The following is a 57671-nucleotide window of genomic DNA, read 5'->3' on the forward strand; positions in this document are numbered from 1 at the left end:
AAAAGAAGAGAAAATTTCTTGACGTAGAAAAGTAAAAGATATCTTGTCCATTAAAATATAATTTAGGTCCAATCATAAATAGTGAAGAAAGAATCAAAAGTAAGGAGATCACAACTAAATATTTCTCAGTAATCTCGTATTTTTTAGATAAAACTATAATTATATGTAGAATGAAGAATATTAATAATCCAATTATGGGATTAATACCAATTAAATACGATCCTATGACAATTCCCACGTATTCACTTAAATACGTAAAGAAGTCAACAAAGAATATTGGAACTATTGATAAAAGGGAAATTCTTTTTGAATAATAGTCCCTAATGAGCTCACCAACTCCCTTGTTAGTTACGGCTCCTAGCCTTCCTGCAGCCTCTTGTATTACAAATATTGGAAGAGAAAGCATCATAACAAACCACACTAACTTATATCCATATTCCTCGCCAGTAGACAATCCTCCTAATATACTTGCAGCGTCAGCATCAGCCAATAGTGCTATCCAAGCAGGTCCGAAAAGTCTCACAGAATCCCTTATACTCAACTGCACTCACCCCTAATATTAAACATAAGTTCTTTTATTATGTAATAAATCATTATAATATTGTTAGACACTCTATTTATAATTATCACATTTTATCAACCATATTAACAGTATAGTGTGAGGTTATAAATGTTTCTATTTGATAGTGAATCCTAATTAAAATTAATTCTAATTAGATAAGCAGTGTCGCAGTTACTATTCTAAATAATCAACTTCTATCCGGAAGATGAATTAACTAAGGTCTGTAAAAACAAGGATTATAATTATCTAAAATAGAAAAAATAAGTTAGAAATAGACGTTTCAAGATTGACGGACTTAGTGATATCCTCTAAGGCCAATAATAAATTAGAACAACTATTAACAACTACTTATAATAACTATTAAATAGAAAGCTTTATAAACTAGAAATGAGTATAAGTTATCAGGTGGTTTAGATGGAAAACAAAACACAAGAACCAAAGGTAGTTGGAGTAGAAATTTTAGAAAAATCCGGACTCGATGTAAAGAAATTAATAGATAAGTTAGTCAAAGCAACTGCGGCAGAATTTACCACATACTACTACTATACGATCTTAAGGATGCACTTAACTGGTATGGAAGGAGAAGGGCTTAAAGAAATAGCTGAAGATGCCAGACTAGAAGATAGGCTCCATTTCGAACTTATGACTCAGAGAATATACGAGTTAGGTGGGAATCTTCCTAGAGATATAAGACAACTCGCTGATCTCTCCGCTTGTTCAGATGCATATTTACCGGATAACTGGAAGGATCCTAAGGAAATATTAAAAGTCTTATTGGAAGCTGAACAATGTGCAATAAGAACGTGGAAAGAAGTTTGTGATATGACATATGGAAAAGATCCCAGAACGTATGATTTAGCTCAAAGAATATTGCAAGAAGAAATAGAGCATGAAGCCTGGTTCCTAGAGCTACTATATGGAAGACCATCTGGGCATTTCAGAAGAAGCTATCCTGGAGAAGGTCCGTTTTCCAGAAAGTCAAGATACGAATAAATAAGATATTTTCTACCCCCCTTATTTTTTTAGCAAACAGGTGAATTTTTAATGCTAATCCGAGTTTGTAAATTATCAGATCTCGAAGATAAGAAGCCGAAGAAATTTTCGTTGAAAGGAGATTATGAGGTAGTCCTTATAAAAATAGGTAATAATGTGTTTGCTATTGAAGCATATTGTCCACATAAGGGAGGAAATATGGAATACGGAGACATTATCTTGCGTGATACAGAGTACGTTATAAAGTGCCATTTACATGGATACGAGTATAATTTAAAAAATGGAAAGTTGATTTTTAACCCTTATGGAGATAGGAAAGGAAGATGGTATTACTCTCCTGACTTAAGAATTTTTGAGGTAAAAATTATAGACGATGAAATATATATTGAGGTTTAATAAGGACTAATTATATCTCAAACTCTATTGTTCTGGCATTTTCTACTATAAGTCTGCAATATTCTTTTTTCAACTCTTCACTACATTCGCTCCTATTATTTATTTCAACTATGTTCTTTATTTCTCTTATCTTATTGTTGATTTCCCTATAATTTTCCTGTGAAATTATTGAAGTTATTATCCTTGCTCCTTTTTTCTTAGCAGCTAAAGAAGCAGCTACACTAATACTCTTTCTTCCTCCAGTTATATCCAGATAATCTCCTTCATTTAATTGTTCCTCAACGAATTTCTTAACTTTCTTTAAATCTTCCTCAGTATAAACGTCTTCAATATCAAGTGGATGTTTGCTGATTTCTACCTTAGGGAATTTTTCTTGTATACAACATACAAACATTAACTTAACTATTTTCCACGCTTTTTCTACTTCGGGATTAGTTGTGGTTATTACTCTTATTTCTTCTATATTTTCACCTTTTCTTATTAAATAAAGAAATGTTTCTAATATTCCACCTGGTGAAGTGCCTAACGTCGCTACTAGTTTGACCATACACTACTAAATTAAAAGAGAGAATTAATAAGCTATGTTATTTTCTACCCCTTCCCCTTAAATGTAATATCAATCCAACTATTACGACAATAACTCCTATGATGGCTAAGAAGAATCCTAAACCAGTATATAACGCGACGTTTACTAACGATGATGCTAATTCTTCACTCATAATGTACTTAACTGTTATTGCGGTAGTTAGATTGTTTACCATTATGGCCTCATATTTGGGACTCAATAACGCTATTATATAGTCCTTTTCTGAAATCTGTGGTATAGATTGATTTGTCCCATTAATTTCTTGTAATACTCTCAATACTTGTCCAGAACTTGTATTATATAGCAATATGGACAATTTAGAAGGTACGCCTAGATCTATTGAGGAACTAGGCTGTAATGTAGTTGGTGTTGTGGTTTCTAACGCATTTACTATCTTAACGAGGCTTGATGACGCAAGATATCCGCCAATGAAGAATAGCGCAATACCTATAATGAGTATAATCACACCCACTATCAGAACTGTTTTACCTATAGCCATATTTTAAACAAGTAAAATAGGCTATTAAACTTTTTAGTAAGGTTATTATTAGCGTTATATTACATCTAAAGGATTAGTGGATAAGAACTCGATGTTTTTTATTATGTAGATTCCCACATTAACTGTTCCAAAACCCTTTAGTTCTTTATGTACCTCAAATGTAACAACCGAGGGGTCACCTAACTGGTATAAACTACCAGGGTTTATTGCAATTGTATTGCCAATTTTATCCATTGCTGTGCTTTCATGAGCATGCCCGTGAAGCGATAAAAGTGGTTGAAACTCGTTTATTAGATCTGAAACTGCTTTTGAGCCTATATGAATTTTCTTAAGACCGGCTTTAGTGATATCTAGTTTAGTATTTAAGGGAGGCATGTGGAAATTCATTATTAGCTTTTCCTTTTCACTATCTTTAAGTAATGATTTTCCTTTAATATAAAGTTCTGAGTCTGGGATTTCTCTAGGAGAATTACCCGTTATAGGAGAGGCAAATCCTACTGATACTATTTGAATATCCTCCAAATTTATCACACTTTCATTGATTACCTTACCTCCTAACTCTTTGAGAATTGAGTCTAATTGTGGATGATCTCCATGTGCAGGGCACCAAAATATTTTATCAAGGCGATAAATTTCTTCGGACATTTTAATCCATCTTGACATTTGTTCAGTGGCCTTCTCGATAATTAACTTCTCTAATTTATGTTTATCACTTCTTATGTCTTCAATTACTTCCTTCTTGTCAACTATTAGATACTTTCCTGATCTTAATGCTTCCTCATTTAAATTCTTTAAATTTACTTTTTTTCCATTCAATATATAATTTCCTCCTATTTCCTCTACTAATAGTATGTCTTTTGCCATTAATCCTCCACTTACGATTAGATAATCTACTTTTCTTGATTTAGCTATATTTAGCGACCTCTTGAAAGAATAATCAGAGCCGTGAATGTCTGTGAAGAACCCCAACTTAAATTTAAAGGGCATCCTATCTTTAATTTGTAATTACAAATTAAAAAATTAATTAGTCCTTTTTCTCCTTCTTTTCTAACACTTCTAATACATAAACCCATGCTAAGAAACATGGGTCTACTTTCTGTTGTTGTTCTTGTTTTTTATTATCACTCATTTCAAGATCCTCCTTAAGAAGTTTCTAACTCTTTCCCACGCATCTTCAGACGCTTCCTTATTATAGGTACGTCCTCTATCGTTAAAGAACGCATGGTAAGCGCCAGGATATATCTTAAGCTCTAGATCCTTCTTATATTTTATTACTGCTGAAATTAAATCTGGTAGACCTGCATTTATAGGTGGGTCTTCCCCAGCGTAAAGACCTAAAATAGGTCCTTTAATCTTTTGTATAGATTCTATTGGTTGAGGATTCCTTCCATAAAACACTATGGTGCCATCCAGTGGGACTTCAGTAGCTAATTGAAATGCTAAGCCTCCTCCCATACAGAAGCCCATACTGACTACTTTCCTAATACCTTGCGAGTTGAGATAATCGTATGCTTTAATGAGATCTTTAACCATTTGCTCTTCCATTTTTTGTCTGTTTATAACTAGTAAATCAATAACTTTCTTTCCGTTCTCATCAAGTGAGGCCATTATTTCTTTGTATACGTTTGGATCAGTTCTCTTTTCTGGTGGTATACTCCATACTTTTGTCATTACATTTTGTATGTTTTCTGGCGTTAGAACGTTTTCATTTCTAGTATATAATTGTGGTGCAAGTGCAATGTAGCCTTCATTGGCTAATCGTCTTGCAATATCCTTAATATTGTCATTAAGTCCCCATATTTCATGCACCACTATTACTCCTAATTTGGGACTCTCTGCAGAGGCTAAGAATGCTCTTATTTTTCCATCATATGATTCGTAAAATAACTCTCTTTCTGATGGCATATTTGCTTATATAAGTAAGCGCATTAAAAGTTAACTATCTAAATTCATTTATATAAAAAATTAAAAAAACAGTTAACTAATTAGCCCAGAATAGAGTAGCAGATCGTAAATCATGTTGTATGCATCATATGTCCCTGGGCCAGTCACGTAGTTCCAGCCATAGTGTGCAGGTAGCGGATTATTTCCACTAGTTATTGGTATCCATGCTTGCTTTCCAATAAATATACCAATTGGAGACACTACAATACCCTGATAGGATATATGATATAACGCGAAGTTAAGAGCTCCTAACCTACTGCTACCTAAAGCAACCATTGCAGCGGTCATTGGTGCAGCACCACTGGTCCCATACCATAAGAAGAGTTGGCCTTGAAATATTAGGGGTAATCCAAATCCAAATTCTGGAATATTATAACCGCCTGCTGATACAAAAGCTATATCTGGATATGTTCTAACAGTTACTGGGGTAAATGGTATTAACGAAGTTAACTCATAAGATTGCACTGGATAAACTACACTATTCCCACCTGTACTGTAATCCCACCCACTAATGGAGACTATACTCCCATTAGAAGAGGCGTTCAGAAATATACCCCCAACTGAGGTTACGTAAGGATCTGATTCTGGGTACCAGATAGTATTGTACACACCTATATGGAAGTTAGGAGGTGGATGATCACTTTCGAATCCCCAATCACCAGACGCAGCTAAAACTGATATTCCTTCAGCGGCAGCCTGTAACATCATATTATGAATCATGTAAAGCATTGCAGGATAGTAAGCAGCTAAGAAGGATTCTTCTACGGTAACTGAAATGGAAATTACATTAGGATCTAAATAGTTTACCATGTAATAATACTCATACCAGTAGTTCAGTAAGTTACCTATTAGTGCAGGACCTCCTACATAACCATCGCTAAAAACTATTGTTACATTTGCTGCAGGTGCAAAGGCACCAGACCATTCTGCGTCAAGCTCGTTCTCACCAGATTGACCTCCCGAAGTCACATTTCCGAAAGTAATTACATTAAGATGTCCAGTTCTAGGTATCCCGTATAGTTTCCAAAATGCGTATATATCTGATGTATTAACGTAACATTCTGGTACTCCTTCGATTGCAATATCACTTTCATTACCATTATAACCGTGAGAGTAGGCCTCTGTAAAGTTAAAATATTGTTGAATGGTTATTGGAGAGATTACTGCTTTAGAAATAAGATTGCTTTGAGCCTTTACCATACTTAAATGCCATGCTTGTCTTGTAACGTTTACCACTTTAGGATCTAAACTATCTATTCCTACTATTCCCAAGACGTACTTACCTACGTTGTAGGGAAGTGATGCAGTAACGTTATTAGTGTAATAATAAAATGGGCCGATATTCGTAATTCCAACCTTACCAAACCAGTATAGGTCTTTAAAAGGATAATAGTAAATATTGATATAGGTGTTAAATGCACTTTCTATTTGCCCTACTGTTCCCTTAAATATCAAGGCTAATCCATATTGGCCTAAAAATTGTAGATTGTAAGATTCTAGGTATCTTATTAATGAATCTATATATGATTTAGGAGGATAATAGTACTCCCTAAACTGTTCAGGAGTTAACCAATGATGAAAACTACTTTGAAGGAGATATATCTGGTTTAGATAAGACTGAAGAGAGGATTGATTTGAAAAGTTTAGCAGAACTGCTATATATAGGGTTTGGGTGGAGTTAAGAGGTTGGACGAATTGTGATCCAGGCACTATCGAATATTGTGGAGAAGTTGTTTGAATATAGTATAACTGTTGATCTTGACTTAGTATTAACAAACTCGGTATACTTAGCGTTAATAATATGATCAGACTTATTAACTTAAGACTTCTTTCCATAATATCTTTATTATCCTAAACCATATAAACTTTAACCTTAATTCAAATCATCATAAGATAATATGGAATGTATTGAGCTATCACGTTAGTAACTTTGTAAACCAAAATTCATTATAAGATGAAATAAGATCAACTAGACTTAGTTACGTCAGATAAGCTACAATTACTTCTCTTCTTCTATGTTTACGTATAGTTCACTGTGATTATTCTTATTTACAGAATTATGGAGAGTTATTAGGACGAATTGAGATTGTAAATAAGGTGTAATGACTTTAAATCCCTATGAGAGTTACGTATTTAATTTAACTAGGTGATTAGTGAACTTACTTATTGTACTCGTAATTAACTTTAGATCAGTTGTTAGTAGTTTAGCGTTATATTTGATCGCTAATTGAAGAAATGATGCATCATAAATTGTTATGTTATTCTCTAATGCTAAATCTAATGTGTCACCTATTATATCATTATAGTGATGAATCTCAAAAGTACTCATCAAATTTAGCATACTTTTAAAAATCCTTTTTCCATCATCTCTTTTAATTTCACCACGTATTATTCTTTTTCTAATTACGTTTGCTAATTCGTAAAATGCTAGATCTAATGTAAGTATCTTATCCCCTTCACTACTAGTTATATAATTCTCAACGAATTTACTGTATTTTTCTGGGAAATATAGAGAGGCTATTGATGAGGAGTCAACTACTAGCATCCCTATCCTCTCTTATTAAATCTGCACTAGGGGTTACTGTTGTTTTTATCTCCTCTCTTATTTTCCTTGCATTATCCAATTCTCTCTTTAGTTTTTCTTTCCTTACAAGTTCTTCCAAATATTCCCTTACTTTATCGGAATAATTAATGTTAAGTTCTTCCAAATCCCTTTTGAGTTTTTTACTAACCCTAATAGAGATTACATCACTCACATGGTTTACTTTACTTGTAAACATATAAAGTTTATGATCACGTTATTAGATGTCAATTGAATGAGTGTTGTGTTCTAGAAAGAATCTTTTACTTTCTCTTTATGGATATTAGCATTAAATTATAAAGATATAATAGATATACGTTAGACTCTTGATTAGTAAATCTCGGTTCAGATTAGTTAAGGTATTTTTCGTTGAAAATACAACATGCTTCCGTAACAGTACACCATATGTTGTATACTTGCCAAGAAAAGCACTGGGGTGAAAAGAGGAAAGAAGAAGTAGATCGTAATTTACATGTTAAGGGAAAAAGGACTATAATTAGATTAATAAAGGAATTTTCAGAAAAAAGTACGAAAATGAGGGTAGTTTATGACATTATACCAGAATGGCTAATTAAAATTCTTAAGCAACATAAAGGTAAATTGATTGTCGTTACAACTACTAGGGGTTTAGATATATCTGGTGAGGTTAAATTTGTGGATAATATACGTTCTAAATTTATAGTATTTGATGACTCGCTTGTGGTCACTTTCAATAATGGAGATGAGGAGGCAGTTATAGATTCCTGTAAAGGATGCGTGATTCAAGCTGAAGAACATTTTGAGTTATTAACTTCTAAGGGTGAATAGTTCTTAATATAATCTTAGATACAGAACATAAATTATGATATTTAGGCAACTTATAAGTACCTCAGGAGCGTGCAAAACTTATATTTTTGGTTGTACTGAAGCTGGAGAGTTATTTGTAGCAGATCCTAAATACGATTTAGTGAATGAAATAATTAAACTCGCCGAGGATTTAGGTGATAAGACTTAAAGACTGAGAGGAAATAAAGTCCGGAAATGTCAAAATTAAGGTACTTCATACTCCTGGACATACTCCAGATAGTATATCTATACTTGTATACGATAAAAGGAGAGATGAAAGCTGGAACGAACCATGGGCTTTACTTACGGGAGATACATTATTCGTTGGATCTGTTGTAAGAGTTGACATAACTTCTACGCTAGTCCCGTGTCTTTATTTTTCCCAATTTTATTCAAGTTAATTTACGAGAAAATTGGAAGATGATTTAGTTAGCGTTAATTTGTATATCTAGGATGTCATCATCTTTGAAAATTAGACTTAATAAATATATATAATGGATTAAGCTAAGGGATTATATAGTCGATTTCGCAGTAATTGTAACAGTAATCATTATGACTAAAACTCTTCTTCCTATAATCTGTTATCGATACCAACGCGTTGCATCTACAATAAGAAACGCTATATTTGTGATTACCGGTTAATTTGAAAAATTTATAAATATAACTTTTTAACCACAAAAAGATATATCTAATTATGGTAAAAATAGGAGATAAGGCACCTTTATTTGAAGCAGTTGCAGATAATGGAGAAAGAATCAACTTAGCAGATTTCATAGGGAAGCATAATATAGTTCTTTACTTTTATCCTAAAGATGATACGCCTGGATGTACCAGAGAGGCTTGCGCGTTTAGAGATAATTGGAATCTTCTTAAAGATTATGATGTGGTAGTTATAGGTGTTAGTTCTGATGATATAAACTCACATAGAAAATTTAAGGAAAAATATCAACTTCCATTCATATTAGTTAGCGATCCCGATAAGAAGATAAGAGAGTTATATGGAGCTAAGGGATTTATACTCCCAGATAGAGTGACATTTGTGATAGATAAGAAGGGAATTATTAGGCACATTTACAAATCACAATTTAATCCAGCTAATCACGTTAATGAAGCCCTTAATACTTTAAAGAAAATAAAGGAAGAGGAATTGAGTTCTTCCCAGCGTTAGTTCTGAATTACCTTTTTTATCTCCTCTAAAGCTTGTGGATTTTCTAATGACGATGTATCTCCTAGAGGCTTATTTAAATAGATAGCCCTTATTAATCTTCTCATGATCTTAGCGTTTCTTGTCTTAGGCAATTCCTTGACAATTTTTATTTCTGATGGTGCTAAAGCTTTGCCTAACTTCTCTTCAGTGTACCTTATCAATTCTTTTTCAATTCCACTAATCTTAGATACTACGAAACAAACAATTTTCTCTCCCTTTAGGGGATCTGGAACGCCTATACATGCTGACTCCACTACATTGGGAAATGAATTTAATATGCTCTCAATTTCCGCCGGACCTATTCTCTTTCCCGCAACCTTTATGGTATCATCACTTCTACCAACTATGTAGAAATATCCCTCTTCATCTCTATAAGCTAAATCACCATGAACCCACACACCTCTCCAAACTGACCAGTAAGTTTCAATGTATCTTTCTGGGTTTTTCCAAAATCCTCGAGTCATTCCGGGCCAAACACTTAACACTACTAACTCTCCTTCAGTATTAGGCGGAGCTTCCTTACCCTCATCATTAAATACTGACGCGTTAATTCCGGGTGATGGTCCATTAAACGATGATGGCTTTATTTTCTTTATAACATAATTACCTAAAATACCTCCAGAAATCTCAGTACCTCCAGAGTAATTTATAATAGGCTTTCTTCCGGAAATCTCAAATAACCAATACCAACTTTCTGGATCTATTGGTTCCCCAGTGTTTCCGGTTAATCTAACATCCAATTTGATTTTGGATTGACTTCTTAACATCCTCACCAAACTGGCTGATAATCCTAATATATCAACTTTCATGTCCTCTATGAACTTTTCCAACACTTTGCTATCCGTATAGCCCTCTATCATTCCCATCTTTGCGTTCAGTAATAGAGAGCCAAATACCATCCACGGACCCATCATCCATCCCATATCTGTAACCCACATTAATGTCTCTCCTTGTTTTAGGTCGAATTGAAAGTAAATATCGGCTGAGGCTTTTATTGGAAATCCGTCATGAGTATGAACACATCCCTTGGGCTTTCCAGTAGTTCCAGAAGTGTAAATTATCATCATTGGGTCTTCTGTGCTAGTCTTCTCGACGTAGTCTCCACCAGTTTTTATTATATCTTTATAGTCGTAAAAATCACCTTTTATTCCGCTTCTATTTAAAACTACTTTAATTGTATTTAATCCATCTAAATTCTTTAACATATCCACTTCTTTTCCTCTTCTAATACTTTTATCTACTGTGAAAATTACCTTAGCGTCACTATCCTCTATTCGCACTCTTATCGGTTCAGGACCGAAGCCAGAAAATAATGGTACAATTATCATACCAGCCCTTATGGCTCCTAACATTATTGATACTATTTCCGGAATCATTGGCAAGTAAATTGCTACTCTATCACCCTTTTTTAATCCAATTCTCTTGAGCCAACTCGCAATTGACTTACTTTCATCGAGTATTTGAGAGTAGGTTACTTTTCTGGAATTTAGATTTTCATCCATCCATTTTATAAAAACTTCAGAGCTATCACCTATTTGGTCTCCAATATTTAATTTTCCATTCACGAACCATTGAGGCCATTGCTTTCCCTTAGATAAATCTAAAACCTTTTCATATGGTTCTTGAAATTTGATATTAATTAACTTTACAAAATCCTCCCAAAAAGTCGGATCTTCGTAAGTATATTTTATGAAATCCTCCAATCTTCTGAAACCCTTTTTGACCATGAACTTGTAAACGTTACTATTCTCGATCCATTCTTTGTCTGGTTCAAATACCATTAAATCTCTACTCCTCTCTTAATTTTATAGTTTGAGCCATTTTAAACGCTTTTACATTGCTCTCGTATTTTAAGGCTTTAATAAAGGACTCCTCTGAGATTAACCCATTAAAAGCTCCTAGTGAATATAGATATCCTAATATTGCGACATTAGCTGCCTTAGGATTACCTGCTCTTATTGCGATTTCATTTGCATCAATTAAAAACACTCTATTTCCTTTAAGTTTGTCTAAAATCTCATTTAAACTCAATATTTTGACTTTTGGTAAAACTGGTCTTGCTACATATTTGTTTATAACAATAGTAGTATGTTTTCTGGATGCGTAACTTAGATTTCTTAATACTTCAGTAGCTTCTAAACCTACTAGATAATCTGCCCTACCTAGAGGTATTAGAGATGAGTTAACATCACCTATCCTAACATGTATATTAACTCCACCACCTCTTTGAGCTAATCCGTGTGTTTCAGCTACTAAAACCTTAGTATTAGAGTAATTTCCAGCCTCCGCTATAATTTTCCCAGCAGTAATTATCCCCTGGCCACCGATACCAGCTATTAAGATATTTACTGTAGCCATAATTCGTCCCATTTTTCTGGCTTATATCCTTCTAAAGATATTGCCTTAAATGGGCAAATTGGTATACATGCACCACATCCAATACAATTGTAAACATCTATTTCCGCCTTTTTATCATTCCTAGGAATTATTGCAGGACAAGTAAAGTAATCATAACATATACTACAACCCGTACACTTTTCTAATTTAACTACTGCTTTTGGAAGGTTACTCTCTTCAACATTATCTAGAACTAATAAGGCACAAACTCTTTTAGCTATTACAACTGCAGGTTGTCTGTTATTTTTGACCCACTTTAATGCTTCTGATAGTTCTTTTATTGAGGAATTAGTATCAAAGGGATCGATGTACTTTATATAATTTACCCCTAATCCTTTAGCTACCTCTCCTATATCCAGTTCCTTAGATGGACTTGGTTGTTGCCCAGTCATAGCGGTTGATCTGTTATCTAGGACTAAGACAAGCATTGGAGTTTTATTATAAACTGCGTTAGCTAATGCAGAAAGGCCACTATGGAAAAATGTGGAATCTCCAATAACTGCAATAGGTATACTTCCAGTAGCTCTGTAGACACCATTTGCAATTCCAATGCTTGAACCCATATCAGTAGAAGAGTCTTGAGCTTCGAATGGTGGTAATAATCCTAAAGTATAACACCCTATATCACCAGATATGAAGGTTTCATTGGGCTTTAATGATGCCATTACAATAGCTTTCTTTAAGTCAATGAAGGAACTTCTATGAGGACATCCCGGACATAGTGCTGGTGGTCTTGGTGGTAAATCCTGGGGAACTTCTAAATAATCTGTTATAATGTCAAGCCCGAAGAACTTTGAGAAGGCGTAATAAATCTTATCTAATGTCATCTCTCCGACTCTATTTATCAAATCTTTACCGTGCAATTCAACCCTTATTCCCTCATCGTATAAAAGATCTTTAATCTGGTACTCAACTATTGGCTCGCCTTCCTCAACTATTAGTACTCTGCTGGAGTTACTAATAGCCCTCAATATAAGTTTCTTAGGAATTGGTACTGGCGTTGACACTCTTAGTATGTTTGCCTTAACGTTTAATTCATTTATGGCATCAATTACGTATCCATAAGAAATTCCGGATGCAATTATGAGATTGTCAGAATCATTATCTATTAGTTCGTTTAATTTTTCAACTTCCTCTCCTATTTTCTCCCATCTTCTTAGTTGTTCCACTCTATTTCTCCTTGCATTTTCAGGGACTAGTACATATTGCTTAGGATTCTTTGTTAACTTCCCAAAAATTGGTTTAGATGGAGGCTTAAGTTCAACCGGTCCCCTAACGTGACCTATTCTAGTTGTTGACCTTAAAATTACAGGGTGTTTTACTTCATTACTTAATTTAAAAGCCTCTATTGTTAGTAAGTGTGCTGATTGAGGGTCATAAGGTTCTATAACTGGTATTAACGCATGAAGACCATAATATCTATTATCTTGCTCATTTTGTGAGGACCACATTGAAGGATCGTCAGCGGATACTATTACAAATGCTCCCTCAACTCCAGTATACGATGAGCTCATTAATGGATCAGCAGCTACATTTAATCCTACATGCTTCATTGCGGTCAATGCAAACGCTCCGTTAATTGCCGCTCCGTAAGCTGTTTCGAAGGCTACTTTTTCGTTTACACTCCATTCTGAGTAAATTTTACCGTATTTAATTAAAGTCTCAATTATTTCCGTGGACGGTGTTCCGGGATAGCCTGTAGCCACTGCAACTCCAGCGCTTAGAGCTCCTAAAGCTATTGCTTCATTTCCCAAAATTAGTCTTTTACTTGAAGAAAGTTCAATCACATCTATAATTGTAGTTTAAATATTAATAAGCCTTCCTTTCTAAAGTTTAAGATTTTTAAAACTCTATCGAACTTTAGAAGTAAAGTTTATTTTGCTACATAAGCAGTTAAATCTTTTTAACCTACTAATGTATAATACCTAGTATGAATCAAGTTCATGAAATATTAGAAGATTCATTAAGTAGCTTTCTTAAATTACTTTTATTAGGTGATCTACTAAACATTAGTATTGATGAAAAAGATGCTGAGAGGCTTCTGCAAGCGTCTAGTAATATTGCACTAGATCTCACCAGGGGAATTATGCGAAAGAGATTTGGTAATGATAAAATTAAGAAAATAGATGAAAGTCTAAATAATGTATATTTAACGTTTGAATCAATTGATACCACTCCAGAATTGTATCGTCTTTTAGTAAAAAAGCTAAGTGATATAGCAAAGAAATCTGATCTGGAATTAATATGGAAAGATTTAGAGGAATTTGAGAATTACTTGTTAAAATTTAACAAAAAGGAAATTGAAGAAACAGAGCTAGGAAGTGTTCTCCACACTATCAGTGAAATGAAAAAAGCGTTGATAAATTACCTTGCATCAATCAAAGGTGATAACAGTGAAGCAATCCTAATTATAAAAAATGATAATTTCAATTTAATTTTAGGAGATAAAGTATATGAATTAAAAATTAGTGGGTTAAGTAACAGTGAGAAAAGTTCTTCAGATAGTCTTAGACTGCAAAAAGCACTAGAACTTGTACTAAACGAAGAGGAGAAGATAAAGAGGAAAATGATATTAGGAGAAGTTTTCAGTATTAGCAAAATTAAGGATAAGAACGGAAAAATTATAAACGCTATGATTAGCTTTGCTGATTCGAAGGAGATTTTAGATTTAAGAAAAACCTCTAATATTACTATAAGATTCTTACGTAAAATTGATGATCTCTGCTTATTCATCTCGGGAAATAATTTATATGCGATTACTCCTTGTAATACAGAATTTGAACTAGATACAGAATATATTTATAAAGGAGAGAACAAATTCGAAAAACTAATCAACTTTAACTCGTAAAGGCCATTGGAAGCTAATGAATTTCACTTTTACCCCAGCTCTAACGTTACCATCGACATAGCATAAGATCCCTCCTTCCGTATTTGGAAATCTAACTAAAGCTATGCTTATTGGCTGAGTTAACCTATTTCCGTTATCATCTTTATAGATTATGGTAAATGAATCAATATACGCTTCATCTTTATTTACCTCCACGTAAGTTTCTATTTTAATAAAGCAATGCTCACAATATAATCTAGCGGGTACATAGATTCTACCGCACTTATCACATTTGCTTCCTATGATCTTGCCTTGTTTCAGTCCATTAAAGAATTGTTCACCCGCAGGGCCCACTGTATATTCGTATTTCTCCGCTTCCATTACATCGAACCATTTTAATAGGCTTCCTTCCTTTCCACTTTTCTCCCATGCCATTTAAATCACCTTAAAGCATTGTATATCTTCAATGCTTGCCTTTCTCTCTTCCTTAGGTTTCCAAACTGCCTTTACTTTCTTTCCTATGATTTCCATACTTTTCACTTCCTCGTAACTGACGCATATTCTATGAAATATGCCGGGATATACAAAATGTCTTTCATTAGACGGTAATAATCTTATAACACCCACTATTTCAGGTTCTTCTAACTTAGCCCTAGTCCAACTTATAAAACTAGCAACTGCAGTCATTACGATTCCCTCATCCTTTACTTCTACCCATTCATCTGTGGGTCTAAAGCATTCTTCACAATACATTTTAGGAGGAACGTATATTTTCCCGCATCTGCTACATTTCCTCCCGTATATTTTACCTTCCTTAAATCCTAACAGATACTTACTTTGAGCTTGACCTGCAGTATAAGCATATTTTGCATTTGGCTTGTAAGAAATAAGGAAGTGTTTACCCAATTCCTCTTCCTTTAATGGAGTAACCATTCCTCTTCACCTCATTATTTAGTTACGTAAAACTATAACTGTACCGGCCTGCATTAAATCTCCCCATGCTTGAGCTAAACCAGTATGAACTGGTCTTTTTACTTGCATCTTTCCCGCGGTTCCCTTTAATTGCCAATATATACTTATTACCTTCATTAGTCCAGCAGCAGCTATTGGATTACCTACACCTAAAAGTCCACCACTCGGACTGCTTGGCAAATCTCCATCAACATCAAATACTCCCTCCTTTAACAATTTTGGAGCCTCACCTCTTTTAGCCAACTGTAACGCCTCCAAATGATGTAACTCCTTATAGTCAAATGGGTCATAAGGTTCTACAACATCTATTTCCTTATTAGGCCTTTCAATTCCAGCCATCTTATATGCCATTCTTGCAGCGAATTCCACATATCTAGCATATGCTAAATCTCTAGCTGGCCATTCTGTATTATCTAATGTCCATCCCACACCATCGACCCATACTGGAGTATCAGTATACCTTCTAGCTACATCTTCGGAAGCTAATACTATTGCAGCCCCGCCATCACTAACTGGACTAACATCTAAGAGTTGAACCGGCCATACTAGAACTTCACTCTTCAATACATCTTCTACAGTTATGTTTGCACCCAATTGTGCATACGGATTATTTATTGCATTTCTTTTGTTCTTAACTGAAACTAGCGCAATTTCCTCTTTCTTTATACCATAAGTGGCCATATATCTGTGCATTTCCATTGCGAATATCCATATAAGATTAGGATTGAGAGGTTTTTCTAAAATTGGATCCCAAATGTATCTAAATACCGCTTGAGGATGTGGCCTTGCTGGGCTCATTTTTTCCTCAGCCACTGCAAGAACTTTTTGACAAAGTCCACTAGCAACATGGTACCAACCCGCAATCGCTGTCATAACCCCAGTAGCTCCACCCACATATACTCTACTAACTGGTTTTCTAATGCCTCCAGCACCATGGGATAGATACTCACCTTTTAGATTGACACCATCAAATGCATCTGGTGCACTTCCTATTACTACGCAATCAATATCCTTTAACTCTAACCCTGCTTCTTCTAATGCTTTACTTGCAGCTTCCCATGCGATTTCTTGAGACGTCTCTAAAAGTCTTCTTCTGAATAACGTTAAACCAGCACCTACTATTGCAACCCTTTTATTTAAGTGAATATTTACTTTCATGGCTTTTCCACCACCACAACTGATCCAGTGAAGGTTGGGATACCTCGCCATGAGGCGACTAAGGCGCGTTCACCTTTTCCTTGTTTTATATAATCTATTGCATCTAACATTAATGAAAATCCAGAAGCTTCTAAAGGAACACCTTTGGATAAATGCCCACCTAACGGATTTACTGGAATTTCTCCCTCAGCTGAAAAGTTACCCTCTCTTAAATCCTTTGATGGTTCCTCGGATATTCTTAATCCTTCTAGATGTTCTAGTTCCTTATAGCTGTATCTATCATCTACGAAGACCGCATCGAAATATCTTCTAGGTGATTCAATTCCAGCCATTTTATACGCCATCTCAGAGGCTATTTTTATGTAATTAGCTTTTCCTAATTCTGAAGTCTCTATGTTTGAAGAATCTGTTGCAAAACCTAACCCTTTCACTATTATGTAATCATCCTTCTTAATCCTTTTAGCAACTTCCTCCTCAGCTACTACGAGAACTACAGCACCATCTACAAACGGTGCTATGTCTAGTTCACTTAGGGGATATACTACATAATCTTTTCTTAAAACTTCTTCAGCGGATATATTACTAGCATAAGAAGCCCTCGGAGATAGGAGTCCTGCTTTCTTATTTTTCTCCACAACTAAGGCTAGATCTTCTCTCGTAATGTTTTTCCTTTGCATGAATTTCACTGCATCTAAGCCTGCAATGAAGTGAAAGTTAGGGGGGTCTATTGATCTAATATATATAGGATCCATTGCAAATTTTACTAAATCACTAAAGGTTAGAATATCACTTATCTTAGAATGTGCTTCAATAGAAACTACATCAGCAACTCCAGAATTTATATGCATGAAAGCATGAGCTAGTCCTTGGAGAGAATCTCCAGTAACTGTCATAGTTGGTCTCATTGCACCACCTATTTGATCGGGGGCGAATTCATCACTTATTGATATTCCTTCCCAAAAATCTTCTTGGCAAGATATGAAAGAGTCAACATCCTTTCTAGGATCTATATTGCCCGCATCCATATATGCTCTAGTAGCAGCCTCAAAAACCATTTCTCTAAATGAGACTTCTGGCGTTGTAGGTCTAAAACCAAACCATCCTATACCTATTATGGCCATTCTATTCAAAAAAGTCCCCAAAGTACCTTATTTTACGCAACTTATTAAAGCTTTCGAGCTTTTTCTCATAATATATTTATGGAAAATAAAGCTATTTTATACTCACATAAAATAATGAATTAGGCTAGAAAAGGTATTCCATACTGCTCAATATATTTGGCTATTATATGCCTCTGAACTTCATCCGTTCCTTCTCCTATTCTGAGTAACCTTACGTCACGATAGATCCTTTCAATATTACTGCCTTTAGCGTAACCCATTCCACCAAATATTTGTAAAGAAACGTCTACGATTTCATTTGCGACTATGGCAGACAATAGTTTTAACATGGCTACATAAGTACCTTTATCTTTTGCTTTTTCATCGAACATCTTACTGACCTCCTTAGCTAATGCCTTTACTGCATTAAGCTTAGCTATGGAATCTGCAAAGTACCATTTTATCCCCTGAAAATCATATATATAATTACCAAACGCTTGCCTAGATTTAGCCCACTTATATGCCTCCTCTAATGCAACTTCCGCGAGGCCTATTCCAATCCCAGTAATGGCTAACCTACCAACTTCTAATACTGAATTTACCATCTCCCATCCATTATTTACCTCACCTATTACATGCTCATTTTGTACCTTGCATTCATGAAAGATGACTTCTGCAGTTCCAGTTCCTCTATTACCCATAACCTCAATTTTTCTAGTTTCCACACATTCACCTTTAGGTATTATGAATACTGATAGATCTTTTCTTGACGAGCCGGTCTTTGCGACTGTGATAAACACATCTGCATAGAGACCTTGTGTTATCCACATTTTGTGACCTTTAACTACCCATAAACCATCCCTTCTTTCAGCAAACGTCTTCATCGAACCTATATCACTTCCACCTGTTGGTTCAGTAAGTGCGAAACTACCTATCATTTCACCTTTACTCATTGGTTCTAGAAAGTTTCTTCTTTGACTTACATCACCATATAATCTAAGCATCTCGCCGGCTAATTCTCCTTGAGCATCAACTATTAGAGCTAAAGAGCCACTAACCTTGGCTATTTCCTCTAAAATTATTAACATGTCATAATGAGATAATCCGCTATTTAGGGGAATTAGAAAGCCCAATTCTCCTAACTTTCTAACTAAATCTCTTGGGTAGTAATCGTCTTTATCAATCTTATTAACGACTTTTTCCACATCCCTACTTAAGAATTCTCTTAGAGATTGAATAAAAAGTTCTTTTTCACTCATAATTATCCTTATGAAGTACTACATTTTAAAATCTCTTATGAACTAAAAGTAAAGTATATATGCGACTTATCACAAAAAATAAATGAAAGCATGAGTTGGAAAATATACTCATTAGATGAAATTAGGTCAATGGCTAAGTTCGCTATCGAGAATCCGGAAGCTTTCTGGTTAGATAAGGCTAAATTCATAACATGGTTTAAGCAGCCAGAGAAGGTAATCGAAGGAGAGCCTCCTCAAGAGAGATGGTTCTCTGGAGGAACTACTAACATCTCATATAACGCTATTGATAGGCACTTAGCCCAAAAGAAAGATAAGATTGCATTCTATTGGATTAACGAGAGGTTAGATTTTAGATCAATATCATATCAAGATCTTTATCAAGAAGTAAATAAGGCTGCTTATGTTCTAAGTGAATTAGGTGTGAAAAAAGGTGATGTAGTTTCACTTTTAATGCCGAGTACTCCGGAAGCAGTCTATTTCTCATTAGCGGTTCATAGACTTGGTGCAGTTTTAGCTATACATTACATAGGCTTAAGTGAAGAGACGTTAGCGTATAGGTTCAACGATTGCGGTTCAAAAGTGCTAGTTGTTGCCTCTAAGACATTTAGAAATGGGAATGAAATAAGGGTTAAGGACTTTATCGATAAAGTATTAGAGTCACGTAACACTCCGATACAGAAAATTTTAGTAGTGCCAAGAGGATATTCTGATTTTAATGTTAATGGTCAGAGGGATGTGGTTTATGACGATCTAAAACCTAGAGGGAAAATTTACGTTAAACCCGTAGAAGTAGAGGCAAATGATCCAGCTACAATTTATTATACATCAGGGACAACTGGAAGACCAAAAGGGCTATATCACACTAATGGAGGATATGTGGTAGCGCTTAATTGGGCTTTTAAGGCAATATTTGATCCAAAGGAAAATGACGTATGGTGGACTATTTCAGAATTAGGTTGGCCAGTATGGCCAATGGCTAATTTATACACAATACCGGTAATGGGAATAACTGGAGTATTATTTGAGGGATATATAGGATATAAAAGGGATCTATTCTCTAGAATAATTGAAAGATATAGTGTAAATCTAGTTTGGAGCTCAACTACAACACTCTATACGTTAAAGAGTTTAGGTGAAGAGTCAGTGAAGGCAGGAGATACATCAACCTTAAGAGTCATTTTAAATACTGGCGAACCATTAAATGTGGGTGCGTGGCTTTGGCTAAATCAAAATCTCCCCCACGTTAAAATAGCTGATGCGTATTGGATGACAGAACACCTATTGCCTATAGCTGCAACACCCTACGGAATTGGTGAAATACCGTATAAGGCCGGATCCGCGGGTATTCAATTTCCAGGCTCTTATTTTCTAGTAGTTGATGATGAAGGCAAACAACTACCTCCTAAACAGAAAGGATATATAGTACTAAAACCGCTTAGTCCAGCTTTAGCAAAGATGTGGAATGATCCCAACTATGAGAGAATAAAGAAACAGTATTGGTCTAGATTTCCGGGTTATTTCTACACTGGTGATTATGGCTATGTTGATGAAGATGGATATTTATTTGTATTAGGTAGAGCGGACGATGTGATAAGAGCGGAGGGAGAGAGGATAGGCACCCTTGAAGTTGAAAGTGTTATCGTAACTCATCCTAATGTAGCTGAGGCAGCAGTAGTAGGTCAAGGAGGCAGTATAGTGGCATTCATAGTTCCTAGACAAGGCATTGAAGCTAATGATACATTAAGGAATGATATTAAGAGTTATTGTAGAAATGCTGGTTACATTGTGGATAAGATTGTATTTGTCAAAAGATTACCTAAGACTAAGAGTGGTAAGATTATGAGGAGACTTTTGAAAGCAATTTTAGCTAATGAAAATCCAGGTGATATATCAACTCTGGATGACATAAAGATCCTGGATGAACTCAAGGAGTCGTTAAAGGGATTAACTTAGACTATTTTGAATATAAAAATCTATTATTTTTCTTTGAGCATTTCTTAAATGGTAAAGGAAAGTTACTTTACTTATTCCTAATAGCTCAGCTAGTTCGTCAGCTGAAGCTCTTCTGGGATAATCTAGGTAGCCATATGTTTGCGCAAGCGTAAGTACTCTTTTTTCCCACTCAGTTAAATTAGGATAAAATATCGGATTAAAATTAGCTATCTCTGCATGAACTATCTTTCCTAAGCTTCCTAATTCTTTAAGAATTTCCCTGATATTTTTACTAGATGTTACGAAGGACCATTTTTCCTCTTTATCTTTAATAACATTACCTAAAATTAATACTTCTTTGTCATATAAAACTCCAGCTACTGATCCTTTGTACGTATTTAAGAAGTCTACGTACGTACCTCCTTTAAATCTATCGATTTTTATAACTTTAACTACACTTTTATGGGATCTCATCAAATTTGGCACAGCCTTATCCATACTATCGACAAGTATTCTACTCCTCAAATAGTTCTTATGAGGATATACTTCTAAGTTGATAGTGTAAGCAGTAAATGGCATATGTGAGGTCCAACAGTCTTCATGATTTACGACAATATCCACGCGTTTAAGCATGTTAATCATGTACTATTTAAACTCTGTAATTTAAAAAATTATAAGTATTATCAATATTTAAGAACTAGTACATTATATTGACTGTATGTTTATTAAACTAGTTTAATATTGATTATTTAAAGGTTTATTTAGTAAAGGGATAGCTGGAGATAAAATGGCAGAAAAAGCTACAGTTAAAGCGGGAGAAATAATTGCTAGAATGGATAGAATTCCAATATGGGGCCTATCATATATCTTTATAGGTATACTTGGTATAGGTTTCTTATTCACATTTTATGATATTTTCGATATCAACGTCTCATTTATACAAACTGCTTTAACACTATTCCATGTAACTAGTCCTTCTTCACCTCAAATTCCAGTACTACTTGGTCCAATAGTGCTCTTAAATCTCGTCGGATATATAATAGGTTCGCTGATATTATCTCCAGTATCTGATATAATAGGAAGAAGACGAATGCTAATGGTAACAATGATTATAACCGGTCTGGGGAGCCTATATAACGCATTGGCTAACGATTATGTAAATTTCCTTATTGCTAGGACAATAACGGGTATTGGAGTCGGTGCAGATTTAGCAATAGTTAACACTTATATTAATGAAGTCGCGCCAATGAATGGAAGAGCAAAATATACTAGTCTCGTATTCTTATTCTCAACTTTAGGAGCAACCTTAGGCATATGGTTAGGATTATTTTTAACTACACCTTCTTCACCATTTCCTCTAGGTTTACCATTTGCATTAGGGGGGAGTGGATTCTTTGCATTAAATGGTTGGAGGGTAATGTACGGAATCGGTGCGTTATTGGCACTAATAGGATTATTACTTAGGTTTAGTTTGCCTGAATCCCCTAGATGGCTAATCTCGAGGGGCAAAATTACAGAGGCAGAAATGATAGTAAATATGATGGAAACTAAGGCAGTCAAAAAGTTGGGGCAACTTCCCCCATTACCTAGCTTAATATCACCTTACATTGTTCAGAAACATTCCTATCTAACTGCTATGAAGACGATATTTGGGAATTCAAATTACGTAAAAAGGTTCATAATACTAGTGATAATGTGGCTATTTGGATACATGACTGTTTATACGTTAGCTGCTGGTTTAACTTCAGTGTTGGCGTCGTTAGGATTTCCTCCATCAGAGGCTGGAATGATAGCGGCAATAGGAGTTATAGGGTTTATATTGGTTCCAATAACTACATTTTTCACTGGAGATAGGCTAGAGAGAAAAACTTGGACAATTATATCCGTAATCTTCACAATTTTAGGAGGGTTATTAATAGCTTTAGCTGGTACTAATATCGCATTATCCTTTTTAGGTTCTATAATACTATTCTATGGATTCAATCTCTGGGTTCCTACATCATACACATGGACTGCAGAAAGTTTTCCTACGAGAGCTAGAAGTACTGGATTTGCATTATGTGATGGAGTGGGTCATATAGGTGGTGGTATAGGAATAATCGCAGTAGCCTCTTTTATAAGTTCGTTAATTTCATCTGGTGTAACTACATTCTTAGCAGTAGAGGTATTCTTAATAATTTCCTTATTCCAGGTTATCTCAACTATAATTGCAGTGATAGCAGGGCACAAAACTGCAAATAAAAGATTAGATGAAATATCTCCTTGAATATAAACTCAGTTTAATGATAAACTTAAATAATTTTTTTGAGTATATACTCTCATGAGCGAAACGATAAGGAGCATAATGAGGTTATTTCCGTTAGGCGTTGTTGTAATAACAACTAAATGGAGCGATAATTTAGTGGGAATGACAGTAAATACATTTAACTCCTTATCCTTAAATCCCCCACTGATATTGTTCGCAGCTGATAGAACTAAAGGAAATGATATACCTTTTAAGGAGAGTAATGGATTTGTTGTGAATTTTATTGATAACGAGAAAATACTTGATGCTTTTGCATTCAAGCCAGTTAAAGAAAGGTTTAATGGAGTGAAGTTCTTTGAGGGATTTGAAGGTTTACCAATATTAGCAGATAGTTATGCGTACATGGAGGCTAAGAAATACGTAACTTACGATATAGGCGATCATACTCTAATAGTTGGTGAAGTGGTTAATGGTAAATTTCTGAGGGATAATTTTGAGCCTTTAGTATATTATAATAGAAATTATTGGAAGTTACGCAGATAGTCTTTAATAAGTTTGATGATAAACTAATTTACTTTTTTAGGCATATATTGGTATAATGATTAGCATTTTACGCGTTTCTCACGTCTGCATAAGAGTAACAGATCTAGACAAAGCTAGATATTTTTACTCTGAACTATTAGGTTTAGTAGAAACCGAGAGATCTGGAGATTACATTTACTTAAGGGGAATAGAAGAAGGTCAGCATCATAGCTTAATTCTTAAAAAATCGAGTTCAGCAGGTTTATCTTATATAGGATATAGAGTATCAAAAGGAGAGGAAATAGATAAGGCAAGAGAAGAGCTAAGCAATTTAGGTCTTAAGGTGATTAGGTTTAAGGAAAAAGGTGTAGAAGATGGTTTGTTGTTTGAGACTCCGGGAGGTATTCCGGTATTTTTATACTATGATATGGAGTATGTTGGAGATTTGAGATTAGCATTTTATAAACATAGAGGGGTAAGTCCAGTCAGATTAGCTCATGTAAATTACGTTGTTAATAATTTAGAGGCAGAAGTGGAATTCTTAAAGAAATATATGGGTTACTACGAGACGGAAATGTACCTAGATAAGGATGGGAATAGAACTGTTGTATGGTTAACTAGAAGAGGAGATTCACATGAAGTAGCAATAGCTAAAGCAGATAAGAGATTCCCAGGATTTCATCATGAGACATACTATGTTCATGATCTTAGAGACGTGATAAGGGCTGCTGATATATTAGCTTCAGCTAGGTTGTGGGATAACATAGAAAGAGGTCCAGGTAGACATGGTGCTACTGAAGGATATTATATCTACTTAAGGGACTTCGATAAGAATAGGATAGAGTTCTTCACCAACGATTATGTGGTATTAGATCCAGATAAATGGAAACCGATAGTTTGGACTCATGACCAATTTAGATATAGAAGTGATTTCTGGGCTAGACCTATTCCTCAATCATGGCTAACTGAATGGGTTCCCGTGGAGGATATTTCCACGGGTCAATTAAAGGGGTGGTCTGATTGATAAGAAAAGGAACTGATTATATAAAAAGTATAAAACAAAATCAACCGTTAGTATATTATGAGGGAGAGATAGTAAAAGACGTTACTGAACATCCTGCATTTAAAATACCAGTTTCCACAGTGGCTAAATACTATGATTTACATTGGGAAGAGCAGTATAAAGAGTATTTAAGAGTATACAATCCAGATGTGGGAGAGGAGACTAGCATAAGTTTCCTAAGACCTAAGAATAAGAAGGATTTAGCGAGATTAAGGGATGGGCTAATAAAGATATATGACTTTTATAAGGGGTTTTTCGGTAGGAGTCCAGATTATCTAAATGTATGGACCATGGTGTTTTACGCTCATGCTGAAGACTATTTTGGGAAACACTTCGGCTCAAAGTTCATGGAAAATGCCATAGAGATATATAAGGAAGCCACTAAGCGAGACCTATTCTACACACATGCTATTGTAGCCCCTATGTATGATAGATCTAGGCCACCTTCTCAATGGGAAGACCCGTATATTCAAATAGGTATAGTTGAGGAAAAACCCGAAGGTGTAATAGTGAGAGGAGCCGCTATGATAAGTACGGCTGCTCCTTACGCGGAAATGCTATGGTATTTGCCAAATGTGAGAAGGGATACGGATCCTAGATATGCGTTGTACTTTTCAATTCCAACTAATGCTAAGGGTGTGAAGTTCTTAGCGAGAAGAGGATTTCAGCCTAGAGAAGGAGGGGAATTTGAGTACCCCATATCGTCAAGATTTGATGAGAGTGATGCGATTTTAATTTTAGATAACGTTTTAATTCCTTGGGATAGGATAATATTTTTCAAAAAACCAGATCTAATCGAAGATTTAATGTGGCATACAGTGAACCTCAGGGGCTGGTTTAATTGGCATTTTGTTATTCAACATTATAGCAGGCTTAAGTTCCTTGCAGGTTTAGCGATGGTAATTGCTGAAGCAGCGGGTACAAGTAACTTCATTAACGTACAAGAGAAAATTGGAGAAATACTAATATATGTTGCATTAAATGAAGCTGCACTTTACGCTTCTGTCGAAAGGGCTCAAGAATTACCCAACATTACTAGGCCAGATCCTTACATTTCGATAGCGGCTAGCCATTTCAATATGAAAGCAGTACCTAGGGCTAATGAGATACTGAGATCTATTTCAGGTGGGGCTTCGATACCAATACCAGCTGGTATCAAAGATTTTGAAAATCCCGATGAGAGACGGCTTCTGGATAAGTACATGGCGATGAAAGGATTAGATGCGTTAGAGAGAGTAAAATTGTTTAATCTGTTGTGGGATGTTATAGGATCTGAGGTGGGAATGAGATATGAACAGTACGATAGATTTAGTAGAGGAGATCCAACAATTAGATGGGCTCAAACTTATACTGAGGTATTTAGAGATAGGAAAAATGAATTCATTAAATTAGTTAAAGAAATAATGGATCAAATGCCTAATCCTAAGACCTAGTTGTATGATCATACAAAGTTAAACCTTTTATTTGAAGGATATGGAAAGTTACCGTAAGTTAACTTAGTTTTTTATTTTTTGCTTATAGAAGGAAGCTTAATGACGATTGGTCTATTCATATCTCATGGATCGCCTACGATACTTATTGAGAAGGAGAATAAATGGAAGGATCTTTTGAAAGACATAGGGAGGGAAATTAAGGAAAAATATAGGCCAGAGACCATAATCGTCTCTAGTCCTCATTTTGTATCGTGGACTGGAACTTATTATGTAGAAAGTGGGGATAAATTAGAATGCATCCAAGATTATTACGGTTTTCCAGAGGAAACCTATAAATATTGTTATGAAGCTTATAACGATGTTGAATTAGTTAAAGAAATAGTTAAGAACTCTAATGGAATTGTAAAAGAAGATAACAAATGGGGGCTTGATCACGGTGCATGGATTCCCCTTTTCTACATGTTTCCCGATTATAAACCAAAGGTAGTAACAATATCGATAACAGAAAATTCACCAGAATCCCATTACGCCGTTGGAGAGATAGTGAGAAAAGCGGTAGAAAAATTGGGAAGGAATGCGATATTCTTAGCAACAGGCTCACCAACTCATAGACTTGATTTATTTTACCTTAAAATACCTCCAAAACCTACAAAGTTAGATATAATATTGATAAATGCAATAAAATCTGGAAGATTTGATGATATAATGAGAATTAAAGATTTATATCCTAAAGAATATCAAGTGGCTATGCCAGAAGGAGATTTAAACACGTTGTATATGCTTTTAGGGTATGTGAAACCGAAAAGTGCTGAAGTTTTAGGACATGAAGTGCCATGGGCAGGAGTAAGTATGTTAGCCTCAATCTTTTATGGTTAAAAGTACAATAGGTACATCATGCGTTTTTGTCCCAAATGTGGATCCTTAATGAGAGTTAAAGGTAGTAAAATGGTTTGTCTTAAGTGTGGATATACAGATAGTGAAGTAGAAAGAGTAGTGTTAAAAGAGAGTATATCGCATCATAATGATAAGACAATAGTTGCAGATGGGGAAATAATAGAAGGTAGAGTTGCTGTTGCTCTTTGTCCTAGATGCGGCTCTACAAGGGCAATACTGCTTAATAAGAAAAAGAAATTGTATAAGTGCTTTACATGCAATTTAATATATACTATTGATTAAAAGTTTCTAATATCTATTCCAGTTACTTTCTCGTATTCTTCAAAACCATATTCTCTTATTACGTCCAGAACTAGTTCTTTCTTCTCCTTTATCTTTGGAAAAATATACTTTTCCTCATTTAGATTATGGTCTAATACTATTTTTATATATCTAGGAAGCCAATCTTTTCTTTTATCTCTTATTATCGAATTACCGTATTTTTCAATCAACATATGATCGTTGGAATAGGGTTTGGCGTCCGGAATGTCTTTAAATATGTAAAAATCTTCCGTTTTCGCATGAACGTTAACTATGAAATTATGTAATCTCTCTACTTCTTCCCAAAGAAGCTCATCGTTGAGTTTCTCTATAAAGTAAAATCTCACTCTAAATACACCATGCTCAAATTTTAGGAGTTCAATCATATCCATAAATCATTTTATTCTTGGGATAGTAAAAAACTTTTTATTTAACAATTAAGACTTTAACGTAATAATGAAAATACTATTAATTCTTCTACTGGTACTCACAAAAACCTTTTTGTTAGGTAATTATGTAATACACGTAAGTGTTAGTGAGAATTACCCTCTAGTTCAAAATATAGAAAATTCTACAGTTGGAATAAAAATATTTTTAAATGCTCAAAATTTTACAATAATGCCTCAGAATATCACCAAATTTCTGGGAATATATAATATGTCAAACTCTTCTTATGAAATACTAATACCGTATTATGTAGTTGGTAATCAAACATTTACAATAATTTATCAAGGTAACTATTACGCGAATATCACAATCTTCTTTACAGTTGTGCGTGAGAACTCTAATAATATTGGTATTAATTTGTCAAACGATTCAACATCCTCATCATCATCTACTTTATCCCTTCCTCTAAACAGTGAAAGTGTAATAGCGATAGTATCGATCATGGCTCTTACCTTGTACATCACATTACAAAGAAAAGCAAAAAATATTAAGAAAAACAAATAATAAAATAAATATTAACTAAGTAAAGGCTGTTTCTCCTTTACCTCTTCTTTCTTCTTGATATTATTCATTTGAAGTCCAACAATTAGTATACTTTTCTCAGGCAACTTAGCAGAGATGTAGCAAGATACTTCTAGTGGATCCTTAGCTCTAATCAAGCTTTCCTTAATTAACTTATTTGGTAAGTCGCGTGAGACTACTACAAAATACTTGACGTAACTTGGGAGAAATGTGGAAAAGAACTTCTCATAACTAGCAATAATCGTTGACTTTATGTAATATACCTTATCTACTTCTTCTAGTTTTACCAGCTTTAATAGATCATCATCAAGGTACTCCTCAAGTTCTTTAATACTTAATTGTCTCACAATATTTTCTATGCCATAAGTTATATATTAATTTTGCTTTACTCTGTCTCCTTAATATAACCGTAATTATAGATTGTTATTTGATATAGTTATACGTATTTTCTACCGTTATTTCTCTGGTCTATATGCTAATTTTATGGATCGAATTCAAATAAATGATTGCGACGTTAGCTATTATGAGAGAAAGGTAGATGAATCTCATTATTTAGTTATATCGCTAACTAAAAGTGTTTTTGAAAAAGATATATCGAAAAGTTTATTTGCCTCTAGAATTTACTTTAAACCATGAGTTCTTCTAAAGAGGCTATGAGGACATTACTTACCCTCACTCTTATGCTAACTTTGGTAAATTACGTAGAAACTATGGTCATTCCTGCGTTGCCTAAAATCGAGGATCAGTTCTCCACTACAGCTACAACGGTAGCATGGGTAACATCTGCATACTTAATAGTTGGTGCAGTAGCCTCACCGATTTTTGGAAAATTAGGCGATAGATATGGAAAGAAAAAAGTGTATTTAATTTCTATTGGTTTCTACTCGTTAGCAGTATTATTAGCGGGTTTCTCTCCAAACATTTATTTTTTGATACTTGCTAGAGGTATTCAAGGACTAGGCTATTCTACTTTTCCATTAGCAATAGCCATTATAACAGATCTGTTTCCTAAAGAGAGAGTAGCATGGGCTCAAGGCATCTTGAGTGCAACATTAGCTGCAGGTCCAGCTTTAGGCTTACTGATAGGGTCTTATATTGTCCAGGATTTGGGATGGCCTTATGCTTTTCATACTGCATTTATATTATCTATAATTCTAGTAATAGTTTCGGCTAAATATATAGTCGAAATTCCTGAAAAGACCAAAGAAAAGATAGATTATTTAGGAGCTACATTTCTAATGCTAACTGTAGTTCCTCTGTTGGTTTACTTGTCAGATGGACCAAATGTAGGATGGGCAACATTAAGTCAGATATCGTTACTCATTGTTTCAATTATATCATTTGGTATATTTATGTGGGTTGAAAGAAGGACGAATGAGCCTCTAATGAGACTCGATTTATTCAAAATTAGAAATTTAATGGTGGCAAATATAGCCGGTTTAATTTCTGGAGCAGGGATGTTTCTTATGTTTACTGGCCTAACTTACTATCTCCAGCTACCTCAACCTTATGGACTAGGTTTAACGATAATTCAGTCTGGTCTCTTAATGGCTCCCGTAGCATTAGTTATGATGATCGTTGGTCCAATAGTAGGAAGGTTAATTAATACTACTGGTCCTAAGCCACTCCTCATTATTGGTTCAATCATTAGCATGATTGGATATTTACTTCTAGATACTTTTAGATACAATGAATATGAAGTTTTATTAGGCGTTTTGGTTGCAGCTGCAGGACTAGTAAACTTAATGATACCACTTGTTAATATGGTAGCAGTATCTCTACCTGAGGAACAAAGAGGAATAGGAATAGGAATGAATACTTTAATAAGGACCATAGGAAGTTCCATAGGTCCAGTAATTTCAACAGTATTTATGGATACCTACACTACTTGGCTTATATATGACTTTAATAATCAAATTATACCTGTAGCCCAAGTTCCAGATTACTCAGCATTTCATAATATGTATATGACTGCGATAGCATTAATGTTTCTAAACCTAATAGTGTCCCTATTTACTAAAAACTATGTTATAGGTAATAGACAACGTGTATAAACTTTTAACTAAAAATATTATCTTTTATTTTTATTACACTTTCATTTATTGATTTTAGTCTATTTAAGGATTACGGTAAGAATTATGCAAATTGTACATATTTGTAGCATAAAGTGTTACACATATGTTTATTAGTGATGAAGCATATTCTAATATTAATGTCTATTATAGCTCGAGAGACTTTATCGAGATACCTCGAGGATACGTTAATTAGGTTAGTGAGTTATGAAAATGTGAAATTTGTTAGGCATGTAAGTCCTAATTTGATAACAGATACTAATAGATTCTTCAAAACATTTATACCTAATGCCAACTCCTATATTATTATTATTCCAGCTGATTTGAAGAACGATAAACTAAAGGAGGACTTAATTTCGATGTCAAGAAATAACTTTAACTTCACTGTGCTAACTTCCGTTAAATTAAAGGATAAAATTCTGATAATAGGATATGAATAGCAAGTTTTAGTGATTGTTTGGGATTTAAACAGCTTACTCTTCATTAAAGATCAGTTAAATAATTAGTTACTCGTCATCTTATATGTTATCTAAAAGCTAATCTTAACTATACAATATAGGTGAAGATGCCAAATTCCCATATAGTAGTTATGAAAGAAGTAAAGATGTGCAAGTTTCTGCGAGTGAAGTTATTACATAACGGGATGGAAAAAATGAACTAAGTAATCCGTGATTTCCATGAAATGTAAGGGTTTAAATACGAAGTATATGAAATTCAAACTTTACAGAGAGGGCAAAATATGTAATTTTTGCATTCTAATGAGAACATTTTTACATAACTTCCATCTAGTGCGTGTATCATTTGAAAACTAGACGATAATTCTATGAATAGTCCTAATAGAGAGAATAGCCTTAATTTTCAGAAAATCCACAAACTAACTTCCATCTAACCATTTTGAAAAAGAAAAATGAAAGGGGTTATAGTAATCCTCTAGCTTTCATAGCCCTTACTACCCTATCTACAGCTAGTGCCATAGCAGCTGTTCTTAAATCTTTATCTTCTAGCTTTTTCTGATGGTAGTCATATAGTGTATTAAATGCATTTGTCATTCTATCAATTATAAGTTTCTTCGCCTCTTCATCACTTATTATTTGCCCCATTTTGTTATTAGCCCACTCAACATAACTACCTACTACTCCACCCGCGTTAGCCAGAATATCTGGAACTACTACTATACCTCTTTGGCTCATTATTTCATCTGCGTCTGCGGTTAATGGACCATTAGCACCTTCTACTATAATTTTTGCTTTGACCTTGGGTGCGTTAAACTTGTTAATTACATTCTCAAGCGCTGCTGGTACTAATATGTCACAATCTGAAATTAGCAATTCCTCGTTGGTAACTTTCTTTCCCTCAGGATAGTTAATCACACTTCCAGTCTTTTCTTTTACTTCAATAGCCTTTGTTACGTCTATTCCATTTTCATTAATAATTCCACCTTTCGAATCGCTTATACCTACTATCTTTGCTCCCATTTCACTAAGGAACTTAGCTGCATAATAACCTACATTGCCAAAGCCTTGAATTATAACCCTACTTCCCTCAAGGCCTCCTATAAATTTCTTAGCTGCCTCGTTTGCGATTGTAGCTACTCCTAATCCTGTACTGTATAATCTAACTCCTATTCCACCTAATTCTATGGGTTTACCGGTAAATACTGCAAAGTCCACTTTCCCAGTTATTTTTATATATTCATCTAAGTACCACGCCATTATTTGTGAGTCAGTATTAACGTCTGGTGCAGGAACGTCCAATTCGCTACCTATATATTTGTATAATGCTTGAACATATTTTCTCGATAACTGTTCAATCTCTTCTCTGGTTAACTTCTTTGGATCTACCCTAATTCCACCCTTCCCACCGCCATAAGGTAATAATAACAGTGAGTTTTTCCAAGTCATTATCATTGATAGCGCAACTACTTCATCCTTTGTTACATTAGGATGATATCTTATTCCACCTTTATAGGGACCTAAAGCTGAATTATGTTGGCTTCTCCAACCAACAAATGTCTTTAATTTCCCATCAGAGCCCCTAATTTGTATTTTAACTTCAATTACCCTTTCGGGTTGAGAAAGTGTTTCTAATGTTTCATTGTCTAGCCCTAATAATTCTCCGACTTTATATAACTTTTTGACTTGTTGAGTATATAGACTCGAACTAAGAACTTCTTCCATCGATATAAAATCGTCTTGCAAGAATAAAAATTTATTCCAGTATAGCTTTAAAAATCTTTTGACACACAATTTTCTTTAGGTGAAAAAGTCAAAATGATATAAAAAGAGGATTTATTAAATGATATGCTACTAAAATGTAATAAACCGTTTTTATTTTTAATTGGTCTATAGAAAATAGTTAAAAGAAATAAGCCTATTTAATTGAATGAATGGCAAGTTGCTATATTTTACTATTTTTTATCGACGTAAAACAACGTATAAATTTTGAGCTAAAAAGTTTTCATTAGGATTTATAATAAAATTATTTCAATTTAATCCTATTTGATGCACTATATTTACTTTGTGCGAAATTACAAAAATGCGGGCAGAAAGCTTCACCTTTTTAAAGCGGAGATGAATGCCCGCGAAAAGTTAAAATAAAAACAAAAACAGAAAAACACCCATGCTACAAGCTCCAGAGCGAACTGTCCGCGAGGACAGCTCCATCGAGGAGAAGATCGTGACAATCAAAATGAAGATCTACTCCTCGGCTCTGGAGCCCTTAGCCGAGAAATATATGCGTGCCAAGAGGTTCGTTCTACAATGGTTATATGAATACAAAACCACTTCTCTAAAAGAAGTCCACAAAGCATTATATGAAGTCCTCAGGGAGAAATTTGGTTTGAAATCAAAACTTGCTCAAGATTGCTATCGTGATGCTGTTGCCGTGTATAAAAGTTGGCTAAAGAATCCCAAAAAAGGGAGATTTCCAATCTTAAGAAACGTTTCCTTATGGTTAACGCCAAAAGCTAGTTATACTGTTGATTTCAACACGATGACAGCTAAGATATTGGGAGAGGAAGTGAAAATCATTGGATATCCTCACAATCTTTCACAGTACAAGGACTTCAAAGTGAGAGAAGCAAGACTAGTCAAGAGAGGAGATGATTGGTATCTCAACATCACTATGAAAAAGAAAGTACAAGTAGAGAAGCAAGTTAAAGGGCTTATAGCTGTTGATATAAACATGGACTTCATCACGTTAGGTAATGATAAACAAGTTATAGAAATTCCGACACGTCTAGATGATTCAGTGCATTATAAGAAACTTGCTGAGAATCTGCAGAGAAAATACCCCAAGAGGTGGAGGGAGAATAAGAGAATTCTCGGTAGGATTAGGAGTTTTCATATAAAGGCGAGGAATATTGTGCAGGACTTTGCTAAGAAAGTGGGGAAGTGGGTAGTTGATGAAGCAAAAAGAATTGGCGCTAACTATATAGTCCTAGAGGATCTGAATAAGATGATTTCTCACGTGAAGGGGTTGAAGAAGAATTATAGGGAGAAACTATATTTGATGCAATATAGACGTGTTCAACAATGGGTTGAGTGGGAAGCAAAGAAGCATGGATTAAATGTAATATACGTTAAACCAGCGTATAGTTCAACTACTTGTCCCAAGTGTGGAGAGAAAATGGTTGAAAGTGATTATCGCACACTTAAGTGTGGGAAATGTGGTTTTGAGGATCATCGTGATTATATAGCAGTGTATAATCTTTGTGCGAGGGGGTCTCTGACCCTCTTAAGTGCCCCTCAAATGAGAGATGTAGTCACGAATCGATGAGGGGAACCCTCGCCATTTTGATGGCGAGGAGGAAGTCAGACTAGAGTCCATATAGGGCGTTGTAAAAAGCTCTGAAATACTCTACTAGAGATCATTAATATTCCAAAAGTCATAATTAATGCCATTATACGTTTCTCTTTCTTGAGTATTTTGAATATTCAAGATAGAACTATTACACTTCATTTATCAAGAAAATGATAGAACCTTTCTGTAATAATCGTTCTCAGAAAATGAGGGTCGAGACGACCTTATTCATCGGGTTTGTATAACTCAAACCCAACTAATATGTTTTATATGAGGGTCGAGAGTTGAATACAAAGTATATGAGATTCGATGAGACCCAAACCCCATTTTGCCAATATTTCTGTAGGGCTGAAATGCAGAAGAGTAATTCTCCTTCGATTAAGATTAACCTTATATATTTCATGTTAATAAAAAAGGGAGATGTCTAATCAGCAGGCAACTTATGTTACCATAGACTTAACGGATTATAATCAAGGTAAAGTCGTTATACCAGATACGTACTATAATCCTAATATAGAGCCTCTTCCTAAGCGTGTAAAGACGTGGACATGGATAAACTTTTTCACAATATGGGCTGGAATGGTTCATAACATCCCAGCATTTCAACTTGCAGGCTTGTTAACATTTGAATTCGGTGCTCCCCTTACACTTTTCATAATCGGATTTGCTTTTTCCACATTATTGATAGCTCTATACCTTAATGGGCACATGGGAGCTAAATGGGGGATACCATATCCTTCATCAGTTAGACCAATGTTTGGTATAAAGGGAGCTAGAGTTCCCACAATTATTAGAGCGTTTTCAGCATTATTCTGGTTTGCAGTTGAAACATATGTTGGAGGAACAATAGTAGACGCAGTAATCTCAATATTTTATCCAGCGTGGCAATCATTATCATCGAATGTTATAGGCATGTCCCTACACTTGGCTATTTCAGTGTTTATATTTTGGGCATTAAATGTAATGGTCTTATTTAGAGGAATGAATGAAGTAAAGGATTTCGAATTAATTGCAGGTCCCTTGGTCTTAATAATTCTCGGTGGTCTATTGCTGTATTCCTTTCATCTAACTAATGGTATCGGGCCGTTATTCTCAATAAAAGGCTATGAGAAAGCTACGCTGTCTAACGTAATTTTAGCGATATCTGCTATGGCTGGATTTTGGGCAACTTTAGTTTTAAACATTTCCGACTTTACTAGGTTTTCTAGAACACAAAAAGATCAATTGATAGGACAAACAATTGGTTTACCAATAATGTCGATGCTATTCACTTTCATTTCAGTGGGCATCACATCTACGACGATTTATCTATATCACATTCCTAGCAGTGAGGCAATCAACTACGTTAACCCCGTTAATATTATGTATTTATTTACTGATAACCCTTATCTAGCTCTATTAGTTGGAATTAGCCTAATTATAGCTACTGTTTCCGTTAATGTTGCGGCAAATATAGTATCTCCAGTCTATGACTTGATTAGTTTATTTCCCAAAAGATTAGATAGTTGGGCTAAATCTGCTATTGTTTCTGCAATTCTCAGCTTCTTGTACGTTCCCTGGTTATGGTATAATAATGCTGGCAGTATAGAAAATGCTTTAGGAATTATAGGTTCTGGGCTAGGTTCTGTTGCGGGAATCATGATAGCCGATTATTGGATATTGAATAAAACTGAAATTAGCCTGATAGATTTGTTCAAACCAGATGGAAAGTATTGGTATACCAATGGTTATAGTGTTGATGCATTATTAGCTATGACCGTTGGATTCGCAATACCCATAATGGGATTTCTAATATCTCAGCTGTCATTCTTATATGATTACGGTTGGTATTTAGCCCTATTCTCCAGTTTAACAATATATGTATTATTGAGAATAAATAGAGAGAGTGTTAAATATTCAAAAAAACAAAATTAACTTTTTCTGAGTAAGTATCGTTGTATTTTTCCACTCTCAGTTTTAGGTAACTTATCTACGAAATCAACTTTTTCTAAATGCACATGTTTAGAGTACTTAGTGTTAACGAATTTAATAATATCTTCTTTTAATTTTTCATCTGGAGAGTATCCAGGTTTAAGTACAATATATGCGTGCAGTACATGTCCTCTTATTGGATCTTCATCTGCAACAACAGCAGATTCTAAAACTGCAGGGTACTCTAAAAGCACACTTTCCACCTCGAATGGACCTACTCGATAACCTGATATCTTCACTACATCATCCTTTCTTCCGACAAACCAGAAATATCCCTCTTCATCCTTAGTTGCAGTATCACCGGTTAAGTACCACTCACCTTTAAATGACTGATTTGTCTTTTCTTGGTTATTCAAATACCCTAAAAAATGAAAACCGGGGGAAGTTCTCTTGATTGCGATTATCTCATCCACTATATCCACATCATACCCTGGCGCAGGTAATCCCATACTTCCTATTTTAACATTTGCCTCATATCCCCATCCATTGTAAACTACCATTCCCACCTCAGTTTGACCATAATGATCCTTTATAAGGATATTGTAATTATCCTTAAACCATTTTATAACTTCAGGATTCAAAGGTTCTCCTGCAGAGCTAGCTCTTTCCAAAGCTAAATCGTATTTTCTTCTCACCGTTCCCGCGATCATCCTATATGCAGTAGGTGCAAAAGCGAAATTTGTAACTTTATGCTCTTCTAAGAATTCCATTGTTCTTTCTGGATTAAAAGGCTCGTCCAAAAATATCACCGTTTTTCCAAACATTAACGGACCCAATATACCATAGTATAATCCATATGCCCATCCAGGGTCTGCTCCGTTCCAAAAGACATCATGACCTCTAATGCCTATTCCATATTTCATGTAGACGTAAGTGTTTAGGAGCAGTCTCTTTGAAATTAACGCACCTTTTGGATTTCCAGTAGTACCAGAAGTATAAAGGAGAATAATTGGATCATCCCAGCTTAGCTGAGTTACGTCTTTGAGTTCTCCGTATTCCAATAATTCTTCAAGTTTAGAAAATGGTATGGCGTCGTTTACTTTATCTTTTTGGTCATCTTGACAGAAAAATACTTTAGGTTTTACATCTTTAGTTCTCATTTCAATCGCCTTAGGACCGAACGCAGTAAAAAGTGGTTGGTATATTGCTCCTAATGATAAACTGGCTAAAAATACTATTACCTGCTCAATTTTCTTTGAAGCTAATACCGAAATTATATCTCCCTTTTTTACTCTCTTAAACTCCTTCAAGTATAAAGCTAACTTTAGTGCTTTTCTTTTTAGATCTGAGAACGTTATTTCTTCTCTATTATTCTTCGAAAATCTTCTAACTGCTATACCATCATGAGAAGCTAATATATCTACAATGTTCTTATTATCAAATGATTCTATTATTTCTTTCCATGAGAAGTTTTCCCTTAGATGATGATAACTCACCATAAACTAAAAAACGCATTATGAAATATTAAGCTTTTTAAAAATTTAGACGATACTAAATCCCGAGTAAATTGGCTTCTATTCTTTCTATTTAATCTAACTCTCTAAATTAAATTATGAATCACACTCATGAAAGAATGGTTGTACAAAATCACTCTCATTTCCCTTATAATTAGCATTAGGATGGTCGAGATCAATGACTCACTTCTCCCTCATTTTAATCTTTGCGATTTTCCTAAAAAGGTTTAATTATTTTATTAGGTTATTAAATAAGGGTAGAATTAGTCTTTTTTCCAGGAGTCAGATTTAAAAATTTTAGTCGTCGATTAACCTCTTATTTTCAACTACGAGTTTTCCAGCTTTAATTACGTTTCTAACTTTTGAAATATCTCTTATGTTCTCTACTGGGTTCCCGTCTAATATTAGAATGTCTGCATCTTTATTAATTTCTATCGCGCCTGCATTAATTCCAATGGCTGAAGCTGAATTATACGTTGAAGCTTTTAACGACTCAACTGGTGTCAATCCTCCTCTTTCTACCAATAAAACGGTCTCCATCCAATTCTTTCCCATATCTATCTCCTCTAACCCTGTTTCAAAACCGAGATCAGTTCCAGATATTATGGTAACTCCATATTCCTTCGCTTTCCTAACAACGCTTGCGATACTATCCCTTACATAAGTAATCTTTTGTAGACCCCATTCATCTACTCCTATTTGCTTACCATACCTGTATATTAACTCTTGTATTGTGAGTGTTGGAGTTAACGTTACGTTCTTTTCTTTCATCAACTTTAATGTTTCATCCTTAAGTAAAGTTCCATGTTCTAACGTTTTAACTCCCGCTTCTACAGCTATCCTAGCACCCCTATCTCCATGTGCATGTGCGGCTACATAAGTATCTACTTTTTCAGCTTCATTAACTATCGCTCTGATTTCCTCATAACTTAATTGTGGATGTTCTGGTTTATCTCTCTGTGATAGCACACCACCAGTTGCGAATATTTTGATGAAATCAGCCCCATCTCTTAAAACTTTCCTAGCTGCATGGGTACATGACTCTACTCCATCACAGAACTCAGAGAAGCTCATTGCCATTGAAAATTCCAATGGGATATCATGGCTTAATTCTCCGTGACCGAATGTTTGAGTTATTGGTTTTCCAGAAGCTAATATTTTAGGTCCTCTTATTATTCCCTCATTAACTGCTCTCCTTAACGCTAAAGAAATAGTTTCACCACAATCCCTTATGGTAGTAAACCCAGAAAGAAGCAATTTCTCTAACCATTTAGAAGCGCGAAGTACCCTGTACTCTGGTTTTTCAAACATTATTTTTAATAAGCTCCCGCCCTTAATTCCAGAGAGATGTATATGAGCATCTATTAATCCTGGCATCACAAACATGTCTTTAGCGTCGACTTCCAACTTTGCAGGACGATCTTCTTTAGATATCTCAACTATCTTATCGCCTTTAATGTAAATATTGAGTTTTCCTATTACCTCCTTACCGTTAAACACATTACCATTCTTAACTGCTAAGTCCAAGTTTTATTCACCTACATTCATATTTTCTAATATCATTTATTTTAACTATATTATTCATAAGTAATAGGACCATCAACACACATATAATACTAAATTTTTTCTCATGTGATGGGCTTTGACGGGTTGTATAACTCACGTGAGTATCGCTTATCACAGTGTAGTTTGAGACTCTTCTAATCCTCATCCTTAATGAGGAAGTATTTAGAAGTCGACTTAATTTTAAAGTTCTTATCTTAGACAAGACCTTCATTTCTTTCTTCATAACAGTACTCTTCTTTAATTATCCTTAAATCTTTTAGCGATCCTAGGTTTGGACACTAACGTCAATAAGTTAGCGATGGTAAAAAAATTGTTCAAATGACAATAGCTACTCGCAATTCCTCTCATCTTCATGTTTTCGAATAATCTGAATTCAAGTACACAGTTATGTAAGTTTAAGTATTCTTTATTTTTAAAAGGAAATGTTGTCTGATCATGTGTTGTTCATTACTACATTAATAACAAGCAAAATTTGTAGGTCTTTATGATACGATAATTTGATATACTTAGTTAATGAAGATTTTGGATTTTGGTTTATTTAACTATAAGTTCTTTTATTCTGTGGTGTGTTTGATCTGGTTTAACACATTCTGGTTGCTATGAGGAGATTGTAGGAGATAGTGTAGATTTTGAAAATCATATTAAAGTAATACTATTTTTAATCTTAAGTCATATTAAAAACGCTTCAGTGCTTATTAACGTCTCTTCTTACAACGTAACTTTCTTAAATCTAAGCCTCACATGAATATATGCTAAGGATAGACCTATTAACATTGAGATGATTATAAGTTCAAGAACGCTAGGGCCTATTATCAGATTTGCTGGAGAGTACAAATTCAAGCCTTGTATTACTATAAGCAATAATCCTAAGATCATTAAACTAATTATAAGATACTTAACTCTACTACTGATGTCTTTGAACTGAAGTCTTCTTCTCCATAGCTCTCCAGTGGCATAGAATAGTACTATTCCAAAATCTATCAGAGAGAATTTAATTAGTGCGGTATAAAGAAATATTTCCCACCATTTAATTAAATTATTTGATTCATATAATTGAATGAAAATGAAGGAGGAGTAGAATATCATCCAATCAATTAACCTACTGTTCTTAAACGGTCCATAAATTCTGACCCAAGGCATCTTTTGAACCTCTTTAAGTCCTGGATCAGCGGTCTTGTTTATAATTCTAACGGGATCCTCAAGGTACCACATAATTCCTCTGCTCTTTCTTATATTTCCATCATAATCAAGTTCGAAATTTTTTATTAGTCTACCGAAGGGAAAGAACAATTCTACACCTCTATCAGTAGGCGACGTTAATAAATCCAATGCAATATGAAGAAATATACCTAAACCCAAATAGAAATTAAAGTACGTAATGGCAAGAGCGAAGAAGATATTATGAAACAAGGCTCTATGTAACTGATATTTTGCGAATATTTTTCTCCTTGTGAAAACATATTCTCTATCCAAATCTGGAATTGAAGCACCTATGCCTACTAGTACGGCCAATGTTACATCATTGTGAAATAGAACCAGTCCAACTGCCAAAGCTAGAGCTATATGCGTATTCAGATTCATGTACAAGACTATTTACATATTTATATAAAAATTTATTTGAAGCTCAAATTTAATTGTTTCACACCTCACATAATTCGACTAGTAAATTAGTGTTATTAAGTCTTCTTGTGATTTCATGGAAATAAAGTAATGTTTAGATACCTTTTGCTTGATCATACACTATAGTTCCAGATCTTTGAATATATTTCGGTAAAAGGTGATACGAAGCCCTTGTGTTAGTGAACTCGTACTATAAGCAGAAAAGTTATCTTCTTCTCGCTACTAGAATTATTCCTATTAGAATTGCTACAATTATGAATGTAATTATAATAATGAAAAAGATATTTATTGAGAGCTCTAGTGTTTCTACAATTGGCTGATAGACAGTAATTTCTTGATTAGGTGATATGTTATAAGTTCCAATAAATTTTCCAGTTTCATAAAATGGAATTTGAGCGCTTAATGTTATATTTGATCCCTCAGTAACCCAAATTGAACCATTTATCTTTTTACCATTTAAGAGAATCGGTACTGGTGAATTTATGCTAACTTTGTATTGTTTTATTGTACTAATGTTGATCAATAGAGGCATCGTTACGTTAATTGTGGAAGAGGGATATATTGATGATATTATAAACCTCTCATTATTAGAGGGATAGTATGTATAGTTAACTACGTTAATGGAGGTACCTTGTTTAAACCAGTTAGTCGAATTTAACTCTACCTCTTTTCCGTTTATAATTGCAATGGCGGGTATTGTAGAATTTACTTTTACTAAATAGTAGTAAGTGTAATTAGGTATTATTGTAAAATTCTTAAACCAGCTATATGTGGGTTTTATAATGCTAGGATAGTTTCCGTTAAGTATTGCAAAAGATGAGGAGTTAAAGGAGTAGTTTAAATAAAAACTTATTCTAACGGGAGAGTTAACGTATCCTACAAAGTTCGTGGTCAAAGTATCATTTAATAGAAAAGGCACCTTATCGCTACTAATATTTAGAAAAAGAAAACCTGGGATTGAGGGAGTGAATTTATTGGTTAATAAGCCATAATTCGGAGTGCCAACAATGACATAAGCATCTCCGTTACTATCGCTTATGTTAACATGTAGATTAGTAGCTGATTCTGCAGTATCGCTACCATAAGTATATACTTGGGAAAATGGTACCCAGATACCATCTTTCATGTAAAATAAGGCTAAATAAGAGGACATTTTTAAAAACGTAGTTGTCTCACCATTGCCAAATCCACCCCATACTAATTCTGCGTCAAGCTGATTCCCTAAATACGTTACAAGGCCGATGCTTATGTTAGGAGTAGTTTGATTATTTATTACGATTGAAGCTGACGCTATGTTACTTATTGGAATAAACACTTTGTCGAAAAATACTGGATTTGGTGGAAGAATTCTGTTCCCATTTTGTAAAATCACATAACCGAAATTGATTCTTATTCCCCCATTGGTATGTGTCTCATTGATAATCAGATAGAAAGAGAAAGGAAAGCTGTAGTTTATTTCGTAATATCCTGTAGCATAGTATGAGGAATGAGAAAATATAGTGTATGTGGAATATATTTTACCACTACCATTTATATTGGTTATCCCAGAAAATGGACTGCTGTTGTTCCAAATATTATCTCCAAAAAACATTATACTCTCATTAGTTATGAAGTCTGCCACATTTTGCAACCAAAAATAGTATTGCTGACCAGACGTCGTGTTCACCTCAAGCATTACGTTTAACTGTAGTGAAGCTCCATAGGGTGGAACTTCTAATTTTGTGGCAGAAGCATTATATGCAAGTAATGAAGTTATATTAGCATAACCTAGTACTCCATTTGTATAAATTGGTCCATTATACGATGCAATTCCAGTAGGTAAAGAGAGAATAACAGTGGGTAATAACGAGGATAATAGAAGAAGTAATATGAAACCCTTTTTCACAGTAAGAAAACGCTCATTAAATAATAAAAACGTTTTCCTAAAAAATTATACGCAGGCATACAATCTATACGATATGTTTAAAACTCAAACCTTTCTCATCTCTCACAATAGAATTCTACATTGATTGCAGATCTTTTATATAAATGAGAAATGATTAAAGAATTATTCTTAGGATGTGGAGGAGGTCAAAAGGAGATTATTAATTCTTTTTATCATATGCACTTCCTTAAACGTGTAAAACGTTATTGCTTCTCCTAATCTTCCCATTCTTCCTGTTCTTCCAACTCTATGTATATATGTCTCCACATCTCTTGGCGTATCGAAATTTATTACCTTATTGACATCTATTACATCTATTCCCCTGGAGGCAAGATCAGTCGCTACCAGAACGTTATATTTACCTTTTTTAAATCCATAAAAGTTCTTTAATCTAATATGTTGTGGCATATCTCCGCTTAGTAATCCCACTTTTATTCCCTTATCCTTCAACAAATAGTATAATTTTCTGGCTCTATCTCTGGTTCTGGTAAATACCAAAATCTTTTCTCCGTCTATTTCTTCCAATAGCTTAGATACCTTATCACTCCAATCATTTCTAACCTTGATGAATTTCTGTTTTACCTCTTCAACTGGCTTATATTCATCTAAGATTATTTCCTTTAAATCCGCGGAGAATTCTCGTGCGAGTCTCATAATTTCGTCCGGTATTGTGGCTGAAAAGAAACCTATAATCTTTGGATTAGCGTGATTTAGAATCATTCTTATATCATCAATAAAGCCCATATCTAACATTCTATCTGCCTCATCAACTATAACCATATGGTATTGGGAGAAATCTATTTTTCCTTTACTCCATAAATCTAAAAGTCTTCCAGGCGTGCCAACCACAATTTTAGACTGCTTTTGTTCGTCATAGCTTACACCACCTATTATTAAGCTAACATCCAATTGTTTGTACTTTCCGAGCTTCATTATTTCATCAAGAATCTGCGAAGCCAATTCTCTAGTTGGAGACAAGATAAGGGCACTAATGTTTAATTCTAGAATCGGAATTACGTAGGCAGCTGTTTTTCCAGATCCTGTTTTTGCTTGAACTATCACACTTCTGCTGGATAATAATTCTGGTATAACACTTTCCTGAACCTTTGTAGGCTTACTGTAGTTTGCTTCTTCTAAAGCCTTTCTTAGGTCTTCACTTAGATTTTCAAACATATTAGGTAAATGCGTCTGTTCGACATAATAAAGTTATGTAAGAGAAGGGAATTTACAAAAATTGCGGGCAGAAAGCTTCGCCTTTTTAACGGTAGTCCCCAAATTCAATTTATGAAAAATATTACTTGAAATTTATTTTAAGATAACAGAAAAGAACACGAATTAAAACTCAAGAAACAAACTGAACTCAACGAGAGAAAAATACTTGTGGGAGAGTAGGTAATACTAGAATAGTGATAATACCCATGAACCCCCTACCCTCCCACAATATAAACATTCAAAAACTAGCCTATATAACACTTTCCTTACTAAACTTCAAGGGAAGAAAAGGAGAAGAAACAGCAAAAACACTAATATCAGCTTCCATATGGCAAGACTCAATAGAAAACAAATCAAAAGAATACAAAACATCACCACAAACCATAAGAAATTACATAGAAGAACAAGGAATACAACTAGTAGACAAAATGCTACAAGAAATACAAAAAATTGCACTAGAACAACTAAAAGGAGTAGAGGAAGTGAACATAAGCATAGACTGGACGGGAATAAAATATTGGGGGAAAAAGGTAGAAGGACTAGGAAGCGGAGAAAAAGGATACCAATGGAACTACGCAACAGCAACAACAAAACACAACGACAAAACCATAATCCTAGCGTTCACACAATACACAAGTGGAATGAGCAAGGATGAGATAGTGAAAATGCTAGTGGAACAAGTCCTTTCCCTAGGATTCAAAATCGGTATAATAGCACTTGATGCAGGCTTTTATAGTATTGAGGTTATAAGGTTCCTCTCGCAATTCAAGTACATTATTTCTGTTCCAGTTGGTGATGTTAAGATTTATGATGAGTATGATGGTACTTATACTACAAGGAGTAAGAGGGAGAAGGATCAAGTTAGTTTTAGGTTGATTGTTCATGCCCGTGAGGTTACGAGGAAGGGTAAGTGTCGTGTTGAGTATGTTGCTAGGGGTACTAATCTTGATTTACCTAAACATGAGGTTTTGAGGTTGTATGATGAGGTTAGGAATCCCATTGAGACTTCTTATAGAGAGATTAAGAGTTTTCTTGTTTTTACTTGTTCTAGGAGTTGGGTTTTTCGCTTGTTTGTTTTCGTTTTAGCTATGTTTTTGTACTCTTTGTTCTTGTTTTTCAAGGGTGTTGTCAAGAGGGTTGATTTCAAGCTTTTCCTTGCCTTAATCTTTGTAAATGAGATAGAGAATGAGTTTATATCACGATTTATTAAAGTTATGGAACCGCTTTTTATTAACTTCAATTTATTTTTAAGGAGGTGATTTTAGGGACTACCGTTAAGGGCGGGGAGGAAGTCAGATATTAACTTTACCCAGATTTTCAACACCAAAGGCGTTTTGGTGCTATCAATTTTTGCGGATGGGGGACTTTCACCCCAAATGTTTTTTTGGAATTTTCAAAATTTACGTACTTTTTAATATTCTATTCATAGTAAAAAGAATACTAAATAGTTTACAAATATCCCAAAGCACCCAAAAGTCGTTAAAATTCGTTTAAATAAGTTATAAGAAAATAGATCATTTATGTGATATTAAGTGAGAAATCTCACTGGTAAAGTGTACGTAGTGGTAACTCGCATTTCCAATAAATAAAGTTTATCGTTTTTCTGCTTTTGTAAGTAAGTTTAAATTTAACACTCTAACTACATATATCTGCAATGAATAGTTCAAAACATTCACTAATTTACTCTGCAATAATCCTCGTATTAATGACGATTTCAGCTAGGGCTACAAATAATATGGTGACCACTACAATTCCCTTATTAGCTAAGTATACGCTTCAATTATCTAATTCTCAAGTAGGATTACTATCAGCTCTATTATTTACATTCAATTTTATCTCCACTACGTTTATAAACCCTAAACTTAATTCAATAGTTAGAAAAAGAGCCTTTATCATTTCCAATATAATCATACTAGTGTCGCTACCACTGTATTTCTTATCTAATGCAATAACAATATGGATAATCTCAATCTTTGCAGGAATCGCCTTTGGATTAATAATGCCTAATTTAATTACTGCAGCCAGCCTAGCAAACGATAAGAAGTCTGTTGAAAGATTGTTATCTCTCTATTCCACTAGTTTAAGTACTAGTTTAATAATAGGTCCCGCTTTCGAAGTCTTTTTACTGACTAAATATGACTATAGAGATGTGTTCTTGTGGTTTATTCCAATGGTAATTATAGGTGTTATAATATCCTCAAAGATTAAGTTTCCCGATGTAAAGAGAGAGGAAAGTGGATTTTCGGTTATTAAAAATAAGGGTCTAATAGCTGGGGCGTTAGCCATAACCACGTATAATGTTCCCTTTGCCGCATTTACTACTTTCTTAGCAATACTAGCTAAGGATAGGTTTAATTTACCTAACTTTGACGCATATTTAGTATTTTTACCATTTTATATAATGTCTTTCCTGACGAGACTTACAATGACCATTAAACCTTTTGAGAATCTTAGAATGCCGTTGTTGATCTCCATTCTTATAACAATTGCGGGCTTATTTGGTATATTATATGCTCCTAACTATCCAATATTCTTAGCAGTAATAGCACTCCTTGGGATACCTCACGGTTCAATATTTCCTATGGCTACCATAATGATAAGTAGGGCTACTAGCTTAGCTGAGAGAAATGCAGTTAACTCATATTTCTTAGCCTACAATAACATATTGTTCTTGATAGTCCCAGCAATAATTGGATTTGTATCTGAATTATTGGGATTAACAATCTCAATAACTAGTTTAATAATTCCAGTTGGAATTTCGGCACTGATTTTCTTTAAAATCTTCTGGAACGATAACGTATTAATTAAAAGATAAGAATAATAAGTTAAACTATCTTTAGCTATCACTTATTCTAATGATATTGTATGGAACTCTAGAAAACTAATGAGATTTAATGAGTTTCGAAAAATCTTTTAAACTCATCTCTTTTTCCTATTCTTAATGAATAAGTATCTTAAAATTGCTATACCTGCAATAGCGATACTTGCAATAGTTGCTATCTCAATACCTACAATATCTGCATTAATTAATTCCTCATCTAAAGTCACTGTGATCTCTGCATCCACAGCGGAGTCAATCTTTGGAGGTACGTGGCAAGTTCTACAAAACGAGACTTATCTAAAAGTATACCCTACGGAGAATATAACAATCTATTACGCTAATGGGACTAACGTTACTGTTCAATATCCTCATCAAATAAAATCTCTTAATCATGAAGTTCTGACGGGTAACATAAATGGCACTCACGTTATCATGATAATAAACTTAGCCCAATTTACTTCCAATGTAAGTAGATACGTATTCCCTGACATGTTTATCGATCATCATTTCGTAGGCGATAGACATGATTTCGCACTGATTTATAACTCGACTACTTACGACGGATATTATGTAATCTATTTTGCTTCAACTGTTCCACGTCCACATACGATAATGGTAGCCTATAAGGGATCAACCTTAATTGAAATATCATTAAATGGATATATGGCATCAATTTCGCAAATGGAACAGATATTAAATAATATATAAAAAGATGGAAAGATAAAATTTTTTCCTTTATTTTAGAGTCCAAAATATGGGATAGTTCTTCCAAATCCCGTCAAGTTCGCGACAACTGCTAATATTATTAATAATACGATTATTGTAAATCCGTAGATATCCACTTTAGTGAATTTGAGCTCTACTAGACTAGTCCTGCTGTTATACGCTCTAAAACCTCTGGTATCTGCGGATATGGCTAGGTTTTTAGCTCCTCTAAATAAGTAAACCATAGTGGGAACTATAGCTTGAAATATCGCGTAAACTATAAGTAATGAGGCGATGGGCTTAGGCTTGCCATATCCCAACCCCCTTATAAATTGCATTTTTACTGAGGTATCTAGTAATTCAAATATTCTAGGTATCATTCTTATACCCACTAACACTGAAAACGTAACAGCTATTGGTATTTTAATTTTAGTAAACATCCTAAAAATATCGGAACCAGTGGTAGTAACAATGAACAGTAATGCTGAAAGCAGAACTGGAGTCACCCTAAATGCTGTTTGAAGTCCATAAAACAAAGCTTGTAGAGTTAATTGTTGCTCATATCCCATTACTTGAAAATATGATGGAAAGGTCCATATCACAGTGAATTGCTTTACATTTGGAAAAGCCAGTTGTAAAACGCTAGGAGGAGTATATGGTGCCACACTCCACGTTCCTCCTATTATTGTAGATAAAGCTAAAAAGAAGGCATAGCCGAATTTTCTAGTTCCCTCATTCAGAGTTAAATAAGATAATAGAAGGGCTAATGTAAGTATACCGCCAATCCACCATATCGTAGTTGACGCTACAACCATAACTACTATGGTAAGTATTAGCTTAGTAACTGGATTTAGCCTGTAGAGAAATGTAGTTCCGGACTCATAACGAGTTATTTCCTTTAATCCAGTAATACCTACTAAGAATATTACAAATAACGCCGGTAGAGCAGAACCATAGAGTACAATTATCCAACTCACAATCTGATCAACTAAGCTGTTCATTCCTTATCACCCCTCCCAATTCATATTCCAAAGGAGGTTCTATCCCATATATAGTAGATTTGCTGAAAACTTCTTCTGGTTTGCCCTCCAATACTATTTTTCCTTCACTCATTATCATTAAACGATCTGCAAACCTATCTACGAATCTAGAATCGTGAGTTACCACAAGTATAGTGTATCCCTTATCTCTTAAGTCCAATAATTCCTTTCCTAAAATCTGCCTGTGATGCCAATCTTGTCCACTCGTTGGTTCATCCATTAGTATTAACTTTGCCCCTCCAGCTAGTACAGATGCCATAGCCACTCTTCTCCTTTGCCCCATCGAGAGGATTAAAGGGTCTTCTTTTCTATAAGCCTCTAAGGAAAATGATTTCAAGATATCCTCTAGCTTATTTGGGTCGAAATTCTTTCTATTTTTCATTGAAAATTTTATTTCATCTTCTACAGTTCTCTTCACGAACATTACATCAAAAAATTGAGGAAGATATGCGATATACTCGCCTCTAATAACTAATTTAGACTTGCTTAAATCTATTCCATCAATTATTATCTTCTCCTCTTCAACAATAAGCCTCTTCCTATCGATTAATCCAATAATGGCCTTTAATAACGTAGTTTTACCGGAACCGTTTTTCCCCATTAAGGCTGTAATCGTACCCTCCTTAACGGATATCTTGGTATCAACTATATATCTTCCAGTCTTAGTCTTTATTTTCACTCTAGCTGACAATATCTCTCTTTTCCCTTCAACCCTACTTGGGGGTTTGTAAGTATAGGTTTTTCTTAAATACTCATAATCTATTTTCTTAGAACCACTTTTCTTTAAAAATAACATATAATCTGGTACTTCTAAACCTAGAGAATAAAGGAGATCTGCCTTATCTACAATCTCGTCCTTTCTTAGGTCCATTGCTATTTTGCCATTATCAACTATGATAATTCTATCGACGAAGGGTAGAACTCTCTCTATTTTATGCTCAACTATGATTAAACTGATCCCCTCAGATCTAAAAGTTTTAATCAATTCCAATATTTCCCTAGTTCCTTGAGGATCTATATTAGATGTGGGTTCATCTAAAATTAGGGCTTTTGGTCTCATAGCTAAAACTGATGCTAAAATAGTTCTCTGCAGTTCTCCTCCAGATAAGGTGTTAATTTCCCTATCCTTCAAGTGGGTTATTCCAGTCACTTTCATGGCTTCTTCAATTCTCTTCACCATTTCATCTCTACTTATCATATAATTTTCAACGCCAAATGCAACCTCATCGATTACTGTATAATTGAAGGCTTGAGTATCAGGATCTTGAAGTAATGTGCCCACATATTTTGATATCTCATGTATGGGAGTAACCTTAACGTCAAGTCCAAATACTTTAACTTCCCCCTTAATCTCAGCGTTAATTAAATGTGGGATTACTCCATTAATTACGCTTGTTAGTGTGGATTTCCCGCTTCCCGATTTACCAGTCACTAATACTGATTCTCCTTCTTCTATGTCTAATTTATCTATAACTAAACTTGGTTTATCCTTTCCTAGATAGGTTACTTGCAAATCCCTTATTTCGACAAATTTCACTGTCCCACCGCTCTAGCTATCCTCTGTCCAGCTAAGGCTCCTAATATTCCTATTATCACATCTCCCGGTATGAAAGCTAACAAATCAAACTGAATAGTAGCCCAGTTAACAATAGCCCCGCTTATTAAAGGCCTAAAGAAACCTAAGTAGAATATGGGGTCTGGTATTGCATATAATATCCCAATTATTATACCCTCTAAGATTGCCAGTCCAGTGATTCTTTTAGTTGCAACAGAAGAACCATTACTACTCTTATAACCCACTCCAAATAATTTACCTCTTGTGCCAATTATAAGAAGATCCAAAAATAGCCCATATGTTAGTCCCTCATATATGGTGTACATGGGTTCTCCGCCGAAACCGTAGAAGAACAAGTCTGATAAGATATTAAAAATAACCAAGCTTAATATTCCAGTACCGGGTTTTCTCACTAAAGCTGCTACAATAAGGAGAATGAACATCCTTCCCCAAAATCCAACTCCTATGAAAGGTGTACTTGGCAGAAATCTACCAATGAAACTGCCTATGTAAAACTCCCATACTACGCTAAAAGCCGCACCCACTGCAATGTAAACTAAATCTATGGTAGTAAAGCTCTTTAAACCGAAACGTCTAGAGAAATAGAATACAATTATCAATCCTATTATGAAATATGCAGTTACTATTTCCCATGGTACCATCCCTGGTACAGATGTGTCGAACTTTATTCCATTGAAGCCCATATTTAAATAACGGTAGATATATTTATAAGGATTTCCTATATTGTTATTATAAACTATATAGTTTACTAATGGAAATACTTAACGACTTCCTAGAAATTTTTCATTAGTTGAAAATTTGCTCAGAACCTCTCTTAGATCCTTAACCTTATCTCCTATTTCTGGGTATAGGTTATTTCTATCTATTAGTATTGCATCCAAGTAACTTCTCTTAGCTCCAATGTAATCTATCTCATAGATATCACCTATATGTAGTGCTGGATAACCACCCTTTGAAATGGCGATACTAAAAATCTTGGGATTTGGCTTAACTACCTTTACCTCATGCGATAAGACTAAGTAATCAAAGTATCTTATTAATCCTAGTTCCTCTAATAGTTTCTTTGTCCTAGGAGACGAATTACTAACTAGAATCAATTTCAATTTCATACTCCTTATTGTTTCTAGGAACTCCACTGCGTCATCATAAACGAAAGCCTCTCCATCGCGTAAATCAGAATTTTTTATTACATTAACTAAATTTTCTTTGGGATAAACACCTAAATTGTAGAGAAACTCTTTGATATCAGTGGGTTCGGGATAGTTTAGCAAAGACATTGCCCTAACGTAAGCTCTGAAAACTTTCTTAACGTCTATATCGTAGCCATAGTCCTTAAGAATTTGGTGCAATTTTTCATAGAATGTAGGTCTAAATCCCACGAGCGTATATCCAAAATCAACGAAAATTGCACTATAAGACATACAATTACCCATATTAAAGTGCAGGGTTATATACTTCATTTAAGTCTGGTTTTGGAATTAGGAAAAGATTAATTATATGCAAGGGTGATTAAGAAAGATAATGAAAGCCGTATGGAGAAAGGTGATAGGTACATAAATCCATTTGTATTAGATAATCCCTTAAGAAGGCTAGTATCTTCACCAAATAGGATAATATCTAGATTTAGAGAATATCTTAAGGAAGATTATGTAGTAGTAGACTTAGGAAGCGGACCTGGGTTCTTCACTGTAATTCTCGCAAGGATTGTGAAGACAGTTTACGCTATAGATCCCGATGAAAGAGCGATAAAGAGATTAAAGGAGAAAATGCAAAAACTTTCTTTAAGTAATGTAATTCCCTATGTCGCTCCTGCCCAAAAATTAGAATTCATTAAGGATGGCAGTATAGACTTTGTGTTCTCTAATCTGATGCTATGTTGTACAATAGATCATGAAGGTGCTCTAAACGAAATTAAAAGAATCCTTAAGAATGATGGGTTAGTTTATCTTAGCGTTACGAGAAATTTTATAGGAAAAGATAAAAGGGATGTTGATGAAAGAGAATGGAGAGAGATTTTAAGTAATTTTAAGGTAATAAAAGAAGGAAAATCAATTATGGAAAGATGGGCTGTGGTTAGGAGAGAATAGGGTCGGTCGTTTGATTTCAAGGTAGATAAATGGAGATATATTTTCCTAAACAGTTTTAAATCCGCAAACTGATCCATGGGCTGTTTTTAACCCCAGAAGGTTAAGGGGGATGAAAGCGTATCTTGAGGTGGGAATGCTCCGTACGTAAGGAGGTATTAGCTCATTTTATATATAAGCACTTTTATTAGTATTAGAGTTATGTTAAAATTTCTAGAAAATCTTCAAACAAATGCCTGCTCGTTATGTAAAATACATATTTCTATATATTATCTATATCTCTGTATAATGTTATATAACCTAAAAAAATAAAATTTTTAAGAGCTATTTTGAAGTTTAGAACCATGGAAGCTAAAAAGTTAGCATACATTTCTCTCTTGTTAGTGTTTTTTTCTGTGTTAACCGTCTTTAATACTATGGGATATGCAGTAACTACGCAAACACCAATAAAACATGTAATAATAATAATTCTTGAAAATCATGCGTTCGATAGTATCTTTGGTACATATCCATTTGGTTATCCACCAATTGTCAATAACATAACATTAAATTTGATGAGGCCAGTAAATTACATCTATAATCTATCATTAGTAAATATCTTGAAACAAAATAACGGCAATATTACCTGGATAACGTTAACTTATGGTAATAAGACCTATCATCCCTATTACGCTAATACTACCGTTCTAAAAGATCCATTAGAAGGATACAATTACTATCATATAGACTGGAATTATGGGAAGATGAACGGATTCATAAACGGATCTGGAGTACAGTCATTAGCTTACATCTCTTATGAGCAAGTACCCTTGCTTTGGGATTACGCTGAAGAATACGTTTTGTTCGACAACTACTTCTCTCCTACACTATCACTCACGGTACCTAATAGAATAGATTATATAGTGGGTTTTCCAGCTCCCGTAAATAGTGATGCACCACAGTTTGGAGAACTACCAATAAATGATAGTATACTATACCAATTATCTGAAAATAATATAAGTTGGGGTTGGTATGAGTACGGTTACTCTCAAGACTATCAAATACTCTCTCCAGACCTATACCTAGGATATAATAATACAGCACCGTTACCGGTTAGTCTATTGAAGGGAGCTAATATGTGGAATTCTCATTATCATGACTTAACAGATTTCCTAAATCAAGCTAAAAACGGTTCACTACCAGCAGTTTCTTTTGTCATGTTCACCGGAATAATGGGATATGATGATCACATTCCGGGATATGATATACACCCTCCATATAACACTACTCTTGCAATGTTAGCTATAATGAATGTTATAAATGCAGTAATGGAAGGTCCAGATTGGAACTCGTCAGCAATCTTCATCACATTCGATGAGGGAGGAGGATATTATGATCAAGTACCTCCTCCGATAATTCAAGGTAACGGTTATGATCCAGCAATAACGAGATATTTACCGGGCTATTTTAGCCTAGGTCAAAGAATACCATTACTTGTAATTTCGCCATATGCAAAGGAGGGATTCATCGATAACTATACTGCGTCTGGCTATTCCATCTTAGCATTTATTGACTATGACTTCAACTTACCTTACCTAACCCCGATTGTTAAAGAGTTGGGCCCTCAATCAATACTATATGCGTTTAACTTTAGCATGAAGCCAAGACCTCCAATAATTTTAACGCCGTCAAATTGGACCTATCCGATACCGCTTCAATACCCTATTCATTACGGGTACGTTGCAACTATAAATAACAACTATACCACATACCAACTGCTGTATCAAAAAATGGGTATTGGAAACTACTCTCTCCCAAAATATTTTGTTATCGCAAATGCAAACAGTGTAAAAACGCAAACTAGCAACACATCAATTGAAAATATGATACCACTGATAATTGTAGTAATCGCATTAGCAATATTTGTAAGTTATTTAGTGCTATACAAGAAAAGAAACATTTAATTAGTAATATATAGTGAAATCAATATAATGGAAGAGCAAATTTTCCATTACATTTGTTGATATGGTTATTTTATTGTTTTGAAATTTATATAATTTCGCTTATGATAATTGCTTTTGTATGCATATAAATAAATACTCGTTTTTATAGAGAAATATATGTGAAACTACTAACAGCTTCTGACGTATATTTATCTGAGGCTGATGAGTTGTTGAGTAAGGGTGATGTTGTTCAAGCTAGTGAGAAGTATTATAAGGCTGCTGAGGAGGCGTTGAAGTTGATTGCTGTAAAATTAAATATGACAGACATACTAGAAAAGGTAAAATCTAGGGGGGATTGGGACATTGAAGATTTATTCGAAATTGTAATGAAATTAAAAGCATATGATGAGAAAATAGATAGTTATTGGGACTGTGCAATAGCGTTAAATACAGTGCATCTAGAGGGAGATCCTTTACTAGATTGTGTAGAAAGGGTAAGAAAACTTGTCGGGCTCTCAGATAAGATCGCAAATTCTTAACTGGATAATTGAGGCTGATGAGTTGTTGAGTAAGGGTGATGTTGTTCAAGCTAGTGAGAAGTATTATAAGGCTGCTGAGGAGGCGTTGAAGTTGATTGCTGTAAAATTAAATATGACAGACATACTAGAAAAGGTAAAGAAGAGAAGAAGATGGGATAGCGTTTATCTCTTTGAAGTAGCCAAAAGAGTATCATTGGAAGTATGGGAAATTTGGTTATCATCCTGGACACTTCACGTTTATGGATTTCATGAGATGAAACTAAAGATTCAAGACGTTAAAGAGAAAGGAAATAAAGTAAAGAACATTGTATATTTTATAAATCGATTGTGACAGATAACAGTTTTTATAAATACAATTTGAATTTCATTGAATTTCATGTACGTAGAAGAGTTAAATCTAAAATCTTCAATCACAAAATACTCTTATGTTGACAGCTGAAGAGCTAAACGAAATACTTAAGCAAGAAGAAATGTTTAACTTCATAGGTATAAGGTTTGAGAAGTTAGAGAAAGGATATTCCAGATTGTCATTCAATTTTGACAAAAAACTAACTAGAATAGGAAATATATTACACGGAGGAGTTATTTTTTCGGCTGTGGATTACGCAGGGAGCATGGCAATAAGAACTTTAGATGATGTAAAGGATGGCGTTACAGCCGAGCTCAAAATAAACTTTCTCAAACCTATGAAAGATGGACCATTTGTAGTTGAAGCTAGGGTTATAAGTGAGGGGAAAAGGTTAGTTGTAGTTGATATTTCAGCATATGACGGTAATGGTAATTTATGTGCTAAGGCATTAGGTACATGGGTTGTATATAGGTAGGTATAATACTAGTTTATCGACCAAGGAAAATATTTCATACTCATGATTAAAGAGTAGTATTTATTATTTTTACAAAATACGATAAATAGAAGATTTCTAATAGGTAGTGATCTAATACTTATCCAGTTCTTAACATAAGTTAGTGATAAGCCTTCAGAAGAGAAGGCTTTTTTATTTGCTGGTTATTTTTCCACTTTTACTGACTTTCTCCCCGCCATCAAAGTGGCGAGGGTTCCCCTCATCGATTCGTGACTACATCTCTCATTTGAGGGGCACTTAAGAGGGTCAGAGACCCCCTCGCACAAAGATTATACACAGCTATATAATCACGATGATCCTCAAAACCACACTTTACACACTTAAGCATCCTATACCCAGATTCAACCATTTTCTCTCCACACTTAGGGCAAGTAGTTGAACTATACGCTGGTTTAACGTATATTACATTTAATCCATACTTCTTAGCCTGCCACTCAACCCATTGTTGAACACGTCTATATTGCATCAAATATAGTTTCTCCCTATAATTCTTCTTCAACCCCTTCACATGAGAAATCATCTTATTCAGATCCTCTAGGACTATGTAGTTAGCACCCAGTCTCTTTGCTTCATCAACCACCCACTTACCAACCTTTTTGGCAAAGTCTCGCACAATATTCCTCGCCTTTATATGAAACCTACTAATCCTATTGAGAATTCTCTTATTCTCCCTCCACCTCTTGGGGTACTTTTTCTGCAGATTCTCAGCAAGTTTCTTATAATGCGCTGAATCATCTAGACGTGTTGATATTTCTATAACCTGTTTATCATTACCTAACGTGATAAAGTCCATGTTTATGTCAACAGCTATAAGCCCCTTAACTTGCTTCTCTACTTCTATTGCCTTCTTCATTGTTACGTTAAGATACCAATCATCTCCTCTCTTAACTAGTCTTGCTTCCTTAAGTTGATAATCTTTATACTGTGAAAGATTGTGAGGATATCCAACTATTTTCACTTCCTCTCCCAATATCTTAGCTGTCATCGTGTTGAAATCAACGGTATAGCTTAATTTTGGCGTTAACCATAAGGAGATGTTTCTTAAGACTGGAAATCTTCCTTTTTTGGGATTCTTTAGCCAACTCTTATACACGGCAACAGCATCACGATAGCAATCTTGAGCAAGTTTTGATTTCAAACCAAATTTCTCCCTGAGGACTTCATATAATGCATTATGTACTTCTTTTAGAGAAGTTGTTTTGTGTTCATATAACCACTGAAGAACGAACCTCTTAGCTTGCATATATTTCATAGCTAAGGGCTCCAGAGCCGAGGAGTAGATCTTCATTTTGACTGTCACGATCTTCTCCTCGATGGAACTACCCTCACGGGTAGCTCGCTCTGAAGCCCTCAGCACATGCTTATTTCTGAAGAAACTGTTTAAAAAACATTACGCGGACATTCATCTCCGTCTTAAAAAGGCGAAGCTTTCTGCCCGCATTTTTGTAATTGGCGTATTTGTGTTCATTGTCACTACAATTGCATACAACTCGATTCCAGCTTTTGAGACAGAAGGATTGGGCATTTATACCAATAACGTATGGTCAGCTGCTGATTCTAAATTCGGAGGAGCTGCAGCGATATATGGTACTTTTATTACATCGATAATGGCTGTATTAATTTCATTACAAAAATTGCGGACAGAAAGCTTCGCCTTTTTAAGGGCGGGGAGGAAGTCAGAAACAAGTTGTAGGATCCGAACTATAGGTTTTATTTTTTAATTATAAATAAAAATGATAGAACAACAATTACTGATTAGCCCCTTGAAATTCAATTATTCTCTTAGCTATCTTATAATGTACGTAATCAACTAACTTGTCATCTAGCCTTATCGCGC

The 57671-nt window shown here is 34.6% G+C and carries 57 protein-coding genes (2 of these 57 running past the window's edge); 26 read left to right on the forward strand and 31 right to left on the reverse strand.

The features are described 5' to 3' along the window. A protein-coding gene (locus V6M85_RS01705; RefSeq protein ID WP_338602191.1) for an NRAMP family divalent metal transporter crosses the window boundary here: on the reverse strand, nucleotides 1–541 show its 5' end (the start). It extends 632 nt beyond the left edge of the window; the window shows 541 of its 1173 coding nt (coding positions 1–541); it begins with the start codon at nucleotides 539–541; its stop codon lies off the left edge, out of view. 435 nt (nucleotides 542–976) lie between these two features. Here V6M85_RS01705 and dps point away from each other — a divergent pair, with 435 nt between their 5' ends. Further along, nucleotides 977–1555, forward strand: a complete 579-nt coding sequence (gene dps / locus V6M85_RS01710) for a DNA protection during starvation protein (protein ID WP_338602193.1) — start codon at nucleotides 977–979, stop codon at nucleotides 1553–1555. 51 nt (nucleotides 1556–1606) lie between these two features. Further along, nucleotides 1607–1951: a Rieske (2Fe-2S) protein gene (locus tag V6M85_RS01715; RefSeq protein ID WP_338602195.1), complete on the forward strand. Its 345-nt coding sequence runs from the start codon at nucleotides 1607–1609 to the stop codon at nucleotides 1949–1951. 10 nt (nucleotides 1952–1961) lie between these two features. Here the strand turns inward: V6M85_RS01715 and crn1 are convergent, their stop codons facing one another. The 7 genes from crn1 to V6M85_RS01750 all read right to left on the reverse strand — a co-directional run bounded on the left by crn1 (nucleotide 1962) and on the right by V6M85_RS01750 (nucleotide 7760). Continuing rightward, on the reverse strand, nucleotides 1962–2498 hold the full coding sequence (crn1, locus tag V6M85_RS01720) for a CRISPR-associated ring nuclease Crn1 (protein WP_338602198.1): 537 nt from the start codon (nucleotides 2496–2498) through the stop codon (nucleotides 1962–1964). A 37-nt stretch (nucleotides 2499–2535) separates the two neighbouring features. Beyond that, nucleotides 2536–3036, reverse strand: coding sequence for a hypothetical protein (locus tag V6M85_RS01725; RefSeq protein WP_338602201.1), 501 nt, complete (start codon nucleotides 3034–3036; stop codon nucleotides 2536–2538). 54 nt (nucleotides 3037–3090) lie between these two features. Further along, nucleotides 3091–4023 carry a phosphoesterase gene (locus V6M85_RS01730; RefSeq protein ID WP_338602204.1) on the reverse strand — a complete coding sequence of 311 codons (933 nt, stop codon included), beginning with the start codon at nucleotides 4021–4023 and terminating at the stop codon, nucleotides 3091–3093. Between the two features lie 138 nt (nucleotides 4024–4161). Then, nucleotides 4162–4941, reverse strand: coding sequence for a dienelactone hydrolase family protein (locus tag V6M85_RS01735; protein ID WP_338602206.1), 780 nt, complete (start codon nucleotides 4939–4941; stop codon nucleotides 4162–4164). Between the two features lie 72 nt (nucleotides 4942–5013). Further along, complete coding sequence (locus tag V6M85_RS01740; RefSeq protein ID WP_338602209.1) at nucleotides 5014–6816, reverse strand: S53 family peptidase; 1803 nt, start codon at nucleotides 6814–6816, stop codon at nucleotides 5014–5016. Nucleotides 6817–7105: 289 nt separating this feature from the next. Then, nucleotides 7106–7525 (reverse strand): type II toxin-antitoxin system VapC family toxin, encoded by a 420-nt coding sequence (locus tag V6M85_RS01745; protein WP_338602212.1) that lies wholly within the window; start codon nucleotides 7523–7525, stop codon nucleotides 7106–7108. Further along, nucleotides 7512–7760, reverse strand: a complete 249-nt coding sequence (locus V6M85_RS01750) for an antitoxin (protein ID WP_338602215.1) — start codon at nucleotides 7758–7760, stop codon at nucleotides 7512–7514. Before V6M85_RS01750 ends, V6M85_RS01745 begins: the two co-directional genes overlap by 14 nt. A 170-nt stretch (nucleotides 7761–7930) precedes the next feature. Between V6M85_RS01750 and V6M85_RS01755 the strand changes: the two genes are divergently transcribed. From V6M85_RS01755 to V6M85_RS01765, 3 genes are all read left to right on the forward strand, one after another. Further along, entirely contained in the window at nucleotides 7931–8368 is a 438-nt protein-coding gene (locus V6M85_RS01755) for a hypothetical protein (protein WP_338602217.1), read from the forward strand. A gap of 34 nt (nucleotides 8369–8402) precedes the next feature. After that, entirely contained in the window at nucleotides 8403–8555 is a 153-nt protein-coding gene (locus tag V6M85_RS14170) for a hypothetical protein (RefSeq protein ID WP_422398111.1), read from the forward strand. A gap of 525 nt (nucleotides 8556–9080) precedes the next feature. Beyond that, a complete protein-coding gene (locus tag V6M85_RS01765; RefSeq protein WP_338602219.1) occupies nucleotides 9081–9554 on the forward strand; it encodes a peroxiredoxin in 474 nt (157 codons plus the stop codon). Here the strand turns inward: V6M85_RS01765 and V6M85_RS01770 are convergent. Genes V6M85_RS01770 through V6M85_RS01780 form a run of 3 tightly spaced genes read right to left on the reverse strand, consistent with a single transcriptional unit; the run spans nucleotide 9551 to nucleotide 13777 of the window. Continuing rightward, nucleotides 9551–11374, reverse strand: a complete 1824-nt coding sequence (locus V6M85_RS01770; RefSeq protein WP_338602221.1) for an AMP-binding protein — start codon at nucleotides 11372–11374, stop codon at nucleotides 9551–9553. The genes V6M85_RS01765 and V6M85_RS01770 overlap by 4 nt on opposite strands. Before the next feature lie 7 nt (nucleotides 11375–11381). After that, the gene (locus tag V6M85_RS01775) at nucleotides 11382–11951 is read right to left on the reverse strand and encodes an indolepyruvate oxidoreductase subunit beta (RefSeq protein WP_338602223.1); all 570 of its coding nucleotides are present in this window, start codon (nucleotides 11949–11951) and stop codon (nucleotides 11382–11384) included. Then, nucleotides 11939–13777, reverse strand: coding sequence for an indolepyruvate ferredoxin oxidoreductase subunit alpha (locus V6M85_RS01780; RefSeq protein ID WP_338602225.1), 1839 nt, complete (start codon nucleotides 13775–13777; stop codon nucleotides 11939–11941). Before V6M85_RS01780 ends, V6M85_RS01775 begins: the two co-directional genes overlap by 13 nt. 143 nt (nucleotides 13778–13920) lie before the next feature. On the opposite strand from V6M85_RS01780, the gene V6M85_RS01785 reads away from it, so the two are divergent. Next, on the forward strand, nucleotides 13921–14838 hold the full coding sequence (locus tag V6M85_RS01785; RefSeq protein ID WP_338602228.1) for a hypothetical protein: 918 nt from the start codon (nucleotides 13921–13923) through the stop codon (nucleotides 14836–14838). On the opposite strand, the gene V6M85_RS01790 is transcribed toward V6M85_RS01785, so the two are convergent. The 5 genes from V6M85_RS01790 to V6M85_RS01810 form a co-directional block, all read right to left on the reverse strand. After that, nucleotides 14818–15252 carry a Zn-ribbon domain-containing OB-fold protein gene (locus V6M85_RS01790; protein ID WP_338602231.1) on the reverse strand — a complete coding sequence of 145 codons (435 nt, stop codon included), beginning with the start codon at nucleotides 15250–15252 and terminating at the stop codon, nucleotides 14818–14820. The genes V6M85_RS01785 and V6M85_RS01790 overlap by 21 nt on opposite strands. After that, the gene (locus V6M85_RS01795) at nucleotides 15253–15750 is read right to left on the reverse strand and encodes a Zn-ribbon domain-containing OB-fold protein (protein WP_338602234.1); all 498 of its coding nucleotides are present in this window, start codon (nucleotides 15748–15750) and stop codon (nucleotides 15253–15255) included. A gap of 18 nt (nucleotides 15751–15768) precedes the next feature. Beyond that, nucleotides 15769–16947 carry a thiolase domain-containing protein gene (locus V6M85_RS01800; protein ID WP_338602237.1) on the reverse strand — a complete coding sequence of 393 codons (1179 nt, stop codon included), beginning with the start codon at nucleotides 16945–16947 and terminating at the stop codon, nucleotides 15769–15771. Then, nucleotides 16944–18089 (reverse strand): thiolase domain-containing protein, encoded by a 1146-nt coding sequence (locus tag V6M85_RS01805; protein ID WP_338602240.1) that lies wholly within the window; start codon nucleotides 18087–18089, stop codon nucleotides 16944–16946. Before V6M85_RS01805 ends, V6M85_RS01800 begins: the two co-directional genes overlap by 4 nt. Before the next feature lie 98 nt (nucleotides 18090–18187). Continuing rightward, nucleotides 18188–19306 (reverse strand): acyl-CoA dehydrogenase family protein, encoded by a 1119-nt coding sequence (locus V6M85_RS01810; RefSeq protein WP_338602242.1) that lies wholly within the window; start codon nucleotides 19304–19306, stop codon nucleotides 18188–18190. A gap of 90 nt (nucleotides 19307–19396) precedes the next feature. Between V6M85_RS01810 and V6M85_RS01815 the strand changes: the two genes are divergently transcribed. After that, nucleotides 19397–21259, forward strand: a complete 1863-nt coding sequence (locus tag V6M85_RS01815) for an AMP-binding protein (protein ID WP_338602244.1) — start codon at nucleotides 19397–19399, stop codon at nucleotides 21257–21259. On the opposite strand, the gene V6M85_RS01820 is transcribed toward V6M85_RS01815, so the two are convergent. Then, on the reverse strand, nucleotides 21251–21880 hold the full coding sequence (locus tag V6M85_RS01820) for a helix-turn-helix domain-containing protein (protein WP_338602247.1): 630 nt from the start codon (nucleotides 21878–21880) through the stop codon (nucleotides 21251–21253). The two genes, V6M85_RS01815 and V6M85_RS01820, sit on opposite strands and share 9 nt — an antisense overlap. A 145-nt stretch (nucleotides 21881–22025) precedes the next feature. On the opposite strand from V6M85_RS01820, the gene V6M85_RS01825 reads away from it, so the two are divergent. The 6 genes from V6M85_RS01825 (at nucleotide 22026) to tfs4 (ending at nucleotide 27677) form a co-directional block, all read left to right on the forward strand. Then, complete coding sequence (locus V6M85_RS01825) at nucleotides 22026–23504, forward strand: MFS transporter (RefSeq protein ID WP_338602250.1); 1479 nt, start codon at nucleotides 22026–22028, stop codon at nucleotides 23502–23504. A 54-nt stretch (nucleotides 23505–23558) separates the two neighbouring features. Then, on the forward strand, nucleotides 23559–24026 hold the full coding sequence (locus V6M85_RS01830; RefSeq protein WP_338602252.1) for a flavin reductase family protein: 468 nt from the start codon (nucleotides 23559–23561) through the stop codon (nucleotides 24024–24026). 55 nt (nucleotides 24027–24081) lie between these two features. Next, nucleotides 24082–25029 (forward strand): 3,4-dihydroxyphenylacetate 2,3-dioxygenase, encoded by a 948-nt coding sequence (hpaD, locus tag V6M85_RS01835; RefSeq protein ID WP_338602256.1) that lies wholly within the window; start codon nucleotides 24082–24084, stop codon nucleotides 25027–25029. Beyond that, the gene (locus tag V6M85_RS01840; RefSeq protein ID WP_338602259.1) at nucleotides 25026–26501 is read left to right on the forward strand and encodes a 4-hydroxyphenylacetate 3-hydroxylase family protein; all 1476 of its coding nucleotides are present in this window, start codon (nucleotides 25026–25028) and stop codon (nucleotides 26499–26501) included. The genes hpaD and V6M85_RS01840 overlap by 4 nt, the downstream gene beginning before the upstream one ends. A 99-nt stretch (nucleotides 26502–26600) precedes the next feature. Further along, the gene (locus tag V6M85_RS01845; protein ID WP_338602261.1) at nucleotides 26601–27377 is read left to right on the forward strand and encodes a dioxygenase; all 777 of its coding nucleotides are present in this window, start codon (nucleotides 26601–26603) and stop codon (nucleotides 27375–27377) included. Between the two features lie 18 nt (nucleotides 27378–27395). Beyond that, nucleotides 27396–27677 (forward strand): transcription factor S4, encoded by a 282-nt coding sequence (gene tfs4 / locus V6M85_RS01850; RefSeq protein WP_338602264.1) that lies wholly within the window; start codon nucleotides 27396–27398, stop codon nucleotides 27675–27677. Here the strand turns inward: tfs4 and V6M85_RS01855 are convergent. Then, nucleotides 27674–28087, reverse strand: coding sequence for a hemerythrin (locus V6M85_RS01855; protein WP_338602266.1), 414 nt, complete (start codon nucleotides 28085–28087; stop codon nucleotides 27674–27676). The two genes, tfs4 and V6M85_RS01855, sit on opposite strands and share 4 nt — an antisense overlap. A 64-nt stretch (nucleotides 28088–28151) precedes the next feature. On the opposite strand from V6M85_RS01855, the gene V6M85_RS01860 reads away from it, so the two are divergent. After that, a complete protein-coding gene (locus V6M85_RS01860; protein ID WP_338602269.1) occupies nucleotides 28152–28646 on the forward strand; it encodes a hypothetical protein in 495 nt (164 codons plus the stop codon). A gap of 11 nt (nucleotides 28647–28657) precedes the next feature. Here V6M85_RS01860 and V6M85_RS01865 read toward each other — a convergent pair whose 3' ends face one another. Beyond that, entirely contained in the window at nucleotides 28658–29014 is a 357-nt protein-coding gene (locus V6M85_RS01865) for a DUF4898 domain-containing protein (protein ID WP_338604537.1), read from the reverse strand. Nucleotides 29015–29296: 282 nt separating this feature from the next. Between V6M85_RS01865 and V6M85_RS01870 the strand changes: the two genes are divergently transcribed. Together V6M85_RS01870 and V6M85_RS01875 are read left to right on the forward strand one after the other, a co-directional pair. Then, complete coding sequence (locus V6M85_RS01870; RefSeq protein ID WP_338602272.1) at nucleotides 29297–30718, forward strand: MFS transporter; 1422 nt, start codon at nucleotides 29297–29299, stop codon at nucleotides 30716–30718. A 158-nt stretch (nucleotides 30719–30876) separates the two neighbouring features. Next, nucleotides 30877–31176, forward strand: a complete 300-nt coding sequence (locus V6M85_RS01875; RefSeq protein ID WP_338602275.1) for a DUF4898 domain-containing protein — start codon at nucleotides 30877–30879, stop codon at nucleotides 31174–31176. Between the two features lie 477 nt (nucleotides 31177–31653). Here the strand turns inward: V6M85_RS01875 and V6M85_RS01880 are convergent, their stop codons facing one another. After that, nucleotides 31654–32913 (reverse strand): Glu/Leu/Phe/Val dehydrogenase, encoded by a 1260-nt coding sequence (locus V6M85_RS01880; protein WP_338602278.1) that lies wholly within the window; start codon nucleotides 32911–32913, stop codon nucleotides 31654–31656. A 442-nt stretch (nucleotides 32914–33355) separates the two neighbouring features. On the opposite strand from V6M85_RS01880, the gene V6M85_RS01885 reads away from it, so the two are divergent. Both V6M85_RS01885 and V6M85_RS01890 read left to right on the forward strand, forming a co-directional pair. Continuing rightward, nucleotides 33356–34513 carry an RNA-guided endonuclease TnpB family protein gene (locus V6M85_RS01885; RefSeq protein WP_338602280.1) on the forward strand — a complete coding sequence of 386 codons (1158 nt, stop codon included), beginning with the start codon at nucleotides 33356–33358 and terminating at the stop codon, nucleotides 34511–34513. A gap of 444 nt (nucleotides 34514–34957) precedes the next feature. Further along, the gene (locus V6M85_RS01890; protein ID WP_338602283.1) at nucleotides 34958–36451 is read left to right on the forward strand and encodes a cytosine permease; all 1494 of its coding nucleotides are present in this window, start codon (nucleotides 34958–34960) and stop codon (nucleotides 36449–36451) included. Here the strand turns inward: V6M85_RS01890 and V6M85_RS01895 are convergent. The 5 genes from V6M85_RS01895 to V6M85_RS01915 form a co-directional block, all read right to left on the reverse strand. Beyond that, nucleotides 36448–37947, reverse strand: coding sequence for an acyl-CoA synthetase (locus V6M85_RS01895; RefSeq protein WP_338602286.1), 1500 nt, complete (start codon nucleotides 37945–37947; stop codon nucleotides 36448–36450). The genes V6M85_RS01890 and V6M85_RS01895 overlap by 4 nt on opposite strands. 312 nt (nucleotides 37948–38259) lie before the next feature. Then, nucleotides 38260–39489 (reverse strand): metal-dependent hydrolase family protein, encoded by a 1230-nt coding sequence (locus V6M85_RS01900; RefSeq protein WP_338602290.1) that lies wholly within the window; start codon nucleotides 39487–39489, stop codon nucleotides 38260–38262. Nucleotides 39490–40236: 747 nt separating this feature from the next. Further along, the gene (locus tag V6M85_RS01905) at nucleotides 40237–41109 is read right to left on the reverse strand and encodes a metal-dependent hydrolase (RefSeq protein WP_338602292.1); all 873 of its coding nucleotides are present in this window, start codon (nucleotides 41107–41109) and stop codon (nucleotides 40237–40239) included. Between the two features lie 244 nt (nucleotides 41110–41353). Then, complete coding sequence (locus V6M85_RS01910; RefSeq protein WP_338602294.1) at nucleotides 41354–43033, reverse strand: thermopsin family protease; 1680 nt, start codon at nucleotides 43031–43033, stop codon at nucleotides 41354–41356. Nucleotides 43034–43201: 168 nt separating this feature from the next. Next, on the reverse strand, nucleotides 43202–44245 hold the full coding sequence (locus V6M85_RS01915) for a DEAD/DEAH box helicase (RefSeq protein WP_338602296.1): 1044 nt from the start codon (nucleotides 44243–44245) through the stop codon (nucleotides 43202–43204). A gap of 245 nt (nucleotides 44246–44490) precedes the next feature. Here V6M85_RS01915 and V6M85_RS01920 point away from each other — a divergent pair, with 245 nt between their 5' ends. The 3 genes from V6M85_RS01920 to V6M85_RS01930 all read left to right on the forward strand — a co-directional run bounded on the left by V6M85_RS01920 (nucleotide 44491) and on the right by V6M85_RS01930 (nucleotide 47813). Beyond that, nucleotides 44491–45543, forward strand: coding sequence for an ISH3 family transposase (locus V6M85_RS01920; RefSeq protein WP_338598227.1), 1053 nt, complete (start codon nucleotides 44491–44493; stop codon nucleotides 45541–45543). Nucleotides 45544–45938: 395 nt separating this feature from the next. Then, on the forward strand, nucleotides 45939–47099 hold the full coding sequence (locus V6M85_RS01925) for an MFS transporter (protein WP_338602299.1): 1161 nt from the start codon (nucleotides 45939–45941) through the stop codon (nucleotides 47097–47099). Between the two features lie 126 nt (nucleotides 47100–47225). Beyond that, nucleotides 47226–47813 carry a zinc ribbon domain-containing protein gene (locus V6M85_RS01930; protein WP_338602301.1) on the forward strand — a complete coding sequence of 196 codons (588 nt, stop codon included), beginning with the start codon at nucleotides 47226–47228 and terminating at the stop codon, nucleotides 47811–47813. Nucleotides 47814–47845: 32 nt separating this feature from the next. Here V6M85_RS01930 and V6M85_RS01935 read toward each other — a convergent pair whose 3' ends face one another. The 4 genes from V6M85_RS01935 to V6M85_RS01950 all read right to left on the reverse strand — a co-directional run bounded on the left by V6M85_RS01935 (nucleotide 47846) and on the right by V6M85_RS01950 (nucleotide 51847). Then, complete coding sequence (locus V6M85_RS01935; protein WP_338602304.1) at nucleotides 47846–48811, reverse strand: energy-coupling factor transporter transmembrane protein EcfT; 966 nt, start codon at nucleotides 48809–48811, stop codon at nucleotides 47846–47848. Further along, nucleotides 48795–50387, reverse strand: a complete 1593-nt coding sequence (locus tag V6M85_RS01940) for an ABC transporter ATP-binding protein (RefSeq protein WP_338602306.1) — start codon at nucleotides 50385–50387, stop codon at nucleotides 48795–48797. The genes V6M85_RS01935 and V6M85_RS01940 overlap by 17 nt, the downstream gene beginning before the upstream one ends. Further along, nucleotides 50384–51109 carry a hypothetical protein gene (locus V6M85_RS01945; RefSeq protein ID WP_338602309.1) on the reverse strand — a complete coding sequence of 242 codons (726 nt, stop codon included), beginning with the start codon at nucleotides 51107–51109 and terminating at the stop codon, nucleotides 50384–50386. Before V6M85_RS01945 ends, V6M85_RS01940 begins: the two co-directional genes overlap by 4 nt. A 78-nt stretch (nucleotides 51110–51187) precedes the next feature. Continuing rightward, a complete protein-coding gene (locus V6M85_RS01950; protein ID WP_338602311.1) occupies nucleotides 51188–51847 on the reverse strand; it encodes an HAD family hydrolase in 660 nt (219 codons plus the stop codon). A 111-nt stretch (nucleotides 51848–51958) separates the two neighbouring features. On the opposite strand from V6M85_RS01950, the gene V6M85_RS01955 reads away from it, so the two are divergent. From V6M85_RS01955 to V6M85_RS01975, 5 genes are all read left to right on the forward strand, one after another. Then, complete coding sequence (locus V6M85_RS01955; protein ID WP_338604539.1) at nucleotides 51959–52513, forward strand: class I SAM-dependent methyltransferase; 555 nt, start codon at nucleotides 51959–51961, stop codon at nucleotides 52511–52513. Nucleotides 52514–52854: 341 nt separating this feature from the next. Beyond that, complete coding sequence (locus V6M85_RS01960; RefSeq protein ID WP_338602314.1) at nucleotides 52855–54453, forward strand: alkaline phosphatase family protein; 1599 nt, start codon at nucleotides 52855–52857, stop codon at nucleotides 54451–54453. A 158-nt stretch (nucleotides 54454–54611) separates the two neighbouring features. Beyond that, nucleotides 54612–54971 (forward strand): PaREP1 family protein, encoded by a 360-nt coding sequence (locus V6M85_RS01965; RefSeq protein ID WP_338602316.1) that lies wholly within the window; start codon nucleotides 54612–54614, stop codon nucleotides 54969–54971. Then, a complete protein-coding gene (locus tag V6M85_RS01970) occupies nucleotides 54937–55302 on the forward strand; it encodes a PaREP1 family protein (protein ID WP_338602319.1) in 366 nt (121 codons plus the stop codon). The genes V6M85_RS01965 and V6M85_RS01970 overlap by 35 nt, the downstream gene beginning before the upstream one ends. 94 nt (nucleotides 55303–55396) lie before the next feature. Continuing rightward, on the forward strand, nucleotides 55397–55795 hold the full coding sequence (locus V6M85_RS01975; RefSeq protein WP_338602322.1) for a PaaI family thioesterase: 399 nt from the start codon (nucleotides 55397–55399) through the stop codon (nucleotides 55793–55795). Between the two features lie 238 nt (nucleotides 55796–56033). Here V6M85_RS01975 and V6M85_RS01980 read toward each other — a convergent pair whose 3' ends face one another. Both V6M85_RS01980 and V6M85_RS01985 read right to left on the reverse strand, forming a co-directional pair. After that, nucleotides 56034–57191: an RNA-guided endonuclease TnpB family protein gene (locus V6M85_RS01980; RefSeq protein ID WP_338602325.1), complete on the reverse strand. Its 1158-nt coding sequence runs from the start codon at nucleotides 57189–57191 to the stop codon at nucleotides 56034–56036. A gap of 391 nt (nucleotides 57192–57582) precedes the next feature. Beyond that, nucleotides 57583–57671, reverse strand: partial view of a CoA ester lyase gene (locus tag V6M85_RS01985; RefSeq protein WP_338602327.1) — the final stretch only. Its footprint extends 730 nt past the window's final position; 89 of the gene's 819 nt are visible here — the last part of the coding sequence; its start codon lies beyond the right edge, outside the window; its stop codon occupies nucleotides 57583–57585.

Origin of the sequence: Sulfolobus tengchongensis, assembly GCF_036967215.1 — an archaeon.
GTDB classification, from domain to species: domain Archaea; phylum Thermoproteota; class Thermoprotei_A; order Sulfolobales; family Sulfolobaceae; genus Saccharolobus; species Saccharolobus tengchongensis_A.

Bases quoted from the DNA above. Each gene is read 5' to 3' on its own strand.
- V6M85_RS01960 (WP_338602314.1), top strand. From the start codon at position 52,855: ATGGAAGCTAAAAAGTTAGCATACATTTCTCTCTTGTTAGTGTTTTTT.
- V6M85_RS01770 (WP_338602221.1), bottom strand. From the start codon at position 11,374: ATGGTATTTGAACCAGACAAAGAATGGATCGAGAATAGTAACGTTTAC.
- V6M85_RS01950 (WP_338602311.1), bottom strand. From the start codon at position 51,847: ATGTCTTATAGTGCAATTTTCGTTGATTTTGGATATACGCTCGTGGGA.
- V6M85_RS01810 (WP_338602242.1), bottom strand. From the start codon at position 19,306: ATGAGTGAAAAAGAACTTTTTATTCAATCTCTAAGAGAATTCTTAAGT.
- V6M85_RS01845 (WP_338602261.1), top strand. From the start codon at position 26,601: ATGACGATTGGTCTATTCATATCTCATGGATCGCCTACGATACTTATT.
- dps (WP_338602193.1), top strand. From the start codon at position 977: ATGGAAAACAAAACACAAGAACCAAAGGTAGTTGGAGTAGAAATTTTA.
- V6M85_RS01790 (WP_338602231.1), bottom strand. From the start codon at position 15,252: ATGGCATGGGAGAAAAGTGGAAAGGAAGGAAGCCTATTAAAATGGTTC.
- V6M85_RS01715 (WP_338602195.1), top strand. From the start codon at position 1,607: ATGCTAATCCGAGTTTGTAAATTATCAGATCTCGAAGATAAGAAGCCG.
- hpaD (WP_338602256.1), top strand. From the start codon at position 24,082: ATGATTAGCATTTTACGCGTTTCTCACGTCTGCATAAGAGTAACAGAT.
- V6M85_RS01730 (WP_338602204.1), bottom strand. From the start codon at position 4,023: ATGCCCTTTAAATTTAAGTTGGGGTTCTTCACAGACATTCACGGCTCT.
- V6M85_RS01740 (WP_338602209.1), bottom strand. From the start codon at position 6,816: ATGGAAAGAAGTCTTAAGTTAATAAGTCTGATCATATTATTAACGCTA.
- V6M85_RS01765 (WP_338602219.1), top strand. From the start codon at position 9,081: ATGGTAAAAATAGGAGATAAGGCACCTTTATTTGAAGCAGTTGCAGAT.
- V6M85_RS01775 (WP_338602223.1), bottom strand. From the start codon at position 11,951: ATGGCTACAGTAAATATCTTAATAGCTGGTATCGGTGGCCAGGGGATA.
- V6M85_RS01880 (WP_338602278.1), bottom strand. From the start codon at position 32,913: ATGGAAGAAGTTCTTAGTTCGAGTCTATATACTCAACAAGTCAAAAAG.
- V6M85_RS01895 (WP_338602286.1), bottom strand. From the start codon at position 37,947: ATGGTGAGTTATCATCATCTAAGGGAAAACTTCTCATGGAAAGAAATA.
- V6M85_RS01735 (WP_338602206.1), bottom strand. From the start codon at position 4,941: ATGCCATCAGAAAGAGAGTTATTTTACGAATCATATGATGGAAAAATA.
- V6M85_RS01820 (WP_338602247.1), bottom strand. From the start codon at position 21,880: ATGATTAACATGCTTAAACGCGTGGATATTGTCGTAAATCATGAAGAC.
- V6M85_RS01875 (WP_338602275.1), top strand. From the start codon at position 30,877: ATGTCTATTATAGCTCGAGAGACTTTATCGAGATACCTCGAGGATACG.
- V6M85_RS01935 (WP_338602304.1), bottom strand. From the start codon at position 48,811: ATGAACAGCTTAGTTGATCAGATTGTGAGTTGGATAATTGTACTCTAT.
- V6M85_RS01885 (WP_338602280.1), top strand. From the start codon at position 33,356: ATGCTACAAGCTCCAGAGCGAACTGTCCGCGAGGACAGCTCCATCGAG.
- V6M85_RS14170 (WP_422398111.1), top strand. From the start codon at position 8,403: ATGATATTTAGGCAACTTATAAGTACCTCAGGAGCGTGCAAAACTTAT.
- V6M85_RS01815 (WP_338602244.1), top strand. From the start codon at position 19,397: ATGAGTTGGAAAATATACTCATTAGATGAAATTAGGTCAATGGCTAAG.
- V6M85_RS01860 (WP_338602269.1), top strand. From the start codon at position 28,152: ATGAAAATACTATTAATTCTTCTACTGGTACTCACAAAAACCTTTTTG.
- V6M85_RS01945 (WP_338602309.1), bottom strand. From the start codon at position 51,109: ATGGGCTTCAATGGAATAAAGTTCGACACATCTGTACCAGGGATGGTA.
- V6M85_RS01745 (WP_338602212.1), bottom strand. From the start codon at position 7,525: ATGCTAGTAGTTGACTCCTCATCAATAGCCTCTCTATATTTCCCAGAA.
- V6M85_RS01905 (WP_338602292.1), bottom strand. From the start codon at position 41,109: ATGAATCTGAATACGCATATAGCTCTAGCTTTGGCAGTTGGACTGGTT.
- V6M85_RS01725 (WP_338602201.1), bottom strand. From the start codon at position 3,036: ATGGCTATAGGTAAAACAGTTCTGATAGTGGGTGTGATTATACTCATT.
- V6M85_RS01795 (WP_338602234.1), bottom strand. From the start codon at position 15,750: ATGGTTACTCCATTAAAGGAAGAGGAATTGGGTAAACACTTCCTTATT.
- crn1 (WP_338602198.1), bottom strand. From the start codon at position 2,498: ATGGTCAAACTAGTAGCGACGTTAGGCACTTCACCAGGTGGAATATTA.
- V6M85_RS01750 (WP_338602215.1), bottom strand. From the start codon at position 7,760: ATGTTTACAAGTAAAGTAAACCATGTGAGTGATGTAATCTCTATTAGG.
- V6M85_RS01930 (WP_338602301.1), top strand. From the start codon at position 47,226: ATGAATAAGTATCTTAAAATTGCTATACCTGCAATAGCGATACTTGCA.
- V6M85_RS01785 (WP_338602228.1), top strand. From the start codon at position 13,921: ATGAATCAAGTTCATGAAATATTAGAAGATTCATTAAGTAGCTTTCTT.
- V6M85_RS01920 (WP_338598227.1), top strand. From the start codon at position 44,491: ATGAACCCCCTACCCTCCCACAATATAAACATTCAAAAACTAGCCTAT.
- V6M85_RS01925 (WP_338602299.1), top strand. From the start codon at position 45,939: ATGAATAGTTCAAAACATTCACTAATTTACTCTGCAATAATCCTCGTA.
- tfs4 (WP_338602264.1), top strand. From the start codon at position 27,396: ATGCGTTTTTGTCCCAAATGTGGATCCTTAATGAGAGTTAAAGGTAGT.
- V6M85_RS01855 (WP_338602266.1), bottom strand. From the start codon at position 28,087: ATGGATATGATTGAACTCCTAAAATTTGAGCATGGTGTATTTAGAGTG.
- V6M85_RS01830 (WP_338602252.1), top strand. From the start codon at position 23,559: ATGAGCGAAACGATAAGGAGCATAATGAGGTTATTTCCGTTAGGCGTT.
- V6M85_RS01955 (WP_338604539.1), top strand. From the start codon at position 51,959: ATGGAGAAAGGTGATAGGTACATAAATCCATTTGTATTAGATAATCCC.
- V6M85_RS01915 (WP_338602296.1), bottom strand. From the start codon at position 44,245: ATGTTTGAAAATCTAAGTGAAGACCTAAGAAAGGCTTTAGAAGAAGCA.
- V6M85_RS01870 (WP_338602272.1), top strand. From the start codon at position 29,297: ATGAGTTCTTCTAAAGAGGCTATGAGGACATTACTTACCCTCACTCTT.
- V6M85_RS01890 (WP_338602283.1), top strand. From the start codon at position 34,958: ATGTCTAATCAGCAGGCAACTTATGTTACCATAGACTTAACGGATTAT.
- V6M85_RS01825 (WP_338602250.1), top strand. From the start codon at position 22,026: ATGGCAGAAAAAGCTACAGTTAAAGCGGGAGAAATAATTGCTAGAATG.
- V6M85_RS01975 (WP_338602322.1), top strand. From the start codon at position 55,397: ATGTTGACAGCTGAAGAGCTAAACGAAATACTTAAGCAAGAAGAAATG.
- V6M85_RS01800 (WP_338602237.1), bottom strand. From the start codon at position 16,947: ATGAAAGTAAATATTCACTTAAATAAAAGGGTTGCAATAGTAGGTGCT.